The organism is Pseudomonas chlororaphis, from assembly GCF_001921865.1.
GTDB lineage: Bacteria > Pseudomonadota > Gammaproteobacteria > Pseudomonadales > Pseudomonadaceae > Aquipseudomonas > Aquipseudomonas chlororaphis_D.
The window spans coordinates 57,672-114,814 of the sequence record NZ_MSCT01000004.1 but is presented as its reverse complement, the minus strand read 5'-3'; the positions used below and the strand labels follow the sequence as shown (position 1 = coordinate 114,814).

Below are 57,143 nucleotides of genomic sequence, written 5' to 3'. Positions count from 1 at the left end.
GCATGCCCTGCCAGGCCTGGTGATCGCGCTGACGCTGGTGTTCTTTGCCTTGCATTACGTACCGGCCCTGTACCAAACCTCCGCGTTGCTGCTGGTCGCCTACGCGCTGCTGTTCCTGCCCTTGGCGCAGGCTCCGATCCGCACGGCGCTGAACAAGGCCGCGCCGCAACTCGAGGAAGCCGCCCGCACCCTGGGCGCCTCCTCGTTTACGGCGTTCTGCCGAGTGACCCTGCCGATCATCTTCCCTGCGCTGGGCGCTGCTTTTGCCCTGGTCTTTCTGGATGCCATGAAAGAGCTGACAGCCACCCTACTGCTCAGCCCGACCGGGCTGACCACGCTGGCAACGGAAGTCTGGGCGCACACCGCGAATGTCGAGTTCGCAGCCGCTGCGCCCTATGCGGCGCTGCTGATTCTGGTGTCGGGGTTACCGGTCTATCTGTTGACGACGCGGATGTACCTGAGCCGCTGAGGACGCTATCGCAAGCCAGCCCCCCCCCACCATGCAGGAGCGGACTGGCTCGCGATGTGGACCTTCAAGCCCGGAACTGGCCCAGGCTGGCCTTGAGTTGCGCCGCCAGGTTATCCAGCACCTTGCCGCTGGCCGTGGTCTCCACCACGGCCTGAGCCGCCCGCTCAGCCTGGGCATGGATCGTTTCGACCCGCCCCCGCACCGCCTGCGCACCCTGGGCCTGATGAGCCGCCGCCTGGGTCGCCAGGCCGATCGCCGCATGCACCTGCTCCACCGACGACTGCACCGACTGCTGCAACCGAGCACTGTCGCGCAGCACCAGCAAACCTTCGCTGGCCTGCCGTCCGGCCTGCCCAATCGCCGCAACCGCCTCGCGCGCACCTTGTTGCAGGGCACCGATATGCGCCTGGATATCTCCAGTAGAGCTCTGCGTCTTGCTGGCCAGCGCCCTGACCTCGTCCGCCACCACCGCGAAACCGCGACCGGTTTCCCCGGCCCGCGCCGCCTCGATGGCCGCGTTCAAGGCCAGCAGATTGGTCTGCTCGGCAATGCCGTGGATCACTGTCAACACCACCTCGATCTGCTCGCTCTGCTGCGCCAGCCGCTCGATGACCCTGGCCCCCGTGTCGACCTGCCCCGCCAGCGCCTCGATCAAGCCGCCCACCTGGGCCGAGGTCCGGGTGTTTTCGTCGGTCGCCTGGCGGATCTCCACCACCTGTTGCAAAGCCGACTGCATCGCCTGGCTTTCCGCCTGCGCCTCATCGGCCATTTGCGACAAGGCTCGCAGACTCTCCGCCACCTCGTCACGCTGGGCTTCGGCTGCGGCGTCCGCCCCGGCATTACGCAAGCTCATCGCGCCAATTTCGACGCCGGTACGCTGCGCCACATCGCCCGCCTCACGCACGATCGGCTGCAACTTATCCACAAAGCGATTGACTGCCGACGCCATATCGCCGATCTCGTCATTGCTACTCAACGGCACGCGCTTGGTCAGGTCCCCCTCACCCGCCGCCAAATCGTTGAGCGCCGCGATCAGTAGGTGCAGCTTGCTCACCACCCGCCGCCCCAGCACCACCGCCAGCAACAGCAAGACCCCGCAACCGACCAACGCCAGCCCCATACCGATCCGCCAGCGCAGGGTAGCCGCGGCGTCCTGTACAGTGCCCGCGGTGTTCGCTTGCATGTCCGAGGCGGTGGTCTGCGCTGACTGCAAGCGCGCGCGCATGGCCGCCGAACTGTCCGCCGAAGCCCCCTTGAGGCTATCGCCGACCAACTGATCACTGCTGGCGATCAAGGCGCCAAAGCGCTTGTCCAGGGCCGCTACGTCGGCCTCGACCGACGCCGTGGAAACCCCCATCAACACCTTGCCGATTTCCACACCGTTAGGGCTGATCGAGGCCTCCAGGTAATAGACCGAAGGATCGTTCTTGGCTGCGTCCAGCACTTTGTCCAGGGCGCGATCGCCCTTGCCCTTTTCCAGCAGCGCCTTGTTGATCGGGTTTTCCCGGTTCAGATAGCGGGTCAGATGCTCGCCCGCTGCGTCGTCGTACACCACGAACAGCACATTGGGATTACGCTGCGCGCGCCGAGCGAACTCGGAGAGGGTCGGAACATCGCTGTCCCACATAGCGCGCGGTGCGACCGAAGCGAGCAGTTGGGCCATATCGTTGGCCGAATCCTTGAGATCCTTTTCCAGCGTCGCACGCAATTGCACCTGCTCTTCCTTGAGCCGCGATGACAACCCCTCGGTCAGGCGCTGCCGGGTACTGCTGGACAGGCTTTCCAGGCTCGAAGTGACTTCGCGAGCCGCCTGCTCCAGCTCGCCGGACAGCTTCTGGCTGTCGGCGCCCAGACGAGCGGCAAGATCGGCCTCCAGCGCCGTCACGGTGCTCCGTGTCAGGGCAACGGCAACCAGCACCTGCACCAAAAGGGCGATACCAAGGGTAACGAACACAGGCCGCAATAAACGGCTTTGTAACAGTGAGAGAACGGCCGACACAGGAAATCCCTCTACTTTGACGCCATTAAATTGATGGCACTCAGGAAGCAGAAATCACAGCAAGGGTCGTGCCGCCAGGCAGACAGAAACGACAAAGGCCCCTATGGAGGGGCCTTTGTTTTTTACATCAACGACTTATCAAGCAAACGGGTGACGCAGAACGATGGTCTCGTTGCGATCCGGGCCTGTCGAAATAATGTCGATCGGCGCGCCGACCAGCTCTTCGATACGCTTGATGTAGGCACGAGCGGCAGCTGGCAACTCTTCCAGGGTCTTGGCACCCAGGGTCGACTCGCTCCAGCCTGGCATCTGCTCGTACACCGGCTCCAGGCCGATGTAGCTGTCGGCGTCGGTCGGCGCGTCGATGACCGCACCATCCTGATTCTTGTAGCCCACGCAGATGTTGATGGTTTCCAGGCCGTCCAGCACGTCCAGCTTGGTCAGGCACAGGCCCGAGATGCTGTTGACGTCGATGGCGCGACGCAGGATGACGGCGTCGAACCAGCCGCAACGACGGGCACGGCCAGTGGTCGCACCGAACTCATGGCCACGCTTGGCCAGGAAGGCGCCGATGTCGTCGAACAGCTCAGTCGGGAACGGGCCCGAACCCACGCGAGTGGTGTAGGCCTTGGTGATGCCCAGGATGTAGTCCAGGTACATCGGACCAACGCCCGAACCAGTAGCGATGCCACCGGCGGTGGTGTTGGAGCTGGTGACGTACGGATAGGTACCGTGGTCGATGTCCAGCAGCGAGCCCTGGGCGCCTTCGAACATGATGTCCTTGCCCGCGCGGCGCAGCTGGTGCAGCTCGGCGGTCACGTCCAGCATCATCGGCTTGAGCAGCTCGGCGTATTCCATGCACTCGTCCAGGGTCTTCTGGAAGTCGATGGCCGGCTCTTTGTAGTAATTGACCAGGACGAAGTTGTGGTAGTCCAGCAACTCACCCAGCTTGGCGGCGAAACGCTCGCGGTGGAACAGGTCGCCGATACGCAGGCCACGACGGGCGACCTTGTCTTCGTACGCCGGGCCGATGCCGCGGCCGGTGGTACCGATCTTCTGTTCGCCGCGGGCCTTTTCACGGGCTTGGTCCAGTGCTACGTGGTAGGACAGGATCAGCGGGCAGGACGGGCTGATACGCAGGCGCTCGCGCACCGGCACGCCTTTCTCTTCCAGCTTGACGATTTCACGCATCAAGGCATCCGGTGCTACCACCACGCCGTTGCCGATCAGGCACTGAACGCCTTCGCGCAGCACACCCGAAGGGATCAGGTGCAAGACGGTTTTCTCGCCGTCGATCACCAGGGTGTGGCCAGCGTTGTGGCCACCTTGGTAGCGCACTACGGCGGCAGCATGTTCGGTCAGCAGATCAACGATCTTGCCTTTGCCCTCATCACCCCACTGGGTGCCCAGGACTACGACATTCTTACCCATAACACTTGTCCTCATTCGCGCAAACTTGGTGCCGGCAACGGCCGGCGGGAAAACTCAAGAAGCCAGCGGCAATACTTGCCAAAGCCCGTTCTGCTGAATCAATTGCCGGTCGCAGTCCGCATCACGGGCGGCGGCCAATGGTTGCCCAGGCAGGGCCTGGACGACACGCTGACCCTCGCTGCGCAACTGGCAAACCTGCTGCCAGAGAGCCGCATCCGTGCTGTCCGGCATCCAGATACCGCCAGACGGTAGCTCGATCTCAGCACGCCCCAGGGTCACCAGGGTTTTCAAATCGGTGGAGAAGCCGGTTGCCGGACGGGCGCGACCGAAGTCGGCGCCGATGTCGTCGTAACGACCGCCCTGGGCGATGGACTGGCCAACACCCGGCACGAACACGGCAAACACCACACCTGTGTGGTAGTGGTAGCCACGCAGCTCGCCCAGGTCGAAGTACAGCGGCAACTCGGGGAATCGCACGGAAAGACGCTCGGCAATCGCCAGCAGGTCGTCCAGTGCCGCCAATACCGGCGCCGGCGCGTTCGCCAGGCGCTCGCGGGCCGCCGTCAGTACTTCGCGGCCGCCGCACAGGTCGACCAGCGCCCGCAGCATGCCGGACAGCTCGGCCGGGAGGCCTTCGGTCAGGGTAATGACCTCGTCGATGGCCTTGCGTTGCAAGGCATCGAACAGTTGTTGCTCCACCTCACCGGACAGACCGGCCGCTCGAGCCAGGCCACGGTAGATACCGACATGCCCCAGGTCCATGTGCACATCCGGCACGTCGGCCAGTTGCAGCATCGCCAGCATCAGGCTGATGACTTCCACGTCGCTGCTCGGGCTCGCATCGCCGTATAACTCGGCACCCAACTGGATCGGGCTGCGCGAGGACGACAAGGCACGCGGCTGGGCATGCAGCACGCTACCGGCATAGCACAGGCGGCTCGGACCTTCGCGACGCAGGGTATGCGCATCGATGCGGGCCACCTGCGGCGTAATGTCGGCGCGGAACCCCATCTGCCGACCCGATTGCGGGTCGATGACCTTGAAAGTACGCAGATCGAGGTCCTGGCCCGCGCCAGTCAGCAAGGATTCCAGGTACTCGATATGGGGAGTCACGACGAACTCGTAACCCCAGCTCTGGAACAGATCCAACACCTGACGACGCGCGACTTCAATACGCGCCGCCTCAGGTGGCAGTACTTCTTCGATGCCATCTGGCAGCAGCCAGCGGTCTACCGTTGCCATTACGCCATTCCCCTGTGACCAGGCGGCCTGCCTATGGGCGGGCCTTGAGTGAAGCAGAAAATGAAGCGCCCTTACGCAAACCCCGCGCATGGGCGACACGGCAAAAAGCCTGAAACCGGCTTCGCCACTCACTTTCCTCGAAAAAAGCTGTCGAGTCGTTCAACTCGCCGTCTTGCACCAACAACCACAATCAAACGTGCAGACGCAAAAAAGCCGGGAATTTCCCGGCTGCCGCATCATACACTCGTTTTCCCAAAGGATCACCCCGCCAGACGTTTTAGCCGCCAGGCGGGGGTGATTCAGGTCAACGACGTATCAAGGCTTGGCCTTTTCCAGGTAACGGAAAAAGTCGCTGCTTGGGTCGAGGACCATGACGTCGGATTTGTTCGCGAAGCTTTCACGATAGGCGCGCAGGCTACGGTAGAAACCGTAGAATTCCTGGTCCTGGCCGTAGGCCTTGGAGTAGATGGCTGCGGCCTGGGCGTCGCCGTCACCGCGAATCTCTTCCGACTCGCGATAGGCCTCAGCCAACAGTACGCGGCGCTGACGATCGGCATCGGCACGAATACCTTCAGCCAGCTCGTTACCCTTGGCGCGGTGCTCGCGAGCTTCACGCTCACGCTCGGTGCTCATCCGCTCGAAGACGCTGCGGTTGACTTCCTTCGGCAAGTCGATGGCCTTGACCCGGACATCGACCACTTCGATGCCCAATTCTTTCTCGGCCATCTTGTTGAGCGACGCCGTGATATCCGCCATCAGCGCGTCGCGCTCGCCGGAAACCACTTCGTGCAGAGTGCGCTTACCGAACTGGTCGCGCAGGCCCGACTCCAGACGACGAGAAAGACGCTCGTCAGCGATCTGCTTGAGGCCGGAAGTCGCGGTGTAGAAACGCTCCGCGTCCTTCACGCGCCATTTGGCATAGGCATCGACCATCACGGCTTTCTTTTCCAACGTCAGGAAACGTTGGGTCGGTGCATCCAGGGTCATCAGGCGAGCGTCGAACTTACGCACCTGGTTCACATAGGGCACTTTCACATGCAGGCCCGGCTGAACGTCAGCCTGGACCACACGACCGAACTGCAGCAACACCGCGCGCTCGGTCTGAGCGACGATGTAGAAGCAGTTCCAGGCAGCGATCGCCACGACGACGCCGACGATAAGGGCGATCAGCGATTTATTGCTCATCAGCGACTCTCCCTGGTACGCGCTTGCTGTTGCTGCAGATCAGCTGCCGCACGCGCATTCGCTTCGTTGCTGCTCGCTGCTGCGCCAGTCACCGGAGCGCTGGTGCTGCGGCCACTTTCGACCATCTTGTCCAACGGCAGATACAGCAGGTTGCTTTGGCCGTTCTTGTTGCCGGTCACGAGTACCTTGCTGGTATTGCTGAAGACTTCCTGCATGGTGTCCAGGTACAGACGCTCACGGGTAACTTCAGGCGCCTTGCGGTATTCGGCCACCAGCTTGGTGAAGCGATCGGCCTCACCCTTGGCGCGGGAAACCACTTCGCCGCGATAACCATTGGCATCTTCGATGATGCGCTGGGCCTGACCGCGAGCCTCCGGCACGACGCCATTGGCATAGGTTTCAGCCTGGTTGCGCGAACGCTGTTCATCTTCACGGGCACGGATCACGTCATCGAAGGCTTCCTGCACTTCACGCGGTGCCGCCGCGCTCTGTACGTTCACCTGGGTCACGGTGATACCGGTGCGGTAGGTATCGAGGAAACGTTGCAGACGCTCCTTGATCTCGCTGGCCATCAATTCACGACCTTCGGTCAACACCTGGTCCATCGCGGTGGAGCCCACCACGTGGCGCAAGGCACTGTCGGTCGCGTGCTGCAGGCTGATTTCCGGCTGATCGACGTTCAGCACGAAGTCCTGCAGGTTACTGATCTTGTACTGCACGGTCAGCGGCACTTCGACGATGTTCTCGTCTTCAGTCAGCATCTGCCCCTGCTTGGTGTAGGCACGCTCACGCGTGACGTTTTCCATGTACTTGCGATCGATCGGCGGGAAGTAGATGTTCAGGCCCGGGCCGACGGTTTCGTAGTACTTGCCGAAGCGCAGCACCACGGCTTGCTCCTGCTCGTCCACGACATATACCGCGCTGTACAGCCACACGGCCGCCAGCACGACCAGACCGATACCGAGCAGGCCAAGACCGCCGCCCTTACCGGAACCGCCACCATCGTCACCACGTTTCTTACCACCACCGAACAACCCATTCAGGCTTTCCTGCAGCTTACGGAAGGCCTCGTCGAGATCCGGTGGCCCCTTGCGGTCGCCATTGTTGCGGCGTTTACCACCCCAAGGATCCTGATTATTCGAGTTGCCACCCGGCTCATTCCAAGCCATAGCGCTCTCCATCTGATAAAGCAAAGACGCACCCACGGCGCGCCGACCAATGCTACAGAATGCCTGCTACAGCGGCACAACCGCTTTTTCAGGCTTTTATTGCAAAGTGTGTTGCTCGATGAACTCCAGCGGCTGCATGCCTTCGCGGCTTACCAGTCGATTCAGCTCGACTCGTGGCAAGCGAACAGCCAGCAGGCTGACACCTTCCTCGTCGTGATCTTCCTTCTGTACCGCGCCCAACTCGAAGAACTGCGCTCGCAGTCGAGCAAAACGCTGCGGCAAGCGCAAGGTGCCGACGAACAAATCCTCGCCCAACAGCTCGGCGATGGCCTGTTTGAGCAGGTCCAGCCCTTGCCCTTCGCGGGCCGACAACCAGACCCGCTGCGGCTTGCCGTCGGCATCACGCTGGATCTGCGGGTCCACGCCCTCGAGCAAATCGAGTTTGTTATAGACCTCCAGGATCGGCAAGTCCTGGGCCCCGATCTCGCCGAGCACCACCATGACCTGCTCGATCTGCGCCATGCGCTCGGGCTCATGGGCATCGATGACATGCAGCAGCAGGTCGGAGTTGCTCGACTCCTCGAGCGTAGCCCGAAACGCCTCCACCAGCTTGTGCGGCAGGTGACGGATGAAGCCCACGGTGTCGGCCAGCACGATCGGCCCCAGGTCGTCCAGCTCGAGCCGGCGCAGGGTCGGATCGAGGGTGGCGAACAGTTGATCGGCCGCGAACACATCGGACTCGGTCACGGAGTTGAACAAAGTAGACTTGCCGGCGTTGGTGTAACCCACCAACGACACCGAAGGGATATCCGCGCGCTTGCGCCCGCGACGGGCCTGCTCGCGCTGGCTGCGGACCTTCTCCAGCCGGCCCTTGATCTGCCGCAGGCGAACCCGCAGGAGACGCCGGTCGGTCTCGAGCTGGGTTTCACCCGGGCCGCGCAGACCGATACCGCCTTTCTGCCGCTCGAGGTGAGTCCAGCCACGAACCAGACGCGTGCTCATGTGCTCAAGCTGGGCCAGTTCTACCTGGAGCTTGCCTTCATGAGTACGGGCGCGCTGGGCGAAAATATCGAGAATCAGACCCGTGCGATCAATCACGCGACACTCGAAAGCACGTTCGAGGTTGCGTTCCTGACTGGGTGTGAGGATGTGATTGAAAATCACCAGGTCGACCTGTTCGGCCTGGACCAGGTCGCGTAACTCTTCGACCTTGCCACTGCCAACCAGGTACTTGGCGGTTGGCCGATGACGCGGCACGTTAACAAACGCGACGGTCTCGGCGCCGGCCGATATTGCCAACTCCTGAAACTCCTGCGGATCTTCGCGCGCCTCAGGGTCCTGACCATCCAAGTGAACGAGAATTGCCCGCTCACCACCACCGTGGCGCTCAAAGAACAAAGGAGACTCCTATCAGGCGTTACCTGGTTCAGCGTCGCCCTGTTCGGATTCGGATGCGCTAGGCAGGCGAATTGGACGAACCGGCACCACTGTCGAGATAGCGTGCTTGTAAACCATTTGGCTGACGGTATTTTTCAGCAGGATGACGAACTGGTCGAAAGACTCGATCGTACCTTGCAGCTTGATGCCGTTGACCAGATAGATGGAAACCCCAACTTTCTCTTTACGTAAAGTGTTCAAGTAAGGGTCTTGTAGCGAATGCCCTTTTGACATGTGCCGTACTCCTTTAAGGATCAATAATAAAAATCGGAAAACAGATGGCTCAAGCCGCCCCACCCCCAAGGATAGACGGCAATTGCAAGGACTCAGCCCAATATGGAGACCGTTCCCAGGTATTTCAAGGCGCGCGGCAGATTGTCGCAATCCAGGCTGTCCAGCCAGTGTAAATCAGCCCAGCTGCGTAACCAGGTGAACTGGCGTTTCGCCAATTGGCGCGTGGCAATGATGCCGCGCTCCTGCATCTCGGCGAATGTCAGCTTGCCATCCAGATGATCCCAGACTTGTCGGTAGCCTACAGCACGTATAGACGGCAACCCGGCATGCAGGTCACTTCTAGAGCGCAGAGCTACGACCTCGTCGACGAATCCCTGTTCCAACATAATTGTGAATCTTTGTGCAATACGCTGATGCAGTACCTGACGGTTTGCCGGGGCAATGGCCAAGTTCGCGACAGTATAGGGCAATTGTCCCCGTCCCGACGCGGCTGCTTCAGTACTTTGCGCAGATTGTCGCAGTCTGTGGGCGGTCATGCTCAGGCCGCTGACCCGATAGACTTCCAGCGCCCGGGTCAGGCGTTGCGGATCGTTGGGATGAATCCGCGCCGCCGACTCGGGGTCGATCGCCGCCAACTGGTCGTGCAAAGCCTGCCAGCCAAGGCGCGCCGCCTCTTCTTCCAGCTCGGCGCGCACCTGCGGATCGGCCGGCGGCATGTCCGCCAGCCCCTCAAGCAGAGCCTTGTAATAGAGCATGGTCCCGCCGACCAGCAGCGGAATCTTGCCGCGGGCGGTGATGTCGGCCATGGCCGCCAACGCATCGCTGCGAAAATCCGCCGCCGAATAACTTTCGGCCGGGTCGAGGATATCGATCAAGCGGTGCGGGAACTCGGCGAGGATTTCCCTGGACGGTTTGGCGGTACCGATGTCCATGCCGCGGTAGACCAGCGCCGAATCGACACTGATCAGCTCGCAAGGCAGGACCTTGGTGAGTTCGATGGCCAGGTCGGTCTTGCCGGCGGCAGTCGGGCCCATCAGGAAAATCGCGGGAGGAAACTGGCTCATCAACGACCGCGCAAGAAAAGTTTGTCCAGATCGTCCAGGCCCAACTGGGTCCAGGTCGGTCGGCCATGGTTGCATTGGCCGCTGCGCTCGGTGTTTTCCATGTCCCGCAACAAGCCGTTCATCTCCGGCAAGGCCAGTCGCCGGTTGGCCCGGATTGCACCGTGACAGGCCATGGTGCCCAGCAGCTCGTTGAGATGCGCCTGGATACGGTCACTGGTGCCGTATTCCATCAGGTCGGCCAAAACGTCATGCACCAGGCGATTGGCTTCCGCTTGCTTGAGCAAGGCCGGAATCTGCCGGATCGCCAGCGACTCCGGCCCCAGGCGCTGCAACTCGAACCCCAGGCGCTGGAACCAGCTGACGTGCTCTTCGGCACAATCGGCTTCGCGCTGGCTGACCGCAATCGACTCCGGCACCAGCAGCGGCTGGCCGCTCAGGCCTTCGCTGGCCATCGCCACCTTCAAGCGCTCGTACATGATCCGTTCGTGGGCCGCGTGCATATCCACCAGCACCAGGCCCTGGGCATTTTCCGCAAGGATATAGATGCCTTTGAGCTGGGCCAGCGCGTAGCCCAGCGGCGGGATATCACCCTGGGAGTCCGGCAGGGACACCGCGCCCGACTCAGGCAACGGCGCAAAAAACTCGCGATAGGCGCTCTGCGCCTCGGCCGCCGGCAGCGTCGGCTGCGGGCGTGGCGTGTACTGGTATTGATAGCCTGCGCCGGCGCCAGAGCCCGGCGGGCTGAAGGCCGGCTGGGCCTGCGGCTGCTCCAGCGCCATGTTCGCGGCCAGGCGCATCTCGCCCTGGGGGCCGAACTCGCCGGCTTCGATACCCGTCGGGCGGACAATCCCCGCCGTCGCAGCCGGTGCCGCCAGATGGTCCTCCGGGCGGACGTCGCCCAAAGCGCGGTGCAAGGTGCCGTACAGGAAATCGTGGACCATGCGCCCGTCGCGGAAGCGCACTTCGTGCTTGGTGGGGTGCACGTTGACGTCCACCACTGCCGGATCGACCTCGAAGAACAGCACGAACGTCGGATGCCGCCCGTTGAACAACACGTCGCGATAAGCCTGGCGCACCGCGTGGGCGACCAGCTTGTCGCGCACCGCGCGGCCGTTGACGTAGAAATACTGCAGGTCCGCCTGGCTGCGGGAAAAGGTCGGCAAGCCGACCCAGCCCCATAGATGCAGGCCGTTACGCTCGACCTCGATCGGCAGCGCCTGCTCGAGAAAACCCGAACCGCAGACCGCCGCCACCCGCCGCGCACGCGCCACGTCGTCGTTGGCCTCATGCAGGCTGAGCACGCTCTTGCCGTTGTGGCGCAGGTGAAAAGCCACATCGAACCGCGCCAGGGCCAGACGCTTGATCACTTCCTGCAGGTGATCGAACTCGGTCTTTTCCGCCTTGAGGAATTTGCGCCGGGCCGGGGTATTGAAGAACAAGTCGCGAACCTCCACCGAGGTTCCGACCGGATGAGCGGCTGGCTGCACGCGCGGCGCCATGTCACGGCCTTCGGTCTCGACCTGCCAGGCCTGCTCGGCGTCGCGGGTTCGCGACGTCAGGGTCAGGCGCGCGACCGAACTGATGGACGCCAGGGCTTCACCGCGGAACCCCAGGCTCATGACCTGCTCCAGGTCCTCGAGGTTGCGGATCTTGCTGGTGGCGTGACGCGCCAGGGCCAGCGGCAGATCATCGGCGGAGATCCCGCCGCCGTCGTCGCGCACTCGCAGCAGCTTGACGCCCGCCTGCTCGACATCCACATCGATGCGTTTGGCTCCGGAGTCCAGGCTGTTCTCCAGCAACTCCTTGATCACCGATGCCGGGCGCTCGACGACTTCGCCGGCGGCAATCTGGTTCGCCAGGCGCGGACTGAGCAGCTCGATGCGGGCGCTGCTGATAACTGCTTCATTCATTCCTTGGCCGCCAGTTCCGTACCCGGGATGGTCAGGGTCTGACCGATTTTCAGCTCATCGCTGCTCAGGTTGTTGGCGCTGCGCAAGGTGGCGGCGGAGACCTGATAACGCACGGCGATCATCGCCAGGGTTTCGCCCGGGCTCACGCGGTGGTCGCGAGGGCCCTGGGCAATTTTCCCGGAGTCGCGCAGCCAGGCGATGTAGGTGCCCGGCGGTGGGTTCTGCTGGAAGAACTGCCGCACACCGCTACTGATAGAACGCGCCAATGCCTGCTGGTGGCTGGCCGTGGCCAGCTTGGAGGCTTCGTTGGCATTGGAGATAAAGCCGGTTTCCACCAGGATCGATGGGATGTCCGGTGACTTGAGCACCATGAACCCGGCCTGCTCGACGCGCTGCTTGTGCAGCGGCGTGACCCGGCCGATGTTGCTGAGCACTTTCTGGCCGACGTTGAGGCTGGAGGTCAGCGAGGCGGTCATGGACAGGTCGAGCAAGACGCCGGCAAGCATCCGGTCCTTGTCATCGAGGCTGACGTTGCCGGCCCCGCCGATCAAGTCGGAACGGTTTTCGCTGTCCGCCAGCCAACGCGCGGTCTCGGACGTGGCACCGCGGTCGGAGAGCGCAAACACCGAGGCACCGAACGCCGCGCGCGAAGGCGCCGCGTCGGCATGGATCGAGACGAACAGATCGGCGCCCTTCTTGCGAGCGATCTCGGTACGGCCGCGCAGCGGAATGAAGTAGTCGCCGGTACGGGTCAACTCGGCGCGGAAGCCCTTGAGGCCATTGATCTGGCGCTGCAACTCGCGAGCGATGGCCAGTACCACGTCTTTCTCATGCTGGCCGCGAGAGCCCGAGGCGCCCGGGTCTTCGCCGCCATGGCCAGCATCGATGACCACGACGATGTCGCGCTTGCCGGCCGGGGCCGGTGGCAGCTTGATCTCAGGCTTGGCCGGCGTTACCGGAACCGCGGGCACCGTCGCGACACTCGGCGCGGGTGGCGGCGTCGGCGCGGCATCGGCCGGGTTATCGAACAGGTCGACCACCAGGCGATTGCCGTATTGAGCATTGGGCGTCAGGGTAAAGCTCTTGGGGGTGACAGCCTTTTTCAGGTCGATGACCACCCGCAGGTCGGTAGGGGTACGTTGGGCCGAACGCATGGCGGTAATCGGCGTGTTCGCCGTGGCGACATTCAGCGGCCCGCCGAGGGTCGCGCCGTTGATATCGATGACCAGACGATCGGGGGCCGTCAGGGTGAAGACGCTGTGCTGGACCGGGCCCGACAGGTCGAATACCAGCCGAGTGTTGTCCGGCGCCCGCCACAGGCGAACGCTGCGGACCTGTGTAGCAGCCAGAGCGTCGACGGCCAATGCCGTAAGCAACAGTCCTACGACAGCAACCAACGCGCGAATGCGCATACCTAACCCCATCAATTATTTGAATTCCAACGCCAAAGCGGCACACCAGGACTCGCCACGCGAGCCTTGCGACAACAAATGCAGGGAACGCCCGCTGTTATGCGGGCTAATGGTAATGGTCAGGTCCGGCTTTGGCAAAAAGCCCGCACCACGCTGGGGCCACTCGATCAGGCACAGTGCATCGCCCTCTAAGTAATCGCGAATACCGAGAAACTCCAGCTCCTCGGGATCGACCAGGCGATAGAGATCGAAGTGGAACGCTCTCACATCGCCGATTTCGTAAGGCTCGACCAGGGTAAAGGTCGGACTCTTCACCGCGCCGACATGCCCCAAGCCACGGATAAGGCCCCTCGACAGCGTGGTTTTCCCTGCCCCCAGATCGCCCTCGAGAAAGATCACGCCCAGCCCCTGGGTGACCTGCGCCAGGCGCGCGCCAAAGGCGACCATGGCGTTTTCGTCCGCCATATACAGGGTTATTTCAGACACGGTGACTGCTCCTCCAACAACTGACGAATGGCCGGGATCAAATCGCTGGCCGCCAGCCCCCGGCCCAATTTACCTTGCTGCTCGCCCGCGACCGCATGCAGCCAGACCGCCAGGCAAGCGCTGTCGAACGCCGTCATCCCTTGCGCCAGCAGAGCTCCGACCAGCCCAGCCAACACATCCCCCAACCCGGCGGTGGCCATGGCCGGATGCCCACGCTCGCAACCAGCCAGGCACCCGTCGGGGCTGGCGATCAGGCTCCCGGCGCCTTTCAGGACAGCGACAGCGGTATATTTTTTGCTCAAGGCCACAGCAGCTGCCGGACGATCCGCCTGCACCTGGGCAGTGGACAGGCCCAGCAACCGGGCGGCCTCCCCCGGATGCGGAGTGATCACGCTGCCCGGCGGCAAGGTCAGGCCGCCGCTGGCCAGCAGATTCAGGGCATCGGCATCCCAGACTTGCGGCCGTGGCGCGTTGGCCGCGGCAGACAACAGGCTACGGCCCCAGGCGGCTTGCCCCAGGCCGGGGCCGGCGACGATGACCGACGCCTGATCCAGCAAGCCCATCAACTGGTTGGCCGAATCCACGCCCAGGGCCATGACCTCGGGAATCCGTGCCAGAGCGGCGGCAACGTGTTCGCTGCGAGTGGCCAGCGAAACCATCCCGGCCCCGCTGCGCAGGGCACTTTCGGCACAGAGCAGGGCCGCGCCGCCAAAACCGCGATCGCCGCCGATCAGCAACAGGTGTCCGAACTGGCCTTTATGGGCATCGGGCAAGCGAGCACACAGCGCCGGCAAAGTGCCAGGCACCAGCGGCTGGATGTCGGGTAAAGGGTGTTTTGTCTGCGCCATGCGTCTTCGGGCTCCGATGTCTGGCAGAATTATACGCACCTCAGCCCCGGTTTCTCTCGCCTCATGCCTGCCATTACCACCGATCTTCCCGCCCTCGCCCAATCGATCAAGGATTGGGGCCGCGAGCTGGGCTTTCAGCAAGTCGGCATCAGCGGCCTGGACCTGGCCGAGCATGAGCAGCACCTGGAGCGTTGGCTCGCGGCGGGCTATCACGGCGAAATGGACTACATGGGCGCCCACGGCAGCAAACGTTCCCACCCGGACGAGCTGGTGCCTGGCACCCTGCGCGTGGTCTCCCTGCGCATGGATTACCTGCCCGGCGACACCCAGATGGCGCAGCGCCTGGCCCAACCGGAAAAAGCCTATGTCTCGCGTTATGCCCTGGGCCGCGACTACCACAAGCTGATCCGCAAGCGCGTGCAGCAACTGGCCGAGCGCATCCAGAAGGAAATCGGCCCGTTCGGCTATCGCGCCTTCGTCGACAGCGCCCCGGTGCTGGAAAAAGCCATCGCCGAACAGGCCGGGCTCGGCTGGATCGGCAAGAACACCTTGGTGCTCAACCGCAAGGCCGGTAGCTACTTCTTCCTCAGCGAGCTGTTCGTCGACCTGCCGCTGCCGGTGGACGCCCCCCACGCCACCGAGCACTGCGGCCGCTGCACCGCCTGCCTGGACATCTGCCCGACCAATGCCTTCGTCGGCCCTTACGTCCTGGACGCCCGGCGCTGCATTTCGTACCTGACCATCGAGCTGAAAAACGCCATTCCCGAGGACCTGCGCCCATTGATCGGCAACCGTGTCTTCGGTTGCGACGACTGCCAGATCGTCTGCCCGTGGAACCGCTTCGCTCGCCCGTCCGGCGAAGGCGATTTCAAGCCAAGGCACAACCTCGACAATGCCGAGCTGGCCGAATTGTTCATGTGGGACGAGGAGACCTTTCTCAGCAGCACCGAAGGTTCGCCGCTGCGCCGCGCCGGCTACGAGCGCTGGCTGCGCAACCTGGCGGTAGGACTGGGCAATGCGCCGTCGAGCATCCCGGTGCTGGAAGCCCTGAAGGCCCGCCGGGACTACCCGTCAGAATTGGTGCGCGAACATGTGGAATGGGCGCTGAACCAGCACGCCGGCCGTCACTGCTCGTCGTTATAGACGAACTTGGGCATTTCCCAGTGAAAGCGGATCGCTAGCAAACGCAGTAGGAAACCGCCGAACAGAGTGATCAGGATCGACTGCTCGCCAGGCAACTGCAGATAGATGCAGAGCATGTAGCACCAGGCCGCGGCGAACGAGACGCTGGCATACAGCTCGCGACGGAAGATCAGCGGAATGTCGTTGCAGAAGATGTCTCGCAGAATCCCGCCGAACACCCCGGTAATCACCCCGCTGACCGAGGCCACCAGCATACCGTGGCCCATTTCCAGGGCGGTCATGCAGCCGATCAGGGTGAACGCCACCAGCCCCACGGCGTCGAGCACCAGGAACAGCGAACGCAGGTGGCGCATCAGCGGCGCGATAAAGATCGTCACCAGGGCCGCGGCCGAAGTCAGCACCAGGTATTCCGGGTGCTTGACCCAGGTCAGTGGGTAGTGCCCCAACAACACGTCGCGCACCGAACCGCCGCCCAGGGCCGTGACGCAGGCGATCAGCACCACGCCGAACCAGTCCATGCCGCGACGCCCGGCAGACAACGCGCCGGTCATGGCTTCAGCGGTAATGGCAATCAGGTAAAGCATCAGCAGCATGATGGCGGTCCTTTCAGGAAGGCGCGCAGTCTACTCAGTTGGCGATGGCACCAAAAGGGGGCGCTGACTGAATGGCTGGAGAACGCTGTGCGGCCTATCACAAGCAAGCCCGCTCCTATGGGACAGCGTGTATCTGCAGGAGCGAGCTTGCTCGCGATAGCGTCAGAGCTTGATGAAGTGCTTGCGGTAATGCTGCAACTCGGCGATGGATTCACGAATGTCGTCCAGTGCCAGGTGGGTGCTGCCCTTCTTGAAACTGTCGCGCACGTCCGGCGCCCAGCGGGCGGCCAGTTCCTTGAGGGTCGAGACATCGAGGTTGCGGTAGTGGAAGTAGCTTTCCAGCGCCTTCATGTGGCGATACAGGAAACGCCGATCCTGGCAGATGCTGTTGCCGCAGATCGGCGACTTGCCCTTGGGCACCCACTGTTCCAGGAACGCGATGGTCTGTGCCTCTGCCTCGGCCATGCTGATGCGGCTTTCACGCACCCGTTGGGTCAGCCCCGAACCGCCATGCTGGCGGGTGTTCCACTCGTCCATGCCGGCGAGGATTTCATCGCTCTGGTGGATGGCGATGACCGGGCCTTCAGCCAAGGTATTGAGATTGCTATCGGTGACGATCGTCGCCATCTCGATGATGACGTCGGTGTCAGGGTTCAGACCGGTCATTTCCAGATCGATCCAGATCAGATTCTGCGGGTTTTGCATGTGTGGGCTCCTCGGCGTAGTTGCGCAGTTTAGCCTAGAGGGGCCTGCCGGCGTGCTAAACTCGCCGCCGTTTTTACCCAACCGCTGCATTATCGACACGGAACACCAATGGCCAAACGCCAGCTCAATCGTCGCCAAAACTGGCGCATCGAAAAGATTCAAGGCGAACGCGCCGCCCGCGCCGCCAAACGCGAATCCTCTGCCGTGGAAGCACTGGAAGGCGGCGATCTCGGCCCCGAACAGACCGGCCTGGTGATCGCCCACTTCGGTGTGCAGGTCGAAGTCGAGGCGCGTGAAGGCGAGCTGGCCGGCCAGGTATTCCGCTGCCACCTGCGGGCCAACCTGCCGGCGCTGGTGACCGGCGACCAGGTGGTCTGGCGTCCGGGCAACCAGGGTATCGGGGTGATCGTCGCGCAACTGCCGCGCCACACCGAGCTGTGCCGCCCGGACAGCCGCGGCCAGCTCAAGCCGGTCGCCGCCAACGTCGACATGATCGTGATCGTTTTCGCCCCGCTGCCCGAGCCCCACGCCAACCTGATCGACCGTTACCTGGTGGCGGCCGAGCATGCCGGGATTCGCCCGCTGCTGCTGCTCAACAAGTTCGACCTGATCGACGAGCACAATGCCCCGGCCCTCAATGCCTTGCTGGCGGTCTATCGGCAGTTGGGTTATCCGGTGCTGGAAGTCTCGGCCCACCACGGCAATGGCATGGAACAGCTGCAAGCTCAGCTGGACGGGCGGATCAGCGTATTCGTCGGTCAGTCCGGCGTGGGCAAGTCGTCGCTGGTGAACAGCCTGCTGCCGGAAGTCGAAACCCGCGTCGGCCCGCTGTCGGAGCTGTCCGGCCAGGGCACCCACACCACCACCACCGCGCGCCTGTTCCACTTCCCGGGCGGCGGCGAGTTGATCGACTCCCCGGGGATTCGCGAATTCGGCCTGGGCCATGTCAGCCGCGCCGATGTCGAGGCGGGTTTCATCGAATTCAACGACCTGCTGGGTACTTGCCGCTTCCGCGACTGCAAGCATGACCGCGAACCGGGTTGCGCCCTGCTCAAGGCCCTGGAAGACGGGCGGATCCAGCAACAACGAATGAACAGCTACCGCTCGATCATCGCCAGCCTGCCGGACAACAGCTACTGAAAGAACAATAAGTAACTTCGCCATGCGCGGAGTTACTTATTGGTGGCGCTCGCCCGATACATGCATTGCGATGGACAACTTTTTGTAGGAATTATCTTTCCCACAAAAAGGAAGTATCTGCTTTTATCCCGCGACCTTGTTAGCCGCCATTGTTCAAATACATTTGATTTCTCGTCACACCAGCATTCAGCCGGCGTGGATACGCATTGACTTGCGTTCTCGAGGAGTCATTCATGCAGCAAACCTACCATCTGTTCATCAGCCACTCGTGGAGTTACTCGGACAAGCACGACAGACTCGTCGAGCTGCTCGGTACACACTCTGGATTCAACTTCAAGAACTTCTCCGTACCCTGGCAGGACCCGATCGTCGGCGCCCGAACGGACAAGCAACTCGAAGAAGCCATCGAGAACCAGATACGCCCCTGTTCCGCTGTGCTGATCATGGCTGGCATGTATTCCACGTACAGCAAGTGGATCAACAAGGAAATCGCCATTGCCCAACGCCTGGGCAAAGTCATCATTGCCATCAAGCCGTTTGGCGCGGAGCGAATTTCCAACGTGGTACGCGAGGCCGCCCATGTCGAATGCGCGTGGAACACCAATAGCATCGTCAATGCCATTCGCCTGTATACGGCGGTGTAATCATGCGCAAGGCATTATTTATCGGCATCAACAACTACACCTATATAAACCCGTTGAGCGGCTGCAATAACGACGCCATTGCCATGGCTTCGATACTGGAGCGTCACGCCACCGGCAAACCCAACTTCAAGAACCAGGTCTTGACGTCCGCAGAAACAAACCTGAGTCGCCAACTCCTTGAAGAAAGCATCAAGGAGTTGTTCTCCGGCGACTGTAACGTGGCTCTTCTGTACTTCGCCGGCCATGGCAACTTCGACAAGAGTATCGAAGAGGGCACGCTGCTTGCGCAGGACTACCGGGGCAGCAACGACGGCATTCGTATCAGCGATGTCCTGCAATGGGCCAATGCGACCGAGAAGATCAAGAACAAGGTGATCATTCTCGACTGCTGCGAATCCGGCGCCGCCGCAGAGGCGCGCGGCCTGAGGGGCGGCGTCAGCACCATCGGCGAAGGCATGACCATTCTTACCGCCTGCAAGAAAGCCCAGCCCGCCCTGGAACAGAGCGGCCATGGCGTTTTCACCGGGTTGCTGCTGCAAGCCTTGCACGGCGGTGCGGCCAACGTCCTGGGCGCGATCACACCCGGCAGCCTGTACTCATTCGTCGACAACGCGCTCGGCGCCTGGGAACAGCGGCCAGTGTTCAAGACCAACGTTTCCCAATTCATCGCCTTGCGCGAAGTCCCGCCGCTGATCCCGGAAGAAATCCTGCGTCGGCTACCCGAGTGGTTTCCCGAAGCCCAGTCAGTGTTCGCCCTCGCGCCCAGCTACGAGCCCACGGACCCGGCATTCAACCCCGATCACGGCGACGTCTTCGCCCAACTGCAAAAGTGCAACCGGCACAGCCTGATCGAGCCGGTGGACGCCGAACACATGTACTACGCCGCCATCCACTCCACCGGCTGCCGCCTCACGGCGTTCGGTGCCTACTATCGCGAACTGGCGATCAAAGGACATTTCTGATGCCTGTCTTTATCAGCTACCGACATACCGACCGCCCTTTGGCCATCAACATCAACAAGCGCCTGGAAGAAGCCGGTATCCAGACCTACCTCGATGTGCAGGATATCGAATCCCTGAGCACCGAAGACATCACCGCAGTGATCACCCGCCGCATCACCGAGTGCACGCATTTGCTGGCCCTGGTGTCGGACAAGACCGCGCTGTCCTGGTGGGTGCCGTTCGAGATCGGCGAAGCGACCATCAGCAATCGGCGGATCTGCTCGTTCAGGACCGGCGCCAGCGAATTGCCGGAATACCTCGACAAATGGCCGAAGCTGAGCAAAGCCAGCGACATCGAGCTGTTTATCGACACCTATCGCAACGAGTCGGCACTCAAGCGCTCGCTGTCCCTGGAGTCGGTGGATGGCAGCGAATCCCTGCACACCCACAACAAGACCAATGCGGACCACTTCCACGCGGAACTCAAGGCCAGGATTCGCCGCGGTTATTGAGCCTTGCGCCGCCCACAAAAAAGCCGACACGGATGTCGGCTTTTTTGTGGGTCACTACTTCGGCGGTTCGGCCGGCTTCGGCGCCGGGTCGTCGAAGATATTCAGCCGTTCGCGCAACTCATGGGCCGGCAAGGGTTCCTGCTCCGGCGGCAGGGCGTTCGGGTCGGCCGGTACTTCGCCCGGAGCGCCCTGGCCCTGGGTGGGCACCGGTGTCTCGGGAGCCACTTCGCCTTCAATCGCGCGCTGGGCCTTTTTGGTCAGCACCACGATGTCGATACGCCGGTTGACCGGGTTGAATGGGTCCTTGCGATCGAACAGTGACGACGAGGCATACCCCACCACGCGAGCCACCTGGGTGTCGGGATAACTGCCCGCCACCAGCGCACGACGCGCGGCATTGGCCCGGTTGGCCGACAGTTCCCAGTTGCCGAAATCGCCAGCACCCGCGTAAGGCTTGGCATCGGTGTGGCCGCTGATGCTGATCTTGTTCGGCACCGCCTTGATGGTGTCGGCCATGGCCAGCAGGATGTCCTCGAAATACGGTTTCAGGCGCGCGCTGCCAGAGTCGAACATCGGCCGGTTTTCCGAATCGATGATCTGGATGCGCAGGCCATCCGGAGTGATCTCGAACAGGATCTGGTCCTTGAATTTCTGCAGTTGCGGGTTTTCCTCGACCTTGTTCTGCAACTCTTGCAACAGCAGTTCCAGGCGCTCTTTTTCAACCTGCTCGGCCATGCCCTCGACCTGGTCGGTATCGACCGTCACCTTGTCCGGCTGCGGTTGCGACTGGACCTCGGGGTTGAGCGTATGGTCCGGCGCCACCTCGGGAGAGCCGCCCAGGTCGATGATGTAGGGCGTACCGCTTTCCGAGAAGCCGATCGGGTCCTTGAAGTAACCGGCGATGGCGATCTTCTGTTCCGGGGTCGCGGTGGACAACAGCCACAGCACCAGGAAGAACGCCATCATCGCCGTGGCGAAGTCGGCGAAGGCGATCTTCCATGCCCCGCCATGGTGCCCGCCGGCAAAGCGCTTGACGCGCTTGATGATAATCGGCTGATTGTTTTCCATGGCTTAGCGACCGCGAACCGCTTGTTCCAGCTCGGCGAAGCTCGGACGGTGCGCCGGGTACAGAACCTTGCGGCCGAACTCCACCGCCAGCGATGGCGGCATGCCGGAAGCCGAGGCCACCAGGGAAGCCTTGATGGCTTCGTAGACGTTCAGCTCTTCCTTGGCATCGTGCGCCAGGGAGTGGGCCAGCGGGCCGAAGAAGCCGTAGGCCGCGAGAATACCGAAGAAGGTACCGACCAGCGCCGCGCCTACGTGCAGGCCGATGGATTTCTGGTCGCCGTCGCCCAGGGACGCCATGGTCACCACGATCCCCAGTACCGCCGCGACGATACCGAAACCCGGCATGCCGTCGGCGATGCCGTTGACCGCATGGGACGGATGCTCGAGGTCTTCCTTGAGGCTGAACAGCTCCATGTCGAACAGGCCTTCCAGTTCGTGGGGAGCCATGTTGCCGGAGGACATGATGCGCAGGTAATCGCAGATGAAGGCCGTCATGCGCTCGTCTTTGAGCACCGCCGGGTATTTGGCGAAAATCGGGCTGGCCGCGGCATCTTCGATATCGCCTTCGATCGCCATCATGCCTTCGCGGCGGCTCTTGTTGAGGATCTCGTAGATCAGCCCCAGCACTTCCAGGTAGAACGTCTGGGAAAAGCGCGAACTGAACATCCCCAAGGACTTCTTGAGCACGTGCATGGTCATGTAGCCAGGGTTCGCCTGGAGGAACGCGCCCAAGGCTGCGCCGCCGATAATCAAGACCTCGAAAGGCTGGATCAGAGCGGCAATCTTGCCGTGGGAAAGCACGTATCCGCCGAGCACGCTCGCGAACACGACGATGATGCCGATAATTTTAGCCATAGGTAGGAAAGTACTTATTGAGTCGGGTTCAAGGTCATATTCGGAAGTTCTTAAAACTCTTCTTCTACTTATCGGCAAAACTGCGCCAGACTATAGGCCGTTAAGGCGAAAAGCCAGTTTGGCCCGCTCTGGGCGTGTTTACAGCAAACGATGATTGCGCCCAGCCATGTCTAATGAAACGACCGTCCCAACTACCGCACCCAGCACCCTCGATGCCTGGATAAAACTGCTCGACTCGGTCAGCCTGCCAGTGCCGCAGGCCAGCCACGACCGGGTCTGCAAAGCCATCCGGGACAATCGCAGTTCGTTGCGTGATATTGCCGACCTGATGCAGGACAGCCCCGCTCTGGCTTTGAGCGTGATTCGCGAAGCCAATCGCCACACCCACGGCAGCATGGGCGAACCGGCCGAGAACCTGGAGATCGCCCTCAACCGCCTGGGTCTCAAGCGCACCGAAGAATTGCTTGCCCGCCTGCCCGCCCAGCCCGAACAGGAGATTCCGGCCGGGCTGCGCCAGCTGCAACTGATCAGCCAGCACGCGACCCAACAGGCCAACGGCTTTTTCGCCGGGCGCCTGGCCAGGCTCTGGCAGGACATCCACTGGGGCAGCCTGCTGTTTCTTTCGCCGCTGTGGCCCATGGCGCTGGTCTATCCAAAACTCCTCGAAGAATGGGAACTGCGGGTCATCCACAAGGCCGAGCCGGCCCGGCAGGTGGAACAGGAACTGTTCGGCATCGGCTTGCTCGAGCTGTGCCAGGCCCTGGTAGAGCTGTGGTATTTGCCGATCTGGGTGCAGCAGGGTTACCGCCTGCTGATGGATGAGCAGGACCAGTTGGTCAAGGCCCTGCATATTGCCCGCGACAATGCCCACCCGCTGCACCAGCAACAATGCCTGGATGCCGATCCGGCCTTGCAGCGCTGGCTGAACCAGCCGGCCAACAGCGTGTTGCTGGCCAACGCCCTGGCCCTCTCGGCCCAAGAGTCCTGGACCGGCCCGCACTGCATACGCTGGCAATACCTGACCAGCTTGTATCTGCAGATGTCGATGGACGAACTGCAACAACAGTTGCACCAGCAGGCCGCGCAGAGCGCCCGCCATCACAGCATGCCCGACCTGTGGCACCCGGCCGAAGCGCTGCTCTGGCCCTGGGAAACCCGGCGCCTGCAGCGCGGCGAGCTCACGGCCCCCGCCCCAACGGCCGAAGAACTGGCCAAATGGCGCCAACTGTGCGGCGAACTGCTGGTGGAGCCCAGCCGCTTCAGCAATGCCATGCACTTGACCACCCTGGCCCGCGACGCTCTGGTGGCCTGCGGCATGCGCCGGGTGATGCTGCTGATGATCGACCGCACACGCACCCAGTTGCGGGTGCATCAGATCGCCGGGCTACCCACTCCAGCCACGAGCCTGGCCTTGAGGGTCGATCAGAGCAGCGTGCTGCAGCGGCTGTTGGAGGCACCGGCCCAGGTGCGCCTGACGCCAACCAATAACGCTCAATTCTCTGCCCGCCTGCCCGGCAGCCTGCGTACGCTGTTTCGTGGCGAGCACCTGTTGATGCGCTCGGTGCCCTGCAACGGCCGGGCAATCATGCTGGTCGTCGCCGACCAGGGCGGCCTGCCTTTCTCGGAAATCTCCGTACAGGCATTTGGCAAGACCGTGCAGTGCATCGAAAAAGCCCTGCACAGCTTTACCAACCGCAGCCGCTGACGCTTGCGCTACAATCTTCCCCTTTGTGCCCTGGAGACCTCACATGTCTGACTTCTCTGGCTTGCCGCTGGTGATCGAGCCGAGCGACTTGCTCCCTCGCCTGAACGCCCGCGAACTGATTCTGGTGGACCTGACCAGCGCCGCCCGCTATGCCGCGGGGCATATCCCCGGCGCGCATTTCGTCGACCCCAAGCGCACCCAGCTCGGCCAGGCGCCAGCGCCCGGGCTGATGCCGCCGCAGGCCGCCCTCGAAGCGCTGTTTGGCGAACTGGGGCATAACCCGGATGCGGTCTATGTGGTCTACGACGACGAAGGCGGCGGCTGGGCCGGACGCTTCATCTGGCTGCTGGACGTGATCGGGCACTCCCACTACCACTATCTGGACGGCGGCCTGCTGGCCTGGCTGGCTGAAGGCCTGCCGGTGTCGAACGAAGTCCCGGCAGCCGTCGGCGGGCCTGTCGCCCTGACGTTGCACGACGAGCCGACGGCCACCCGCGAATACCTGCAAAGCCGGCTGGGCGCGGCCGACCTGGCGATCTGGGACGCGCGCGGCCCTCTGGAGTACTCGGGGGAGAAAGTCCTCGCGGCCAAGGGCGGGCATATTCCCGGCGCGGTCAATTTCGAATGGACCGCGGGCATGGACCCGGCGCGCAACCTGCGGATCCGCAGCGATATGCCACAGATCCTCGAACAGCTCGGCATCAGCAAAGACAAAGAAGTGATTACCCACTGCCAGACTCACCACCGTTCTGGCTTCACCTATCTGGTGGCCAAGGCGCTCGGTTATCCGCGAGTCAAAGGCTACGCCGGTTCCTGGGGCGAATGGGGCAACCACCCTGACACGCCCGTAGAGATTTAAGGTTTAAGGACAGTTAATGAAAAAGCGTTTGTTTATCCTCAGCCAGTACCTGCTGCCCCACCACCTGCTGTCGCGCCTGGCCGGCTGCATTGCCGAGTGCCGCGTACGCTGGTTCAAGAATGCCTTCACCGCCTGGTTCGCCAAGCGTTACCAGGTGGACATGTCACAAGCGCTGGTGGAAGACCTGAGCGCCTATGAACACTTCAACGCATTCTTCACCCGCGCCCTGAAAGACGGCGCCCGCCCGCTGGACCCGACCCCGGGCGCGATCCTCAGCCCGGCCGACGGCGCGATCAGCCAGCTGGGCCCGATCGAACATGGCCGAGTGTTCCAGGCCAAGGGCCACAGTTTCAGCGTGCTTGAACTGCTGGGTGGCGACTCGGCCCTGGCAGCTCCGTTCATGGGCGGCGATTTCGCCACCGTCTACCTGTCGCCGAAGGACTACCACCGCGTGCACATGCCGCTGGCCGGCACCCTGCGGGAAATGGTCTACGTGCCGGGGCGGATCTTCTCGGTCAACCAGACCACCGCGGAGAACGTGCCGGAGCTGTTCGCCCGCAACGAACGCGTGGTGTGCGTTTTCGATACCGAGCGTGGCCCGATGGCCGTGGTCCTGGTAGGCGCGATGATCGTGGCTTCGATCGAGACCGTCTGGGCCGGCCTGGTGACTCCGCCGAAGCGCGAGCTGAAAACCTTCCGCTACGACGAGGCCGCCCGCGCGCCGATCCACCTGGAAAAAGGCGCCGAACTGGGCCGCTTCAAGCTGGGTTCAACCGCGATCGTGCTGTTCGGACCGGATCAGGTGCAGTGGGCCGAAGAACTGGTAGCCGGCTCGCCGGTACAGATGGGCCAAGGCATGGGCCTGGGCAAGGCTTGATATCCGGGCATAAACCCCACGCATAAAAAAACGCCGCAGATCGCGGCGTTTTTTTGGCTTGCGCTTTAGCTCAGAGCTGGCCGTCGCGGTCGCGAAAGCCCAGCAAATAAAGCACGCCATCCAGGCCCAGGGTGGAAATCGCCTGTTTGGCCGACTGTTTGACCAGCGGCTTGGCGCGGAAGGCCACGCCCAGGCCAGCAATCGCCAGCATCGGCAGGTCGTTGGCGCCATCGCCGACCGCAATGGTCTGCTCCAGGCGCAAACCTTCCTTGGCTGCCAGTTCGCGCAGCAGATCGGCTTTGCGCTGGGCGTCGACAATCGGCTCGACCGCAACGCCGGTCACCTTGCCGTCGACCACTTGCAGCTCGTTGGCGAACACGTAGTCGATCCCCAGCTTGGTCTGCAATTGCTTGGCAAAGTAGGTGAAGCCACCGGAGAGGATCGCGGTCTTGTAGCCCAGGCGCTTGAGTTCGGCGAACAGGGTTTCGGCGCCCTCGGTCAGGCGCAGCGATGCGCCGATGGAATCCAGCACCTTGATATCCAGGCCCTGGAGCAAAGCCAGGCGCTCCTTGAAGCTGGCTCGGAAATCCAGCTCGCCGGCCATGGCCCGCTCGGTGATTTGCGCTACGCGGTCACCCACGCCCGCGGCCTTGGCCAGCTCATCGATGACTTCCGCCTCGATCAGCGTCGAGTCCATATCGAATACCGCCAGGCGGCGGTTGCGACGGAACAGCGAGTCTTCCTGGAAAGCGATATCGACGTTCAGTTCCTGGGCAACGCTGAGGAATTCGGCACGCAACGCCTGCGGATCGGCGGCTTCGCCACGCACGGAAAACTCGATGCAGCCCTTGCCCTTGTCGGCCGGGGTGTCCAGCGGCATGCGTCCGGAAAGACGATCGATATGGTCGATGTTCAAGCCGTACTTGGCGGTGATCGAACTGACGCGCTGCAACTGCTCGGCGGTGACCTTGCGGGTCAGCAAGGTGACGATATGGCGCTTCTTGCCCTGGCCGCCGACCCATTGCTGGTAATCCTCTTCGGAAACCGGCGTGAAGCGGACCTGCTGGTCCAGCTCATAGGCCGTGAACAGGATGTCCTTGAGGACCGACGAGCTTTGCTCGTTGTCCGGGATTTCAACCAGGATGCCGAACGACAGCGTGTCGTGAATCACCGCCTGGCCGATGTCGAGAATGTTCACACCACCCTGGGCCAGAACGCCGGTAATGGCCGCAGTGAGACCCGGACGGTCCTCACCAGTGATGTTTATCAGGACGATTTCGCGCAAGGCGCACCCCCGCAGGTGGAAAAAAACCGCATTCTAACCACTTTCAGTGACCATCGGGCACAGCCAGCGCTTTGCCGGTCTAGGGCCTGTCGCTATACTGCGCCTCAACTTCACGGACAAAAGAGCCGAGCTCAGTGAACCGGCCCACGCCAGTTAAAACCGATAACTTCTTCCTGCTGATCTTCCGTGCACTGCGCCACCGCCGTGTACCGATTGCATTGCGCATCGCCAGCCATAACGTGATCCTGGTCGCCCTGGCCCTGGTGATCTATGCCTGCGTGATGGGCCTGCAATTCAAGCAGGCCATGCACGAGCAAGCCGACGCCCTGGGTCAGAGCCTGACCACCCAGACCGCGACCTCGGCCACCGAGCTGCTGGTGTCCAACGACATCCTCAGCCTCAACGTGCTGCTGAACAACCTGACCAAGAACCCGCTGGTGGCCCATGCGGCGATCTACAGCGTGGACAACCGCATCCTCGCCGAAGCCGGCCAGCGCCCGAAAAGCAGCCTGCTGGGCGAAACCGAGGGCGTCTACCAGACCAAGATCACCTTCCAGGACGTGACCGCGGGCAACCTGCGCATCAGCCTAGACATGGAACAGTTCCAGCAGCCGATGACCATCAGCCTGCAGAGCATGGGCATTCTCAGCGCCATCCTGCTGGCCCTGGCCCTGGCCCTGAGCCTGCGTTTGGGCCGGCATATCTCCACGCCGCTGATGCAACTGCGGGTCTGGCTGCGCGATATCGACGAACACACCCCGGCCACCCAGCGCCAGGACGAAATCGGCGACCTGGCGCGCCAGCTGCACGCCAGCTTCGCGCCGGAGAAGATCGAGCCGGAGCCCGAACCGGAAGCCGAGATCGACGACACCGACTACGACGATACCGAGGACGCGGAACCGAGCTTCGAGGTGCGCAACCTGCGCGACCCGAGCTTCGATGAAAGCGCTCCCGTGGCCGGGCTCAAGCCTGCTCCCCGGCACGTAATCAACGCCGAAGAAGATCAGGACGAGGAAGAAGACCCCTTCGCCGATCTTCGCGACAGCACCGCAGCCGTCGCCAAGCCAGTCGCCAAACCCGCCGTTCCCGCGCAGCCGCAGCACAGTGCCGTGCTGGCCGTACAACTGGGCGCCCAGGACCAGTTGCGCCGCCTGCCCCGCGCCCGGCTGACGGAGTTGCTGGAGCGTTATCGAGATTGCCTCGACCAGGCCGCTTCGCTGTACCAGAGCGAACTGCACACCCTGAACGACGGCAGCACGCTGATGCTGTTCCACAGCGAGGACAGCGGCGACGACTACCTGACCAACGCCATCTGCTGTGGCGAATTGCTGCGCGCCCTGGGCCACGCCCTGCAAATCGAAGTGGCCGACAGCGGCATCACCTTGCAACTGCAACTGGGCCTGACCCTGGGTGACGAGCTGTTCGGCCTGAGCCAGATCGACCTGCTGCTGACCGAAACCGCCCAGGATGCCCTGGCGCTATCCCAGCACAGCCGCAACCTGCTGCTGGTCGAGCGCAAGATCAGCGACGACGTCTTGATTCGCCAGCGTGCGCGCATCCGTCCGATCGCCAGCCCGGAAGGCGCCTGCTGCGTCGAGCGGTTGATGGAGCCTTATCCGTCGATGCTGGAGCGGCAGTTGGCGCGGATGCACGAGACCCGGGCCAGGCTCTGAGCCAACCCAATGAAAAAGCCCGCAGCGATGCGGGCTTTTTTGTGGCCGCTGCGCAGCCTATCGCGAGCAAGCTCGCTCCTACAAAGATATGCCGCTCCCCTGTAGGAGCGAGCTTGCTCGCGATAACCGTTCCAGACCACCACTGCCCTCCAGAAACGACAAAGCCCGCTGATCAGCGGGCTTTGTCCTGGAGCGGCAAGGCTCAGAAGCGGAACACTTCCATATCCGTGCGGATCGGCGTGGCCATCGGAATCTTCGGCTGCTTCTCCTGCTCGGCCGGCTTCGCCACTGGCGCAGGAGCTGCCTTGCGAGGCACCTCGGCGACCGTAGGCTGGTTGGCCAACGGCTTGAGCGCACCAGACAACTGCTCGGCCAGGCGTTGCAGCAACACACCCTGGGCCTGGACCTGGGAAGCGGTGGTTCCCGCATGCTGCTCTTGCAGATGGACGATACGGTTGTCGCGAACCTGCCCACGGCGATCGATCAGGCGCCATTGCGCATCGAGTACCGCTGGCTGGGACGCGCCCGAGTCCAGGCGAGTGATCGACAGCAGCACCTGCACATCCGGGGTGAAACCCGTGCTCGCCGGCGCCAGCACGACCCGCTGGCTGTCCAGCTGGCCAGCCACCTGGCGCAACAGCAGCTGGTCGATATCGGAAGACAGGCTGCCGGCCCAACGACCGTCGGTCGAAGCTTGTAGGCTGCCGTCGTTCTGGCGTTGCAGCAGCGTTTCACGTTGCAGATAGTCGGCAACCAACACCGGCCCCAGCAATACCGCCATACCGGTACTTTGTGCCGGTTGCGCTGGACTTCCGCTGTCCAGCTGATACAGCGACACCGGCTGGTGCACGCTGCAACCCGCCAGGCCAAGAACGCCAGCGAGCAAAAAAACAAAAGGAAGGCGCAGAGCAGTCATCATCCCATCCAGGTGGCGGCCACAAGGCTAGCCACAGTGTAAATACGCAAAAATAACCCTGAATAACGCTCAGCCACGCCGGCGCTTGAAAGCGCATATCATCCGTGAATATGCGCCATGACTCCAGTGTTGTAGCGCCGATCCACCGGTTAAATGGCAGATCGGCCACTCTGACCCGCGTTAATTGGGAGTTTCTACCAACAACGCATCCACTCGCTGGAAGCCGCGTGGCAGTTTGTTGCCACGACGCCCGCGTTCACCCTTGTAATGCTCCAGGTCATCGGCCTTGAGCGACAAGGTACGTTTCCCGGCCTGCAGCACCAGGGTCGCGCCCTCGGGCAGTACGGCGATATCGGTCACGTATTCTTCGCGACTGGCGACCCGCTCGCCCGGAATCCCGATGATCTTGTTGCCCTTGCCTTTGCCCAGTTGCGGCAGGTCGCTGATCTTGAACACCAGCAAGCGCCCTTCGGTGGTCACCGAAGCCAGCCAGTTCTGTTCGCGATCGCTGACCGGCCGCGGCAGCAAGACCTTGGCGTTGTTCGGCAGGCTCAACAGCGCCTTGCCAGCCTTGTTCTTGGCTTGCAAGTCCTCGCCCTTGACCACGAAACCATAGCCCGCGTCAGACGCAATCACGTACAGCGCCTCGTCGTCCGGCAGCAAGACGCACTCGAAACTCGCCCCCGGCGGCGGCGTCAGACGTCCGGTCAGCGGCTCGCCCTGGCCGCGGGCCGATGGCAGCGTATGCGCCGCGACCGAGTAGCTGCGCCCGGTGGAGTCGATGAACACCGCGAACTGGTTGGAACGCCCAATAGCCGAGGTCTTGAAACCATCGCCGGACTTGTATGACAAACCAGTGGCGTCAATATCATGCCCCTTGGCGCAACGGACCCAGCCTTTTTCCGACAGAACGATGGTGACCGGCTCGGTCGGCATCAACTCGTTTTCCGACAGGGCCTTGGCCTCGGCACGCTCGACGATCGGCGAACGACGCTCGTCGCCGTAGATTTCGGCATCCTGCAGCAGCTCGGTACGCACCAGTTTCTTCAGCTTGGCTTCGCTGTTGAGCAAGGCTTGCAGCTTGGCCTGCTCCTTGAGCAGTTCGTCCTGCTCGGCGCGCAGCTTCATCTCTTCCAGCCGCGCCAACTGGCGCAGGCGGGTATCGAGGATGTAGTCGGCCTGCACTTCGCTCAGGGCGAAACGCTCGATCAGCTTGGCTCGCGGCTGGTCCTCGGTACGGATGATGTGAATCACTTCATCGAGGTTGAGGTATGCGATCAGCAAGCCGTCCAACAGGTGCAGGCGACGCTCGACCTTGTCCAGGCGGAATTGCAGGCGGCGGCGCACCGTGAGTACGCGGAACTCCAACCACTCCACCAGCAGGGCGCGCAGGTTCTTCAACTGCGGCTTGCCGTCCAGGCCGATGATGTTGACGTTGACCCGGTAGCTGGACTCCAGCTCGGTGGTGGCGAACAGATGCTGCATCAGCTCGTCGGGGTCGACCCGGTTGGAGCGTGGGATGATCACAATCCGGCATGGGTGCTCGTGGTCCGACTCGTCGCGCAGGTCGGCGACCATCGGCAGCTTCTTGGCCTGCATCTGCGCGGCGATCTGTTCCAATACCTTGGCGCCGGACACCTGGTGCGGCAGCGCGGTGACAACGATATCGCCGTCCTCGACGCGATAAACGGCACGCATGCGTACCGAGCCGCGACCGGTCTCGTAGATTTTCAGCAGGTCGGCGCGCGGCGTGATGATTTCCGCCTCGGTCGGATAGTCCGGCCCCTGGATGTGCTCGCACAGTTGCTCGACCGTGGCCTTGGGCTCGTCCAGCAGGCGCACGCAAGCGGTGGCGACTTCGCGCAGGTTGTGCGGCGGAACGTCGGTGGCCATGCCCACGGCGATACCGGTGGTGCCGTTGAGGAGGATATTCGGCAAACGCGCCGGCAATACCAAAGGCTCCTGCAGCGTGCCGTCGAAGTTCGGCCCCCAATCCGCGGTGCCCTGGCCCAGTTCGCTGAGCAGCACTTCGGAATAGCGCGACAGGCGCGCCTCGGTGTAACGCATGGCCGCGAAGGACTTGGGATCGTCCGGCGCACCCCAGTTACCCTGGCCGTCCACCAGCGTGTAGCGGTAGCTGAACGGCTGCGCCATCAGCACCATGGCTTCGTAGCAGGCCGAGTCACCGTGGGGATGGAACTTACCCAGCACGTCACCGACCGTACGGGCGGACTTCTTGTGCTTGGAATCGGCATCCAGCCCCAGCTCACTCATGGCGTAGACGATACGACGCTGTACCGGTTTCAGGCCGTCGCCGATATGCGGCAAAGCACGGTCCATGATCACGTACATGGAGTAGTTGAGGTAGGCATTTTCGGTGTAGTCAGCCAGCGATCGGCGTTCTACGCCATCCAGGCTGAGATCCAGGGAGTCGCTCATGCGGGCCTCATCAGTTCGTTGTCTGGCGCAGCAGCAAGGTGCCGCCACGCTGAGTAAATTCAAGTTTTTTCAAAGCGCTCATGCCCAGCAACACCTGCTCGCCGCCCAGGCCCGGCGCGACCAGCGCACGGACATCCCGCAGGACGATATCGCCCAATTGCAGGCGGTCGAGGCGGGTTCGATAACCCTCGCTGCGACCGTTGGCGGTACTCAGGGTCACCGGCGCGCCCTTCTCCAGGCCAAGACGCTCGGCCAGCCCGGACGGGATCGACACATCGGTCGCTCCGGTATCGAGCATGAAATCCACCGGCTGGCCGTTGATCCGGCCACTGGCGACGAAATGCCCCTGGCCGTTGCCGACCAGTTTCACTTCGATGTAACCCTCATGTTGTTGCGAGGTGACGACAGCGTTGGGGTTTTCCTGACGCTGCTCCCACTCGCCGAAAAACCGCGTGGCGAGGAACAATCCGGCGCCCCAGGCCAGCACCAGCAGCACGCGCCCGGCGCGCTTGCCCGGTGGCTGCTGGCTCACGGCTTGGCACTCCAGCCGCCTTCGGGCGCGGCGAAGCGCCAGACGATCGGGCGTTTTTCGCCGTCGGCACGGGCGCCATTGTTGTTATCCACACCGATCCAGGCGCCCTCGGCATCCACCACCAACGCCTCGGTCAGGCCATAAGCCTGTGGATAACGCCTGTGCTCCTGCAGCGCTTCGGCGGCAAACGACCAGCAACGCTCGACCTTGGCCGTCAACGCATCGCGCCGGCAGACCTGAAACGCATTGCGCTCGAGGGTGAACAGCTTGCCCTCGAACAGCGACAGGTCGGCGAAATCACGGGACACCGCCTTGGCCTTGGGCATCTGCGGCGGCTGCATTTCCAGCCCCGCCTCGCTGAGCAGCACACAGCCGCCGTCGCAGTCCCAGACGCTCTGCTGGCGCTTGATCAACAGCAGCCCGCGGCGCTCGCGCTCGGCGGCCAGCCAGATCCGGTCGCCGGCCGGGTTCACCGCCAGGCCTTCGAACAAGGCGTTGAAGTGCAGCAACATGCCACTGGCCCGTGCCTCGCGCACCATGATCGGGGAAATCTTCAGCCAGGCCGCCGAGCCTGTCGGCGGCAGCTGCAGCACAGCCGCATGGGACTCGCTGACCACATATTTGTTGCCGGCGCTGTCGCAGGTGATGCCTTCGAAGTCCAGGTCGCCGCCGCGGATGAACGACGCCGCCCAGGTGCGCGAGTTCAGGCCCCAGGGCAAGCCGGTGTCCGGCACCGCGGGCACGTCGATACGCACGGTTTCGGCCTGCCACACGCGGTCGCTGGTATCGAGCCGGTAGATCTGGTCATCGTCGCGGTCGGATACCGTCCACAACTCGTTGCCGCACTGAGCCAGGCCCGACAGGTTGCCGCCGCGCATGCCGTCTACCGGATGCTCGGCCAGCAACTTCAGTTCGGGCACCGCATCGGCCATCGCCGAACCAGCCAATAACAGCAACGCCAGGGCCAAGCCTCTGCGCATCAGGCCACAACCTCGGCCAGGTTGCCCTTGGTCTCCAGCCAGCTCTTGCGATCGGCGGCGCGTTTCTTCGCCAGCAGCATGTCCATCATTTCCGAGGTCGCGGCGTAGTCCTCACCGAGGGTCAACTGCACCAGGCGCCGAGTGTTCGGGTCCATGGTGGTTTCACGCAGTTGCGGCGGGTTCATTTCGCCCAGGCCCTTGAATCGGGTGACTTGCGGCTTGCCGCGCTTCTTCTCGGCCACCAGGCGGTCGAGGATGCCATCGCGCTCGGCTTCGTCGAGGGCGTAGTAGATCTCCTTGCCCAGGTCGATGCGGAACAGCGGCGGCATCGCCACGTAGATGTGGCCAGCCTCCACCAGCGGGCGGAAATGCTGGACGAACAGCGCACAGAGCAAGGTGGCGATGTGCAGGCCGTCGGAGTCGGCGTCGGCGAGGATGCAGATCTTGCCGTAGCGCAGTTGGCTCATGTCCTCGGCGCCCGGATCGACGCCGATGGCCACCGCGATGTTGTGCACCTCCTGGCTGGCCAGGACTTCGCTGCCGTCGACTTCCCAGGTGTTGAGGATCTTCCCGCGCAGCGGCAGGATCGCCTGGAACTCCTTGTCCCGCGCCTGCTTGGCCGAACCGCCGGCGGAGTCGCCCTCCACCAGGAACAGCTCGGAGCGCATCGGGTCCTGGCCGGCGCAGTCCGCCAGCTTGCCAGGCAGCGCCGGGCCCTGGGTGATGCGCTTGCGCTCGACTTTCTTGCTGGCCTTCAAGCGACGGCCGGCGTTGCTGATGGCCAGCTCCGCCAGTTGCATGCCCAGCTCAGGGTTGGCGTTGAGCCACAGGCTGAAGGCGTCCTTGACCACCCCGGAAACGAAGGCCGCCGCCTCGCGGGACGACAGGCGTTCCTTGGTCTGGCCGGAGAACTGCGCGTCCTGCATCTTCATCGACAGGACGAAGGCAATGCGCTCCCAGACGTCTTCCGGGGCCAGCTTCAGGCCGCGCGGCAGCAGGTTGCGGAATTCGCAGAACTCGCGCATGGCATCCAGCAAGCCCTGGCGCAAGCCGTTGACATGGGTGCCGCCCTGGGCAGTCGGGATCAGGTTGACGTAGCTTTCCTGCACGCTGTCGCCGCCTTCCGGTAACCACAGCAGGGCCCAGTCCACCGCTTCCTTGTTACCGGCCAGGCTGCCGCAGAAAGGCTCGGCCGGCAGGCGCTCGAATTCGCTGACCGCGTCCACCAGGTAGGAACGCAGGCCGTCTTCGTAATGCCATTCGACCTTCTCACCGGTACCTTTGTCCTCGAAGCTGACCAGCAGCCCCGGGCACAGCACGGCCTTGGCCTTGAGCACATGCTTGAGGCGGCTGACGGAGAATTTCGGCGAGTCGAAGTATTTCGGGTCCGGGGCGAAGTACACGCTGGTCCCGGTATTACGCTTGCCGACGCTGCCGAGCACTTCCAGTTCGGTGGCCTTGAAACCGTCGGCGAAGGTCATCTGGTATTCGTTGCCGTCACGCTTGACCCGCACCCGCACCTGGGTCGACAGGGCGTTGACCACGGAAATACCCACCCCGTGCAGACCGCCGGAGAACTGGTAGTTCTTGTTGGAAAACTTGCCGCCCGCATGGAGCTTGGTGAGGATCAGCTCGACACCGGACACGCCCTCTTCCGGGTGGATGTCCACCGGCATGCCGCGGCCGTCGTCGGACACTTCCAGGGAATGGTCGGCATGCAGGATGACCTGGATCGACTTGGCATGCCCCGCCAGGGCTTCGTCAACGCTGTTGTCGATGACTTCCTGGGCAAGGTGGTTCGGCCGGGTGGTGTCGGTGTACATGCCCGGGCGTTTGCGCACCGGGTCGAGGCCCGAGAGGACTTCGATGGCGTCTGCGTTATAAGAGCTAGCGCTGGGAGTGGCCATGGGGTCTCGTCGTCAGTCGTTCAATGAAATAGAAGCGAGGGTTCACAGCGAGGTGAAGTCGATCGCCTGGTATTGATCCGGGCCAATGCCGGCAAAATTCAACAACGCCGGCAATTGCCCGGCAAAACCCTGGAAACTATGGTCGCCGCCGGCCTGGATGCGCAAGGCACAGGCTCGGTAATACAGCTGGGCGCTGCGATAGTCCAGCGTCTCGTCACCTGTCTGCAACCAGACCTGATACCGCTGCGGATCCTGGGGCGCCGGCACTTCCAGCTCGGCCAGGGCCGCCACATGGTCGTGGGTCAGTTCCCAGGTTTCCCCGGTGTAGAGGTTGGTCTGCGTGCCCAGGAAGCCGTCGAACATCCGGTGCGGGCTGACCGCCGGGTTGATCAGCAGGGCTTTCAGGCCATGGCGCTCGGCAAGGTGAGTCGCATAGTAGCCGCCGAGCGAGCTGCCGACCAGCAGCGGCCGTCCGAGTTCGGCAATCGCCTGCTCCAACTGGCCAATGGCCTCGCGCGGGTGGTGATGCAGGGCCGGTACCCGCAATTGCTCGCCGCGGCCGATCGCGTCCATGACGGCCAGCAACTGGCTGGCTTTCGTCGACGCCGGCGCGCTGTTGAAACCGTGGATATACAGGATCGAACCGGACATGCGTACTCCCTCTGCACCGTGCAAAAAGGCGCAGTTTACAGGGTGTATCGCCGCTTGACTCGTGTTCAGGCGTATCGCTTTGTCGGCGTGCCTTTACCGTTGCCGCGCAGGCGGCTACAGATGCCGGGTCAGTAGCCGTCGCTGGCGTAGTCGACCTGGAAGTCGAAGCCTGCGACCCGCTCGACCCCCGTTTCCAGGCGGCCGTCGGGCAACAGGCGCAGCCAGCGGTAGCCCGGCGCGGTGTCGCCGACCTTGAAATCCTCGCTGCCGGGCTCGAACTGAATGCAGGTCGAAGGCGATGCCAGCAGGCGCAAATCCCCCTGGCGACGGTCGATTTCCTGATGCACATGCCCCCAGAGCACCGCGCGCGCCTGGGGAAACCGTTCCAAAACCGCGAACAGCGCCTGCGGATTGCGCAGCCCGATGGGCTCCATCCAGGCGCAGCCGATCGATACCGGGTGATGGTGCAGGCACACCAGGTGGTGGCGCTCGGGCGCTTCGCTCAGGGCGCGGGCCAGCAATTGCAGTTGATCGTCCCGCAGATACCCTGGCACCGAACCCGGCACAGCCGAGTCGAGCATGGTGATGCGCCAGTTGCCAAGGTCCACCACCGGTTCCAGCAGCGCACTCTGGCCCGCCGCCTGCTCCATGACCTGCGGCTCGTCGTGGTTGCCCGGAATCCAGCGCGCCGGCGCCGGAATCTGCCGGGTCATCTCGCGAAACAGTCGATAGGACTCCAGCGTACCGTCCTGGGACAGATCGCCCGTGGCCAGCATCAGGTCGATCCGCGGTTGCTGCTCCAGCACCAGATCGATCACCCGCTGCAGGCTGTCGCGGGTATTCATGCCCAGCAGCGTGCCATGCGCCTCGGCGAACAGGTGGCTATCGGACAGTTGCACCAACAACACGGGATCGTCGGTGGTCACAGTGGATACGCTCGGCAAGGTGGTCTCCCGGGGCGTGATCGTGGGAAGTGAGGATTGGGGCAATTATGCTGGGGGAATTTCAAAAGAGGAAACCGGCGAACCGGACGCAGTTCACATCTACCGCACCGCCTCGAACTCGTGGCCGCACGCCAGGCAGTGGCTCAGCCATTCGCCGAGGAACACATTGAGCTGGGCCTTCTCGTCCGGCTGGTGCATGAACGCATTCGGATAGGGGTAGATCCCACGAAAACGCCGGGCGTGCTCGGCACTGACGACCTCGGCCATGCGCGCGTCGTGGTAGACCTGCACTTCCAGTTGCGGCACCGGCAGCCAGGGCAGGCTGTGTTCCTGGCGCACCTGCAAGGTGGTGGTGTAGGGACAGGCCAGCAGCACTTCCAGCGCCAGCACGCCAAGCATCTGGTCGCCCTGGGTCACGGCGATCCGCCGCGCCACCGGCTGGTTGCGCATGTCGGGCAGCAGGCGCATCAGCCGGGCATAGTTGGCCTCGCAGGACGCTTGCAGCCCCACGAGGTCGACCCGGTAGCGATCGCGCGCTTTGTTTACGACCATAACCCCCTCACTTCAACGCGGTTCAAAGCCAGCCATTGCAAGGCGATAATGCTCGCCGCGTTGGAAATCCGCCCATCCCTTACCGCTTGCAGCGCGTCTTCGAAAGCCCAGGCCGACACGCGAATGTCCTCCGCTTCTTCCGCCAGCCCATGCAGGCCGCCGGCACCGCTGCTGTCGCAGCGCCCCAGGTACAGATGCACGAACTCGGTGCTGCCCCCCGGCGACGGGAAATACTGGAGCATCGGCCACAGTGCCGAGAATGTCAGCCCAGCTTCCTCCTGCGCCTCGCGGTGAGCAACTTCTTCCGGCTGCTCCTCTTTGTCGATCAGACCGGCGACCAGTTCGATCAGCCAGGGATTCGCGATTTTGCCCATGGCGCCGATGCGGAACTGCTCGATCAATACCACTTCGTCGCGCTGCGGATCGTATGGCAGCACGCAGACTGCATCGTGACGGACAAATATTTCACGACTGATCTCGCGCCCCATGCCGCCGGCGAACAGCTCGTGGCGCAGTTGTACGCGGTCGAGCTGATAAAACCCCTGGAAACATTTCTCGCGTCGCACGATCTCGACGGCGGTCGGCGTGGTCTTGGCAAAATCCGTCATAACACTCCTCGTATCCTGAGTCCGATCCGAGGCTCCGCCTCGATATTCGCGCCATCCTAACGCGCTCGCGACCACGGATGCAGCCCCTTTGCCGTCAGCGGGATAGACGGCAAGGGGGCAAACCTAATCTAATTGCCTCTATTGAGCTTAGTGGCGAACTGATTGCCCCGCAGGCAGTCGAAGCCGGTAACTTTTGCCTACCTCTGGTTTATCAAGGACGCACATGTCGCTTCTTAAAATCGCTTCCGTGGCTTGCCTGGCCCTGACCCTGGGCGCCTGCCAAAGCCTGTTTCAACCCAGCCATCAAAAGCCCCTGCAAAGCACCAGCGACAAGTCGGAACAGATCAAGCCCGGCTGCAGCAATCAGGACTGCCCGCTGGTGAACATCGACACCGTACATTTCGCCGACGAGCCGCAGCTGGATGCACTGATCGAAAAGCGCCTGTTGCAGATGACCCGCGCCAGTGCGAACCAGGCTGTTCCCGCCACCCTGAGCGCCTATCGCGAGCAGTTTCTGCGTGAGGCCGACAGCCGCCACAGCATGTACCTGCAAGCCAAGGTACGCGAACAGCATGACGGCCTGGTGATCATCGAGCTGGCCAGCTACCTGGACACCGGCACCGCCCACGGCACGCCTGGGCGCGGTTTCATCAACTACTCGCGCGAGCTGCACAAGGAACTGACCCTGGCCGACATGCTGCGCCCAGGCCAGGAAGACGCGTTCTGGAAGGCCGCCCAGGTGGCCCATAACAGCTGGCTGATCAGCACCAAGCTGGACCAGGAGCCTGAGTTCATCAAGACCTGGCCCTTCCAGAAGACCCCGAACGTGGCGCTGACCTACGGCGGCGTGATCCTCAAGTACAACGTCTCGGTGATCGCGCCTTACGCGCTGGGCCACATCGAACTGAAGATCCCTTACAACCGCCTGAACGGCATCCTCAAACCCGAGCTGTTTCCCGGCCGTAGCTGAAAGCCCGTCCCAACAGCCCTTGCAGCAGCCCTGCCAGCACCAGCGACGGCAGGGTCGCGCCGACATCCGGGTAGAAGTTGGCCAGCAAGTGATAGGTGCTGACCCCGCCCAGCCAAGCCAGCAACGCCGGCCAGCGCAACCCCACGGGCGTCACCTGGGCGCTGCGCTTGCGCAGGATGAAGTGGTCCACCAGCACCACGCCGAACAGCGGCGCAAACACCGAACCGATCAGCAGCAGGAAGTTCTGGTATTGGGCCAGCGGCGCCAGGCAGGCGATCAGGGTGCAGAGCACGCCGATGGCCAGGGCCAGGTGCTCGACTTTCAAGCGCAATAGAATGCCGCTGGAAACCGCCGCCGAGTGGATATCGGCAAAGGCGTTTTCCGACTCGTCCAACAGGATCAGCAACAGTGGAATCCCCAGGCCCGCGCCGGCCAGCGCCAACAGCAGAGCATTGACTTCGCCGCTCGGCGCAAAGGCCAGGGTGTAGGCCACGCCCAGGCTCATCAGCCACAGATTGCCGATGAAAAAGCCCAGCGCCGTACCGCCGAAAACGTTACGCGCACGCTTGCCGAACCTTGAGTAGTCGGCGATCAGCGGCAACCACGACAACGGCATGGCGATGGCGATGTCGAACCCTACGCCGAGCGGCATGGAACCGTCGCCGGCCTGGGCCCAGAGCGCGGCAAGATCGGCCTTGGCGAACAGGTTCCACGTCAACCAGAGGCACGCCGCCAACAGTAGCCAGATACCCCATTTGCGCAGGACCTTGCGCACGAAGGTCAGCGGTCCGCTGACCGCGAGCAGGGTCGCCAGCGCGCCGAAAAACAGCGTCCACAACAGCGGATTGGCCAGCAAGCTGCCTTCGCTAAATGCGCGGGTGCCCAAGAGGCTGGCGGCATCGCGCATGACGATGATTTCGAACGAACCCCAACCCACCAATTGCAGCAGGTTGAGCAGCGCCGGCAGGCTCGCGCCGCGGGTGCCGAGGCTGAGCTTGAGCGCCGCCATGGACGACAGGCCGGTATCGCTGCCGATCACCCCGACCGCCGCCAGCAACAGCACGCCCACTGCCGTACCGAGAAAGATCGCCAGCAATGCGCCGGACAGGCCCAGGCCTGGCGCCAGCAACGCGCCAGTCTGCAACACCATCAGGCCGATGCCGAGGGAAAACCACAGGGAAAACAGATCGCGCGCGCCGAATACACGGCGTTCGGCCGGGACGGCGAGATCGGGAGAGTAAGTGCTGCTGGTTGTGTTCAAGGGTGCTATCTCGAAGGAACATTGTTCTTGTTGCGTTTGCCAGACCGCTATCGCGAGCAGGCTCGCGCCTACAGGAGACGCATTACCTGCAGGAGCGAGCTTGCTCGCGATCAGAACGCCTCAGCGCTCGACGGTCCGGATCAAACCTTCTTGTACAGCTGGCTGCCTTCCTGCTTGAAGCGCTCGGCCTGCTCGGCCATGCCCTGGACGACGTCCACGTCCACCGCTTCGATGCGCTGGTTGGCCGCGTACTCGCGGACTTCCTGGGTGATCTTCATCGAGCAGAACTTCGGCCCGCACATGGAACAGAAGTGCGCGACCTTGGCCGAATCCTTGGGCAGGGTTTCGTCGTGATAGGCGCGCGCGGTATCCGGGTCGAGGCCGAGGTTGAACTGGTCTTCCCAGCGGAACTCGAAACGCGCCTTGGACAGGGCATTGTCGCGGATCTGCGCGCCCGGGTGGCCCTTGGCAAGGTCGGCTGCGTGGGCAGCGATCTTGTAGGTGATGATCCCGGTCTTCACGTCATCCTTGTTCGGCAGGCCCAGGTGCTCCTTGGGCGTGACGTAGCAGAGCATGGCGCAACCGAACCAGCCGATCATCGCCGCGCCGATCCCGGAGGTGATGTGGTCATAGCCCGGCGCGATGTCGGTGGTCAGCGGGCCGAGGGTGTAGAACGGCGCCTCGTCGCAGCATTCCAACTGCTTGTCCATGTTCTCCTTGATCAGTTGCATCGGCACGTGGCCCGGGCCTTCGATCATGCACTGCACGTCGTGCTTCCAGGCGATCTTGGTCAACTCGCCGAGAGTCTCCAGTTCGCCGAACTGCGCTTCGTCGTTGGCATCGGCAATCGAGCCCGGACGCAGGCCGTCGCCCAGCGAGAAGCTGACGTCGTAGGCCTTCATGATTTCGCAGATTTCGTCGAAGTGGGTGTAGAGGAAGTTCTCCTTGTGGTGCGCCAGGCACCACTTGGCCATGATCGAGCCGCCGCGGGAAACGATGCCGGTCACCCGCTTGGCGGTCAGCGGCACATAGCGCAGGAGCACGCCGGCGTGGATGGTGAAGTAGTCCACGCCCTGCTCCGCCTGCTCGATCAGGGTGTCGCGGAACAGCTCCCAGGTCAGGTCCTCGGCCACGCCGTTGACCTTTTCCAGAGCCTGGTAGATCGGCACGGTACCGATCGGCACCGGCGAGTTGCGGATGATCCACTCGCGGGTTTCGTGGATGTGCTTGCCGGTGGACAGGTCCATCACCGTGTCCGAACCCCAGCGAATGCCCCAGGTCAGCTTCGCCACTTCTTCTTCGATGGACGAACCCAGGGCGCTGTTGCCGATGTTGCCGTTGATCTTCACCAGGAAGTTGCGGCCGATGATCATCGGTTCCAGTTCGACGTGGTTGATGTTGGCCGGAATGATCGCGCGACCGCGGGCGATTTCCTCACGGACGAACTCAGCGGTGATTTCCTTCGGAATGCTGGCGCCGAAGCTGTGGCCGGCATGCTGCTGGTTGAGCAAGCCGGCGGCGCGGACTTCTTGAAGCTTCATGTTTTCGCGGATGGCGACGTATTCCATCTCGGCGGTGATGATGCCTTGGCGCGCGTAGTGCATCTGGCTGACGTTGGCCCCGGCCTTGGCCCGGCGCGGGTTGTTGACGTGGGCGAAACGCAGCTTGGTCAGCTCCGGATCGGCAAGGCGTTCCTGGCCGAAGTTGGAGCTCAGGCCGGACAGGCGCTCGGTGTCGCCGCGGTCGTCGATCCAGGCCGAACGCACATCGCCCAGGCCCTTGCGCACGTCGATCACCACGTTGGGGTCGGTGTAGGGACCGGAGGTGTCGTACACCGTCACCGGGGCGTTGATCTCGCCGCCGAAGTCGGTGGGGGTCACGTCCAGGCTGATCTCGCGCATTGGCACACGGATGTCCGGGCGCGAACCCTGGACATAGATTTTTTGCGAGCGGGTAAAGGGCTGAACCGATTGCTGGTCGACTTGGGCCGACTCACTCAGGTTGCTAGCGTTTTTTAATTTTGTCGTCATCACGGGCTCTCCAGACAGCATCCAGGCAGTGGATTTTTGTCGGAGCGAACCTGTCACGAACGGACGCAGCCATCGCTGGCGCCAAAGGCGAAAACCAGCGGGTGCAGTGCTTGGTGCTCGAGGGGTGTTCGATTGTCGAACAACATCCCGGACGAAGCACAAGAGGACTCGCCGGGTGACGAGAAATCTTGTTCCCTACGCAGGCGCTAACCTGATCAGGTTCAACGGGATCCGGATTATCCGATCTCAGCCTCATAGCAAGGCACCCCGACAAGAACCCGGCCAGTCTAGACAAAGCCGATACAGAACGCCAACCCCTCGGCAAACAGCGTGATGAATGGCGTAAATGCAGGATTGTTGCCATCGGCACGCGCATCTACACTCGTTGGGCTGCGTCCGACCTTGACGCTGCACAGGCCGAGACTTAGCCTTGGCGCCAGAATTATCCTCGTAATATCAACTCTAGGGATCGCCGAATGCTGCGCAAACTTTCACTGGCCATCGCCGTGTCTTGTGCGTCCAATGGAATGGCCTGGGCAGCAGAAGCGCCCTTGACCAACAAAACCGACCTGGTCAGCGTCTACCAGGAGGCAGTGGACAACAACGCCGACCTCGCCGCCGCCCGCGCCGACTACGACGCCCGCAAGGAAGTGGTGCCCCAGGCCCGCGCCGGTTTGCTGCCCAACCTTTCGGCCGGTGCCGACCTGAACAACACCCGGACCAAGTTCGACGAGCCGTCGATGACCGCGACACGCAGCGGCACCGTGTACCAGGCGACCCTGGCCCAGCCGATTTTCCGCGCCGACCGCTGGTTCCAGCTGCAAGCGGCCAAGGACGTCAACGAACAGGCCGCGCTGGAACTCTCGGCCACCGAGCAGAACCTGATCCTGCAAAGTGCCGACAGCTACTTCTCGGTCCTGCGCGCCCAGGACAACCTGGCCTCGACCAAGGCCGAGGAAGCGGCCTTCAAGCGCCAACTGGACCAGTCCAACGAACGCTTCGACGTCGGCCTGTCGGACAAGACCGACGTCCTGCAATCCCAGGCCAGCTACGACACCGCGCGAGCCAACCGGATCCTCGCCCAACGCCAGGTGGACGACGCCTTCGAAGCCCTGATCACCCTGACCAACCGTCAGTACAACTCGATCCAGGGCATCGTCCACAGCCTGCCGGTGCTGGCGCCGACCCCCAACGACGCCAAGGCCTGGGTCGATACCGCGGCCAAGCAGAACCTCAACTTGCTGGCCAGCAACTACGCGGTCAGCGCCGCCGAGGAAACCCTCAAGCAGCGCAAGGCCGGCCACGCGCCAACCCTGGACGCGGTGGCGCAATACAAGAAAGGCGACAACGACGCCCTGGGCTTCAGCAACCCCGCCCCCCTGGGCCAGCGCTACGGCAGCGACGTCGAACAACGCAGCGTCGGCCTGCAACTGAACATCCCGATCTACAGCGGCGGCCTGACCAGCTCCCAGGTCCGCGAGTCCTACTCGCGCCTGAACCAGAGCGAGCAGCGGCGCGAGGCGCTGCGCCGGCAGGTGGTGGAAAACACCCGCAACCTGCACCGCGCGGTGAACACCGACGTCGAACAGGTCCAGGCCCGGCGCCAGTCGATCATCTCCAACCAGAGCGCGGTGGAAGCCACGGAGATCGGTTATCAGGTCGGCACGCGCAATATCGTCGACGTGCTCGACGCCCAGCGCCAGCTGTACACCTCGGTGCGCAACTACAACAACAGCCGCTACGACTACATCCTCGACAACCTGCGCCTCAAGCAGGCCGCCGGCACCCTCAACCCGGGCGATCTGCAAGACCTGGCGCGCTACCTGAAGGCCGACTACAACCCGGACCGCGACTTCCTGCCGCCGGACCTGGCCAAGGCCGCCGCGGAACAGCTCAAGGCTCGCCCCGGCCAATAAACCTGTAGCCGCAGGACGCAAAAAGGCCACCGCCATTCGATTGAATGACGGCGGCCTTTTTTATTACCCAGCCTGCGCCAGGGTCTACAGCAAACGCCCCAACCCATCGAGCAGGCGCTGCAGGGCGCCCTGGTTGCTGCGCATCACTTGCAAGCCGGCGTCGGCCATCTTCTGCGCATCCCGCGGCAACTCGAACAGGCGCTGCACCGCCACGGCCAGGCCATGGGCATCGTCGACTTCCTGCAAGGCGCCCGCCTCGCGCAGCAGCGCCGCGATCTCCAGGAAATTGAACAGGTGCGGCCCGCTCAGCACCGGCTTGGCCAGGGCCGCCGGCTCCAGCAGATTGTGGCCGCCGTTGGGCACCAGGCTGCCGCCGACGAAGGCGCTGTCCGCCAAGGCATACAGGAACAGCAACTCGCCCATGGTATCGCCCAGCAGCACCGAGGTAGCGGCGCTCACCGGCTCGGCGGCGGAACGGCGAACGGTCGCGAATCCCTGCTGGCGGCACAGTTCGTACACCGCGTTGAAACGCTCCGGATGACGCGGCACCAGGATCAGCAGGGCATTCGGATAACTGGCCAGCAACTGGCGATGGGCATCCAGCACCACGGCGTCTTCGCCTTCATGGGTGCTGGCGGCAATCCATACCGGGCGTTCGCTGGCATGCCACTGCAGGCGCAACTCGTTGGCGCGCGCCAGCAGTTGCGGATCGATGCTCAGGTCGAACTTGATCGAGCCGGTCACCTCGACCGTTTCGGGCCGCGCGCCCAGTTGCCGAAAACGCTCGGCCTCGGCTTCGGTCTGCACCGCGAACAAGCTCATTTCGGCGAGCATCGGTGCAGTCAACTTGGCGAAACGCCCATAGCCCCGGGCCGAACGCTGCGACAGCCGCCCATTGGCCAGCGCCACGGGAATCCCGCGCTTGGCGCACTGATGAATGTGATTGGGCCACAACTCGGTTTCCATGATCACCGCCAGCTTCGGCTGGGTCCGCTCGAGAAAACGCGCAGCGGCGCAAGGCAGGTCGTACGGCAGGTAGCAGTGCTGGATCCGCGGCTCGTTGGCGAACAGTGCCTGGATGCGTTCCGAGCCGGTGGGGGTCATGCAGGTGACCGTGATCGGCAGCTGTGGATAACGCGCCAGCAAGGCGCGGATCATCGGTGCGGCGGCGATGCTTTCGCCCACCGACACCGCGTGCACCCAGATGCCGCCCTTCTGCATCGCCGGCAGGCCCCAGGCAAAACGCTCGCCGATCCGCTGGGCATAAGCCGGCGCCTTGCGCGCCCGCAGCCATAGACGAATCGCCACCAATGGCAGCCCCAGGTAAAACAGCGCGGTGTAGAGAGTTCTATTCATGGCGGCGGAGTTTATCGGCTTTTTCAGCCAATCGCCCGCAAGTGCACGGCAAAACGCTCCGCCAGCCAGCGTGCCGCCGGCCCCAGGGGTTCGTCGCGGCGCCAGACCAGCTCCACCACCAGCGCCGGGGGGGTCCATTCGCTGGCCAACTCGACCATCTGCCCCTGGTAAGTCGGGTACTGCACCACATGCCGCGGCAGCCAGGCCCACCCCAGGCCGCGGGTCAGCCATTCGGCCATCACGTAGAAGCTGTCGGCGCGCCAGACCTGCGGGCTGGCCGGTTCGCTGCCGGGGTAGACGCTCGATTGCGTGGCCATCAGCAACTGTCGGTGTTGCGCCAGTTGCTGGCAATCCGCCGTGGCTTCGCGGGCCAGGGGATGGTCGACGCCGCAGACCGTGACCATCTCGATGCTGCCCAGCACCCGGCGCTCAAGGGCTTCGGGAATGCGCTCGTGATAAAACAGCAGGCCCAGGTCGGCGCGGCGCTCCACCAGCTTGCGGGCCACGTCGCCCTGGGCGGAGCTGGTCAGTTGCACCTCCAGGCTGGGAAAGTGCTCGGCCAGCGCCTCGAGGCTGTCGATGACCGGCTGATACGGCATCGCTTCGTCCTGAGCCAGGCGCAAGCGGGCTTCCTGGCCGCGCAGCAAGGCCAGCGCCCGACCATTGAGACGTTCGCATTGGCGCAGGACCTCCCGCGCCTCCTCCAGCAGGGTCGCGCCGGCTTCGGTGAGCTTCGGCTGGCGCCCACTGCTGCGCTCGAACAGGCTCACCCCCAGGTCCGCCTCGAGCAAGGCAATTGCACCGCTGATCGCCGACTGCGCCTTGCGCCGCTCCCGCGCCACCGCCGAAAACGAACGCTGCTCGGCGACGCTGACGAACAGCCGCATCTGCTCCAGATTCCACTGCATGCTCATGGCCCAACCCATCTTTAAAACAGATAGGTAATGACTTTACCCCATCTCAACAATCTCTAGAATGCCGACCTCATCAAGCACGCCCAAACACGAGGACTCTCCCATGAACGCTTACACCTACCTGGCTATCGCCATCTGCGCCGAAGTGATCGCCACTGTTTCGATGAAAGCGGTCAAGGGCCTGAGCACCCCGATTCCCCTGCTGCTGATCATCGTCGGCTACGGCGTGGCCTTCTGGATGCTGACCCTGGTGGTCCGCACCGTGCCGGTGGGCGTGGCTTACGCGGTCTGGGCCGGGATGGGCATCGTCATGGTCAGCGTGGCCGCGCTGTTCCTTTACGGGCAGAAGCTGGATATCCCGGCGATGCTCGGCATGGCGCTGATCGTCCTGGGGGTGGTGGTGATCCAGCTGTTTTCGAAAACCGCGGGGCATTAAAAGCAGCGGCAAGCTTCAAGCTACACGCGGCAAGAGTGAGCGCCAGGCTTGCAGCTTGAGGCTTGAGGCTTGAAACTTGCGGCTTCGATTGGTTCTCTGAGGTCGCTGCATGCCATCCGTTATTTCCACCGACGTGCTGATTGTCGGCGCTGGAGTCGCCGGCCTCTGGCTGAACGCGCGCCTGCGTCGCCAGGGCTTTTCCACTGTACTGGTGGAGAGCGCCAGCCTCGGCGGCGGACAAAGCGTCAAGTCCCAGGGAATCATTCACGGCGGCGCCAAATACGCCCTGCACGGCGCCCTGACCGGCGCTTCGGAAGCCATCGCCGACATGCCGCGCCGCTGGCGCGAGGCCCTGGCCGGCAGCGGCGAGCTGGACCTGTCCGGCGTGCGCCTGTTGTCCGAGGCGCATTACCTGTGGTCCCCCGGCACCCTGGCCGGCAACCTCACCAGCTTCTTCGCCAGCAAGGCGGTACGCGGCCGCGTCGACCAGGTCAAGGGAGACCAGTTGCCGCCAGCCCTGCAGGACCGACGCTTCAAGGGCAAGGTCTATCGCCTGGCCGAACTGGTGGTGGACGTGCCAAGCCTGATCGAGCGCCTGGCCGAACTCGGCGGCGACAGCCTGCTGGCCGGGCAGAAGATCGAACCCCTGCTGGAGAACGGACAGCTGGTGGGCCTGCGGGTCGACGAACGGGACATCCGCGCGCAACGCATCGTCCTCAGCGCCGGTGCCGGCAATGCCGAGTTGCTCGGCAGCCTCGGCCTGAGCCAGCCAGCCATGCAACGCCGGCCGTTGCACATGGTGATCGTCAAGGGCCCGAGCCTGAAACCGCTGTACGCCCATTGCCTGGGCGGCGGGCCGAAACCGCGCATCACCGTCACCACCCACCCGGCGGCCGACGGCCAGTGGGTCTGGTACCTCGGCGGCGACATCGCCGAAGCCGAGGGCGTGGCGCGCGAGCCCGCGGCACAGATTGCCGTCGCGCAAAAAGAACTCGGCAACTTGCTGCCCTGGATCGACCTGAGCCAGGCGCAATGGGCCACCTTGCGGGTGGACCGGGCGGAACCTGCGCAATCGGGGCTGACCCGTCCGGACAATGCCTTCCTCGCCGAGCAGGATCGCCTGCTGGTCGGCTGGCCGACCAAGCTGGCCCTGGCCCCGGATTTCGCCGACCGGGTGTTCGCCGCCCTCGAGCGCGACGGTATCCAGCCGGGCCCCGCGGCCGCCTTGCCGGCCCTGCCGAAGCCCGCCATCGCGCAACCGGCGTGGGAGCAACTGCTGCCATGAGCCAACCCACCCTGCACGACTTGCATCGCCCCTTGGGCAACACCGGGCTGCGGGTCTCGCCGCTGGGCCTGGGCACCGTCAAGCTCGGGCGCGACCAGGGGGTGAAATACCCCAACGGCTTCCAGATTCCGGACGATAGCGAAGCCCGCCTGCTGCTCAAGCTGAGCCGCGACCTGGGCATCAACCTGATCGACACCGCCCCCGCCTACGGCCGCAGCGAACAACGCCTCGGCCCGCTGCTGCGCGGGCAGCGCCAGGAGTGGGTGATCGTCAGCAAGGTCGGCGAAGAATTCGAAGACGGCCTGTCGCGCCACGACTTCAGCGCCGCGCACACTCGCCTGTCGGTGGAGCGCAGCCTGCAGCGCCTGGAAACCGACTTCATCGACCTGGTGCTGGTGCACTCCGACGGCAACGACCTGGCGATCCTCGATGAGAGCGAGGTCTACCAGACGCTCGCCGAGCTCAAGCGCGAAGGCAAGATCCGCGGCTTCGGCTTTTCCGGGAAGACCGTCGAGGGCGGGCTCAAGGCCCTGGAACAAGGCGACTGCGCCATGGTCACCTACAATCTGAACGAACAGCACGAGAAGGCGGTCATCGACTATGCCGCCGCCCATGGCAAAGGCATCCTGGTGAAAAAAGCCCTGGCCAGCGGTCATGTGTGCCTGGCCCCCGGCGTCGACCCGGTTCGCGCCAGCTTCGAATTGCTGTTCGGGCAGCCGGGCGTCGCCAGCGCCATTGTCGGGACCATCAACCCGTTGCACCTGGCCCATAATGTCGCCACTGTCGCGCAGGTACTGCGCAAAAACTGATGCCGCCGACGCGGCCGACCCCGACGCAAGAAGGAGCCGACATGCCGCGTACGCTCATAAGAAAGAACCCCAGCAACTTCAAGACGCTGCCCCTGTTCGTCGAAGCGACGCCCGAAGGCCTCAGTTACCAGAGCGTCGGCATGCCGCTGAACTTTGCCCAGACCCTGCAGCGCCGGCGCCCGGTGGTAGTGGCCGATGCCGAGCGTTTTTCCCTGGAGCTGGCCAACCTCGGTGTTTCGGTGCGCCTGACCCTGCATTGGCAGAACCGCGACTATTGGGTGCTGGTCCGCCAGCGCCGCCAGGACCGCGGCGATGTGGTGCTCAAGCTAATTTCCGGCTACGTCCCGGCCCACGAGCTGAACCTGCCGCTGCATACCGCCATCCAGGAAATCGCCGAGGAGTGCCTGCTGGAAACCCCGGAAGGCTGGCTCGGCGGGCGCTTCAACGACACCTGGCTGCCCGCGCCCTATTCGACGGCCCTGCACTATCGCGAGGCCCTGCCCTTTCGCCTGACGCCGCTGTCGGGCGCGGCGCGGCCGGTGCGCTGCGCCAACCTGCAACTGCTCGAACGGCCCCAGGCTTACGTGCACCTGCCCACCGCGTCGCTACAGCTGATCTACGACCTGCGCCTGGACGTACCGAAGGAAGCCAAGTCCCTGAGCCTGTTCCACGTCGACGAACGCCTGGAAGGCGACCAACTGGTGGCGCGCCTGGATCGCAAGCGCCCGGACCTGTACCTGATGCCACTCAAGGACGGGCAGCCGTGCGCCGAGCTGTATACCTTGAAAAAGGATCAACTGCACCCGGCGAGCACCCGCGGCCTGTACCTGGCCGAAAGCTTCGCCCGGCAGCAAGGCTGGCTGGTGCATGACGAGCGGATTCGCTGGAAGGACTGGTTGAAGCAGCAGGGTCTGAGCGCACCGGAGAAAGACTCCAAGCTCAAGCGCCTGACCGGCAAGGCGCGGCAGATATTGCGCAAGATCGTGCCGGCCAAGGCCAGCCGGCAGCGTTGAGCTGCGCCTCGCCCGTCGCGGGCTTACCGCAAGCGGGCGAGGCGGCCAGTCGCGTCATTCGGTCTTGCGGATCTTCTCGACGATGGCGGTGGTGGAGCTGTTCTCCACCAGGCCCAGCACCTTCACCGTGCCACCGTAGGCATTGACGATATCGGCGCCGACCACCTGGTCGACCGAGTAATCCCCGCCCTTGACCAGCACGTCCGGCTTGACCTGGGCCAGCAGGTTTTCCGGCGTTCCCTCGGGGAAGCTGATGACCCAATCCACCGCGCCCAGGCCGGCCAGTACCGCCATGCGCCGGTCGACGCTGTTGATCGGGCGCCCCGGTCCCTTCAGGCGGCTGACCGAGGCATCGTCGTTGATCGCCACGATCAGCCGGTCGCCTTGCGCCCGCGCCTGCTCGAGGTAGGTCACATGGCCGGCGTGGAGGATGTCGAAGCAGCCGTTGGTGAAGACGATCGTCTCCTTGTGCGCCCGCGCGTCGTCGATCGCCAACAGCAACTGGTCGAGGCTCAGCACGCCGCGCTCGGAGCCTTCCTCACGCTGGATCGCGCGACGCAGTTCCGGAGCGCTGATGGCCGCGGTACCCAGTTTGCCGACCACGATGCCGGCGGCCAGGTTGGCCAGGGCCACCGCGTGCGGCAGCTCTTCGCCCGCCGCGATCGCCGCCGCCAGGGTGGAAATCACGGTATCGCCGGCACCGGTGACGTCGAACACTTCACGCGCCCGGGCCGGCAAATGCAGCGCCGGATGGTCAGGGCGCAACAGGGTCATGCCGTGTTCGCCACGGGTCACCAACAGCGCGCCCAGTTCCAAATCGTGCATCAGCTTCGCGCCTTTGCCGACCAGGTCGTGTTCGTCGACGCAGCCGCCGACGATGGTTTCGAACTCGCTGAGGTTCGGGGTGATCAGGCTGGCGCCGCGATAAATCGAAAAATCCTTGCCCTTCGGGTCGGCCAGCACCGGGATGCCGCGCGCGCGCGCGGCCTGGATCAGCGCCTGGTGGTTCTTCAGCGCTCCCTTGCCGTAGTCGGACAAGACCAGCACCTTGATGCCGTCCAGCAACTGGTCGACTTCGGCGCCCAACGCCAGGGCGTCGGTGGCGAAAGGTTCTTCGAAATCGATACGCAGCAATTGCTGGTGCCGGCTCATGACCCGCAGCTTGACGATGGTCGGCTGGTGGGCAATGCGCTGGAACAAGGCACGCACGCCGGCGCCCTGCAAACTATTGGAGAGACTGTCGGCAGCCTCGTCGTCGCCGGTGACGCCGACCAGCGAGGCCGGCGCGCCGAGCGCGGCAATGTTCAAGGCAACGTTCGCGGCACCGCCCGGGCGGTCCTCGATCTGCTCGACCTTGACTACCGGTACCGGCGCCTCAGGGGAAATCCGTGAGGTACCACCATGCCAGTAACGGTCGAGCATGACATCGCCGACCACCAAGACAGGGGCTTGATCGAATCGCGGCATGGACAACTTCATGGAGCAACCCACATACAAAATGAACAGGGGCGCGATATTAACACAGGGTGAACGCTGCCTAGTTCTACCGCTGCACGAGTATTCGCGATCGCCGTAGGCTGTTCATTTTTTGAGCAAAAGCTCCATGAGCCGGTCTGTCGCACAGGCCAGTCCGACCGTTTCGGTGTCGATCTCGCAGTCGGCGTTCAAGGGGGCCTCGTAAGGACTGTCGAGCCCGGTGAAGTCGCGGATGCGCCCCTGGCTCGCAGCCTGATACAGGCCCTTGGGATCGCGCCTAGCGCAGACAGCAAACGATGTGCTCACGTAAACCTCGAGAAACTCGTCCGCCGCGAACAGGGCCCGGGCAGCGGCACGCTCGGCGCGAAACGGCGAAATCGCCGAGACGATCACGATCAGCCCGGCCTCCACCATCAGCCGTGCCACCTCGGCCAGCCGTCGGATGTTCTCCTTGCGGGCCTCGGCGCCCATGCCCAGGTCACGGCACAGGCCGCCACGCACGTTATCGCCGTCGAGGACAAAGGTATGCCGGCCCTGCCCGCTCAACCGCAGCTCCAGCAGATTGGCCAGGGTCGACTTGCCGGCGCCGGAAAGACCGGTCAGCCAGATGCAACACGGACGCTGATGCTTGAGCGCCGCCCGCTCGATGGCGCTCAACGACAAACCGTAGGGGCGGATATCCGCTTGCAGGCCGTGCAACGAAAGGGGCTCATTCATAACCGAGCATCTCGTAGTCGCGCTGGTAGGCCCGACGTACCAGGCGTCGGGTACGCACCGAGCAGAATTCCCGGGCGGGCGCCTGCTGCCGCTGTCGCGACTCATTGAGATGCGGCAGGGCACTGTTCACCCCCAGGTGCTCGCTGAGCAGTTGATAGTCGCGCTGCAGGTGCTCCTGATAGCCGATGAAGTCCATGCCCAGGCGCCCCATGGAGTCCACCAGGAAATCGGTCTGCGGGGCGAAGTGCAATTGCTTGTGGATATTTTCCGGGTGCAGCCAGCGCCCGACGAAGTCGTCGAAGTCGCGGTAGTGGCTGACCAGTCGCTGGGCGGCCTGGTCGCGATGGCTCAGCTCGTTGCCACGCAGGAAGGCATAGGCCGAATAGGCCCGCTCCAGGGGATCGCGAACCACGGCGAACTTGAAACTGCTGGCGAACTGCTGGGGAAACTGTTGCTCGTACCAGTAAAGCGGCAGGTGCCCCGGTGTCCAGCCGTCGAACAAGGCCGAACACAGGCTGCTGCCCGCGCATTTGGGCACATGGATGAACACACAGCCGCGGTGACGGAATGGCGCCGGGAAATGGACATTGGCCGACATCGACTTGTTCACCACCTGCCGATCCACCACCGACAGGCGTCCGAGCAGAAATGCCCGTTGCGGCTTGGGCAATAATTTCCACAGATAACGTTGCAGCATTCCAGCACCCACGCGACGGGGTTGACCCCCTCGATTCAGCCGACGATTGAGGCTGGAACCATAACAAGCGTGGAGCGCCGAATTATTTAGGCTTGGTCAAGACTGTAAGGATCTGGATACAAAAGACCATCTGGCGCATTGCGCGCCGGAAGCCGCTTCAGGGCGGGCTTTACCCCACCCTGAAGCGCAACTCAGGCGATGCCTTCGGACGCGGGCTCGTCCAGGCCCATGGCATGCAGCCGCGAGTAATAGCCATTCTGCGCCAGCAGGTCGACGTGGGTACCGCGCTCGACGATCCGCCCCTGGTCCATGACCAGGATCAGGTCGGCCTTCTCGATGGTCGACAACCGGTGAGCGATCACCAGGGTGGTGCGCCCCTTCATTACCTTGTCCAGGGCTGCCTGGATATGCCGCTCGGACTCGGTGTCCAGGGCGGAGGTGGCTTCGTCGAGAATCAGCAGCGGCGCATTCTTCAGAAGGGCTCGGGCAATCGCCAGGCGCTGGCGCTGGCCGCCGGAAAGCAGCACGCCGTTCTCGCCGACCTGGGTATCCAGGCCTTCAGGCAACTGCGAGATGAAATCCATGGCATAGGCATCCGTCGCAGCCTTTTCGATATCTTCCCGCGGTGCCCCGGCCAGGTCGCCGTAAGCGATATTGTTGGCCACGCTGTCGTTGAACAGGGTCACGTGCTGGGTTACCTGGGCCACATGACGGCGCAGGTTGCGCAGGCGGTAATCTTCGATTTCCACGTCGTCGAGCAGAATTTGCCCGGTTTCGTGATGGTAGAAGCGCGGAATCAGGCTGGCCAAAGTCGACTTGCCACTGCCGGAACGGCCGACCAGCGCAATCATCTGCCCGGGTGCCGCAGAGAAGCTGATGTCCTTCAACACCTCCCGGTCCGTGCCCGGGTAGCTGAAGCTGAGGTTACGCACATCGAGACGACCCTCGACCCGCTCGCGCTCGACCTGGCCCCGATCGACTTCAGGCTCGACGTCCAGTTGCTCGAAAATGCTTTCCGCGCCCGCCACGCCTTTCTGGATGGTCGAACTGACCTCTGAAAGTTGGCGAATCGGCTTGGGCAACAGGCCCGCCGCGGTAATGTAGGCCACCAGGTCGCCTGCCGTGGCATCGCCACGCAGGAACAGCACCAGGAACATCAACACCGCCATGGCGGAGTAGATGACCAGCTGCAGCATCGGCGTGTAGACCGCCCCGGTCTTGGTCATGCGCAACTGTTTATCGGTGTTGCTCTGGCTGGCATCGACGAAACGCTGCTGCTCGTAGCCTTCGCCGCCGAAGCTGCGCACCACGCGATAGCCCTGGATAGTCTCGGAGGCGACATGGGTGACGTCGCCCATCGCCACTTGGATCTTTTTGCTCTGCTTGCGGAATTTCTTGCTGGTGTTGCCGACCATGAGCGCAATCAGCGGCAGGATCGCCAGCATCACCAGGGTCAGTTTCCAATTCATCCACAGCAGGTAAATGAACAGGAAGACCACCGTCAAGCCTTCGCGAATCACCACCTTGATAGCGTCGGTGGCAGCGCCGGTCACCATGGTGACGTTGAAGGTAATGCGGGAGATCAGGTGCCCGGAGTTGTGGGTGTCGAAATAGCGGTTCGGCAAGACCAGCAGCTTGTTGAACAGCTGGACCCGCAGGTCATGCACCAGCCCCAGGGAAACCTTGGCCAGGTAGTAGTTGCCGAGGAAGGAGCCCAACCCCTGCCACGCCGCGATCAGGATGATCAGCAGCGGCACCGCCATCAATAGCTGCAAGTCACGTAGATAGGGAACGCTGGGGAAGAGCACCGCTTCGGGGTTGCTCAAACCGTCGACGAAATATTTGAGAATGCCCGCCAGCATCGGCTGGGTGGAAGCAAATATCACGAAGCCCACGATACTCAGCAGGAAAATGCCTATGTAGGGTTTTACATACCCCAACAGCCGAAAATAGATTTTCAGGCTGGAATCCTGTTCCGCTTTGGGCGGTGCGTCACTCATCGTCGAGCTCACTGGTTAGGAGGAACGCGGGATTTTATCACAGCCTGTGTTACCGGCCCGCGCCCAGACCAAAACTGTGGCCAGGCCGATCGGCAGCCAACTGATGAACCATTCGGCGCGGGGGGTTCCACTCAAGCTGGCCGCGTCGAACTGCATTGCCAGGAAGGAGAACAGCCAGATTCCGATAATGCCACGACCATAGAGGGTGTCCCGGGCGCGCCAGGCTTCGCACAGGACCCCGAACCAGACCACGACCCAGAGCAGCAATCCGGGGATTCCCAGCTCAATGGCAATGTGGGTGAACAGATTATGGGCGTGATCGAACAGTATCCCTTCTGCCGATACGCCATAGCTCGAGCCCAGGCCAAAGCCCGTCCATGGGTGCTCGGCAATCATATGCAGGCTGGCCATTAATATCTGCGGGCGAAAGGAAACACCCCGCGCCAGGACCAAGGGTTCGAAAAACCAGAACATCAGCATCGCCAGCAGCAATGCCGCTGCCGCGAAAATTCGACTGGGCCGGTCGCGACACCAGATAGGCATCGCCAGCACGGTCAGGAACAGCGCCAGGGCCGCACCACGGCTCTGGGACAACACGACAAACCCTCCGAGCAAGGCCAGCGCCACCAGCCATACTGCCTGGAGGGCGCGGGTACGCGGTGCCCAATGCAGCAACCAGATAGCGGCCAGGCCAATGACATATCCCCCCAGGATCGGGTGAGCCAGCTCCCCCAACCCCACTAGGCGATCCCACCAGACATTTCCCTTGATCCCGTAGAACTGAATAATGGCCAACAACGCCGTGACCGCCAGCCCCACCCCACCCCACTGCATGACGCGGATCACCCGCTCAGGCCGGGCATTAGCGAAAATCGGGAAAAACAGCAGGAACACCGCGATATACAACAGGCGCTTGGCCTCCCGCGAAGGGTCCTCTGCCTGCGTCCAGAACAGGCTGATCAGCCCCCAGGCGGCGAGCCCGAGCAAGGCCAGGCCAAGCCAGCGCTGGGCGCGCCACCACTCGACCAGGCGTTCGCGCGCGGGCCAGGCCAGGATCATTGCCGGCAACCACAAGAAGGCAACCAGTCCCTGCTGATAGAGCTTGTTGGTGGGCGCCAGGGCGATGGCCAGCAAAAACCATAGCAACCCGATTGTCATCCATACCTGCGCCCAGCGTGTAGCCTGCATCTATTCGCTCCTAAATGGTTCACCCAGCCAACCTGGCATGGTTAAAACAACAACTTTTCGGCATCATTGCCCGCCACAGTGCCCGCCACTTCGACAAGGCTTCCTACGATGCAATGCTCCCGGCTTCCCCAAGCCACTTTGAATCAGATGATTGAAGGCGCCAGAATTCTGGAGGCCGACAGTTACGGCCCGAAAGTCTACCTGCTGCAGGACGGGAATATTCTTAAACTGTTCCGCCGCAAACGTCTTTTTTCATCCGCGTTGTTTCGGCCTTATTCGAAGCGCTTTATCGACAACGCTGCACGCCTGGAACAACTCGGGGTCCCGACGTTGCAGGTATTGGAGTTCTACCGCCTGGAACAACCCGGCATGACCGCCGTGCTCTACCGGCCGCTACCTGGCGAAACCCTGCGCCAGGTCGCCAATAAGGAAGGCTTCGACTGGCAACAGGCCCTGCCGGACCTGGTCGAGCTGATTCGCGGCTTGCACACCTCCGGGATTTACTTTCGCTCGCTGCACCTGGGCAATATCGTTATCACCCCGGACAATCACTTCGGCCTGATCGATGTGGCGGACATGCGCTTTTTCCGTGGGCCGCTACCGCGCCATCTGGTCAAGCGCAACCTGCAACACTTCGCGCGCTATATTGCCCGAGAGAAG

52 protein-coding genes and 1 riboswitch (2 of these 53 cut by a window edge) are annotated in these 57,143 nt (G+C 63.2%); of the genes, 17 read left to right on the top strand and 35 right to left on the bottom strand.

Translation table 11 applies throughout. The features are described from left to right. Window positions 1–469: the end of an ABC transporter permease gene (locus BTN82_RS02455; protein ID WP_075117600.1), read on the top strand. 1,097 nt of this gene lie to the left of the window's left edge; 469 of the gene's 1,566 nt are visible here — the last part of the coding sequence; its start codon lies off the left edge, out of view; it ends in the stop codon at window positions 467–469. Between the two features lie 64 nt (window positions 470–533). Here BTN82_RS02455 and BTN82_RS02450 read toward each other — a convergent pair whose 3' ends face one another. The 12 genes from BTN82_RS02450 to BTN82_RS02395 all read right to left on the bottom strand — a co-directional run bounded on the left by BTN82_RS02450 (window position 534) and on the right by BTN82_RS02395 (window position 14,886). Continuing rightward, entirely contained in the window at window positions 534–2,468 is a 1,935-nt protein-coding gene (locus BTN82_RS02450) for a methyl-accepting chemotaxis protein (RefSeq protein WP_075117599.1), read from the bottom strand. A 138-nt stretch (window positions 2,469–2,606) separates the two neighbouring features. Next, window positions 2,607–3,899 (bottom strand): adenylosuccinate synthase, encoded by a 1,293-nt coding sequence (locus BTN82_RS02445; RefSeq protein ID WP_075117598.1) that lies wholly within the window; start codon window positions 3,897–3,899, stop codon window positions 2,607–2,609. 54 nt (window positions 3,900–3,953) lie between these two features. Next, entirely contained in the window at window positions 3,954–5,141 is a 1,188-nt protein-coding gene (locus tag BTN82_RS02440; RefSeq protein WP_075117597.1) for an ATP phosphoribosyltransferase regulatory subunit, read from the bottom strand. Between the two features lie 315 nt (window positions 5,142–5,456). Continuing rightward, on the bottom strand, window positions 5,457–6,326 hold the full coding sequence (hflC, locus tag BTN82_RS02435; protein ID WP_038582569.1) for a protease modulator HflC: 870 nt from the start codon (window positions 6,324–6,326) through the stop codon (window positions 5,457–5,459). Then, window positions 6,326–7,495, bottom strand: coding sequence for an FtsH protease activity modulator HflK (gene hflK / locus BTN82_RS02430; protein ID WP_075117596.1), 1,170 nt, complete (start codon window positions 7,493–7,495; stop codon window positions 6,326–6,328). The genes hflC and hflK overlap by 1 nt, the downstream gene beginning before the upstream one ends. A 96-nt stretch (window positions 7,496–7,591) precedes the next feature. Beyond that, entirely contained in the window at window positions 7,592–8,893 is a 1,302-nt protein-coding gene (hflX, locus tag BTN82_RS02425; protein ID WP_075117595.1) for a ribosome rescue GTPase HflX, read from the bottom strand. Between the two features lie 12 nt (window positions 8,894–8,905). After that, window positions 8,906–9,166, bottom strand: coding sequence for an RNA chaperone Hfq (gene hfq / locus BTN82_RS02420; protein ID WP_007921378.1), 261 nt, complete (start codon window positions 9,164–9,166; stop codon window positions 8,906–8,908). Between the two features lie 92 nt (window positions 9,167–9,258). Beyond that, on the bottom strand, window positions 9,259–10,230 hold the full coding sequence (miaA, locus tag BTN82_RS02415; protein WP_075117594.1) for a tRNA (adenosine(37)-N6)-dimethylallyltransferase MiaA: 972 nt from the start codon (window positions 10,228–10,230) through the stop codon (window positions 9,259–9,261). After that, window positions 10,230–12,140: a DNA mismatch repair endonuclease MutL gene (gene mutL, locus BTN82_RS02410; RefSeq protein WP_075117593.1), complete on the bottom strand. Its 1,911-nt coding sequence runs from the start codon at window positions 12,138–12,140 to the stop codon at window positions 10,230–10,232. The genes miaA and mutL overlap by 1 nt, the downstream gene beginning before the upstream one ends. Beyond that, window positions 12,137–13,564, bottom strand: coding sequence for an N-acetylmuramoyl-L-alanine amidase (locus tag BTN82_RS02405; protein WP_222610202.1), 1,428 nt, complete (start codon window positions 13,562–13,564; stop codon window positions 12,137–12,139). Before BTN82_RS02405 ends, mutL begins: the two co-directional genes overlap by 4 nt. Before the next feature lie 3 nt (window positions 13,565–13,567). Continuing rightward, entirely contained in the window at window positions 13,568–14,038 is a 471-nt protein-coding gene (tsaE, locus tag BTN82_RS02400; protein WP_075117591.1) for a tRNA (adenosine(37)-N6)-threonylcarbamoyltransferase complex ATPase subunit type 1 TsaE, read from the bottom strand. Continuing rightward, a complete protein-coding gene (locus BTN82_RS02395) occupies window positions 14,026–14,886 on the bottom strand; it encodes an NAD(P)H-hydrate dehydratase (protein WP_075117590.1) in 861 nt (286 codons plus the stop codon). Before BTN82_RS02395 ends, tsaE begins: the two co-directional genes overlap by 13 nt. 63 nt (window positions 14,887–14,949) lie before the next feature. Between BTN82_RS02395 and queG the strand changes: the two genes are divergently transcribed. Next, window positions 14,950–16,029: a tRNA epoxyqueuosine(34) reductase QueG gene (queG, locus tag BTN82_RS02390; RefSeq protein WP_075117589.1), complete on the top strand. Its 1,080-nt coding sequence runs from the start codon at window positions 14,950–14,952 to the stop codon at window positions 16,027–16,029. On the opposite strand, the gene BTN82_RS02385 is transcribed toward queG, so the two are convergent. Together BTN82_RS02385 and orn are read right to left on the bottom strand one after the other, a co-directional pair. Next, on the bottom strand, window positions 16,011–16,625 hold the full coding sequence (locus BTN82_RS02385; RefSeq protein ID WP_186828347.1) for a trimeric intracellular cation channel family protein: 615 nt from the start codon (window positions 16,623–16,625) through the stop codon (window positions 16,011–16,013). The two genes, queG and BTN82_RS02385, sit on opposite strands and share 19 nt — an antisense overlap. Window positions 16,626–16,784: 159 nt before the next feature. Beyond that, entirely contained in the window at window positions 16,785–17,327 is a 543-nt protein-coding gene (orn, locus tag BTN82_RS02380) for an oligoribonuclease (protein ID WP_007921399.1), read from the bottom strand. A 108-nt stretch (window positions 17,328–17,435) separates the two neighbouring features. Between orn and rsgA the strand changes: the two genes are divergently transcribed. The 4 genes from rsgA (at window position 17,436) to BTN82_RS02360 (ending at window position 20,564) form a co-directional block, all read left to right on the top strand. Continuing rightward, on the top strand, window positions 17,436–18,467 hold the full coding sequence (gene rsgA / locus BTN82_RS02375) for a small ribosomal subunit biogenesis GTPase RsgA (protein WP_075117587.1): 1,032 nt from the start codon (window positions 17,436–17,438) through the stop codon (window positions 18,465–18,467). 233 nt (window positions 18,468–18,700) lie between these two features. Beyond that, on the top strand, window positions 18,701–19,111 hold the full coding sequence (locus tag BTN82_RS02370) for a TIR domain-containing protein (protein WP_075117586.1): 411 nt from the start codon (window positions 18,701–18,703) through the stop codon (window positions 19,109–19,111). Window positions 19,112–19,113: 2 nt separating this feature from the next. After that, window positions 19,114–20,073, top strand: a complete 960-nt coding sequence (locus BTN82_RS02365; protein ID WP_075117585.1) for a caspase domain-containing protein — start codon at window positions 19,114–19,116, stop codon at window positions 20,071–20,073. Continuing rightward, window positions 20,073–20,564, top strand: coding sequence for a toll/interleukin-1 receptor domain-containing protein (locus BTN82_RS02360; protein WP_075117584.1), 492 nt, complete (start codon window positions 20,073–20,075; stop codon window positions 20,562–20,564). Before BTN82_RS02365 ends, BTN82_RS02360 begins: the two co-directional genes overlap by 1 nt. A 54-nt stretch (window positions 20,565–20,618) precedes the next feature. Here the strand turns inward: BTN82_RS02360 and motB are convergent, their stop codons facing one another. Next, window positions 20,619–21,632, bottom strand: coding sequence for a flagellar motor protein MotB (gene motB, locus BTN82_RS02355; RefSeq protein WP_075117583.1), 1,014 nt, complete (start codon window positions 21,630–21,632; stop codon window positions 20,619–20,621). A 3-nt stretch (window positions 21,633–21,635) separates the two neighbouring features. Further along, window positions 21,636–22,487, bottom strand: coding sequence for a flagellar motor stator protein MotA (motA, locus tag BTN82_RS02350; protein ID WP_075117582.1), 852 nt, complete (start codon window positions 22,485–22,487; stop codon window positions 21,636–21,638). Between the two features lie 166 nt (window positions 22,488–22,653). Here motA and BTN82_RS02345 point away from each other — a divergent pair, with 166 nt between their 5' ends. The 3 genes from BTN82_RS02345 to asd are packed head-to-tail and all read left to right on the top strand — an operon-like array spanning window position 22,654 to window position 25,928. Then, window positions 22,654–24,192, top strand: a complete 1,539-nt coding sequence (locus tag BTN82_RS02345) for an HDOD domain-containing protein (RefSeq protein WP_075117581.1) — start codon at window positions 22,654–22,656, stop codon at window positions 24,190–24,192. 43 nt (window positions 24,193–24,235) lie between these two features. Then, complete coding sequence (rhdA, locus tag BTN82_RS02340) at window positions 24,236–25,051, top strand: thiosulfate sulfurtransferase (RefSeq protein WP_075117580.1); 816 nt, start codon at window positions 24,236–24,238, stop codon at window positions 25,049–25,051. Between the two features lie 16 nt (window positions 25,052–25,067). Beyond that, on the top strand, window positions 25,068–25,928 hold the full coding sequence (asd, locus tag BTN82_RS02335) for an archaetidylserine decarboxylase (RefSeq protein WP_075117579.1): 861 nt from the start codon (window positions 25,068–25,070) through the stop codon (window positions 25,926–25,928). A 70-nt stretch (window positions 25,929–25,998) separates the two neighbouring features. On the opposite strand, the gene serB is transcribed toward asd, so the two are convergent. Then, window positions 25,999–27,213 carry a phosphoserine phosphatase SerB gene (gene serB / locus BTN82_RS02330; protein WP_075117578.1) on the bottom strand — a complete coding sequence of 405 codons (1,215 nt, stop codon included), beginning with the start codon at window positions 27,211–27,213 and terminating at the stop codon, window positions 25,999–26,001. 134 nt (window positions 27,214–27,347) lie between these two features. On the opposite strand from serB, the gene BTN82_RS02325 reads away from it, so the two are divergent. Next, window positions 27,348–28,886 (top strand): AhpA/YtjB family protein, encoded by a 1,539-nt coding sequence (locus tag BTN82_RS02325; RefSeq protein WP_075117577.1) that lies wholly within the window; start codon window positions 27,348–27,350, stop codon window positions 28,884–28,886. Between the two features lie 202 nt (window positions 28,887–29,088). Here the strand turns inward: BTN82_RS02325 and BTN82_RS02320 are convergent, their stop codons facing one another. The 9 genes from BTN82_RS02320 to BTN82_RS02280 all read right to left on the bottom strand — a co-directional run bounded on the left by BTN82_RS02320 (window position 29,089) and on the right by BTN82_RS02280 (window position 38,415). Further along, entirely contained in the window at window positions 29,089–29,802 is a 714-nt protein-coding gene (locus BTN82_RS02320; protein WP_075117576.1) for a membrane integrity-associated transporter subunit PqiC, read from the bottom strand. A gap of 180 nt (window positions 29,803–29,982) precedes the next feature. After that, window positions 29,983–32,241, bottom strand: coding sequence for a DNA topoisomerase IV subunit A (parC, locus tag BTN82_RS02315; RefSeq protein ID WP_075117575.1), 2,259 nt, complete (start codon window positions 32,239–32,241; stop codon window positions 29,983–29,985). A 10-nt stretch (window positions 32,242–32,251) separates the two neighbouring features. Further along, window positions 32,252–32,773 carry a TIGR02281 family clan AA aspartic protease gene (locus BTN82_RS02310; RefSeq protein ID WP_075117574.1) on the bottom strand — a complete coding sequence of 174 codons (522 nt, stop codon included), beginning with the start codon at window positions 32,771–32,773 and terminating at the stop codon, window positions 32,252–32,254. After that, entirely contained in the window at window positions 32,770–33,753 is a 984-nt protein-coding gene (locus BTN82_RS02305; protein ID WP_075117573.1) for an esterase-like activity of phytase family protein, read from the bottom strand. The genes BTN82_RS02310 and BTN82_RS02305 overlap by 4 nt, the downstream gene beginning before the upstream one ends. Beyond that, window positions 33,753–35,660 (bottom strand): DNA topoisomerase IV subunit B, encoded by a 1,908-nt coding sequence (parE, locus tag BTN82_RS02300; RefSeq protein WP_075117572.1) that lies wholly within the window; start codon window positions 35,658–35,660, stop codon window positions 33,753–33,755. The genes BTN82_RS02305 and parE overlap by 1 nt, the downstream gene beginning before the upstream one ends. Window positions 35,661–35,702: 42 nt before the next feature. Next, window positions 35,703–36,311 carry a YqiA/YcfP family alpha/beta fold hydrolase gene (locus tag BTN82_RS02295; RefSeq protein ID WP_075117571.1) on the bottom strand — a complete coding sequence of 203 codons (609 nt, stop codon included), beginning with the start codon at window positions 36,309–36,311 and terminating at the stop codon, window positions 35,703–35,705. A 128-nt stretch (window positions 36,312–36,439) separates the two neighbouring features. Next, window positions 36,440–37,255, bottom strand: a complete 816-nt coding sequence (gene cpdA, locus BTN82_RS02290; RefSeq protein ID WP_075117570.1) for a 3',5'-cyclic-AMP phosphodiesterase — start codon at window positions 37,253–37,255, stop codon at window positions 36,440–36,442. A gap of 99 nt (window positions 37,256–37,354) precedes the next feature. Continuing rightward, window positions 37,355–37,807, bottom strand: a complete 453-nt coding sequence (locus BTN82_RS02285) for a DUF1249 domain-containing protein (RefSeq protein ID WP_075117569.1) — start codon at window positions 37,805–37,807, stop codon at window positions 37,355–37,357. Beyond that, window positions 37,798–38,415 (bottom strand): NUDIX domain-containing protein, encoded by a 618-nt coding sequence (locus BTN82_RS02280; RefSeq protein WP_075117568.1) that lies wholly within the window; start codon window positions 38,413–38,415, stop codon window positions 37,798–37,800. The genes BTN82_RS02285 and BTN82_RS02280 overlap by 10 nt, the downstream gene beginning before the upstream one ends. Before the next feature lie 223 nt (window positions 38,416–38,638). On the opposite strand from BTN82_RS02280, the gene BTN82_RS02275 reads away from it, so the two are divergent. Further along, the gene (locus BTN82_RS02275) at window positions 38,639–39,385 is read left to right on the top strand and encodes an RsiV family protein (protein ID WP_075117567.1); all 747 of its coding nucleotides are present in this window, start codon (window positions 38,639–38,641) and stop codon (window positions 39,383–39,385) included. On the opposite strand, the gene cytX is transcribed toward BTN82_RS02275, so the two are convergent. After that, entirely contained in the window at window positions 39,354–40,646 is a 1,293-nt protein-coding gene (gene cytX / locus BTN82_RS02270) for a putative hydroxymethylpyrimidine transporter CytX (RefSeq protein WP_075117566.1), read from the bottom strand. The two genes, BTN82_RS02275 and cytX, sit on opposite strands and share 32 nt — an antisense overlap. A gap of 140 nt (window positions 40,647–40,786) precedes the next feature. Next, window positions 40,787–42,676, bottom strand: a complete 1,890-nt coding sequence (thiC, locus tag BTN82_RS02265; RefSeq protein ID WP_075117565.1) for a phosphomethylpyrimidine synthase ThiC — start codon at window positions 42,674–42,676, stop codon at window positions 40,787–40,789. A gap of 175 nt (window positions 42,677–42,851) precedes the next feature. After that, window positions 42,852–42,956, bottom strand: a riboswitch (TPP riboswitch). A 196-nt stretch (window positions 42,957–43,152) separates the two neighbouring features. On the opposite strand from thiC, the gene BTN82_RS02260 reads away from it, so the two are divergent. Next, window positions 43,153–44,592 carry a TolC family outer membrane protein gene (locus tag BTN82_RS02260; protein ID WP_075117564.1) on the top strand — a complete coding sequence of 480 codons (1,440 nt, stop codon included), beginning with the start codon at window positions 43,153–43,155 and terminating at the stop codon, window positions 44,590–44,592. An 84-nt stretch (window positions 44,593–44,676) separates the two neighbouring features. Here BTN82_RS02260 and waaA read toward each other — a convergent pair whose 3' ends face one another. Together waaA and BTN82_RS02250 are read right to left on the bottom strand one after the other, a co-directional pair. Then, a complete protein-coding gene (waaA, locus tag BTN82_RS02255; protein WP_075117563.1) occupies window positions 44,677–45,948 on the bottom strand; it encodes a lipid IV(A) 3-deoxy-D-manno-octulosonic acid transferase in 1,272 nt (423 codons plus the stop codon). A 23-nt stretch (window positions 45,949–45,971) separates the two neighbouring features. After that, window positions 45,972–46,862 (bottom strand): LysR family transcriptional regulator, encoded by an 891-nt coding sequence (locus BTN82_RS02250; protein WP_075117562.1) that lies wholly within the window; start codon window positions 46,860–46,862, stop codon window positions 45,972–45,974. Between the two features lie 103 nt (window positions 46,863–46,965). Here BTN82_RS02250 and BTN82_RS02245 point away from each other — a divergent pair, with 103 nt between their 5' ends. The 4 genes from BTN82_RS02245 (at window position 46,966) to BTN82_RS02230 (ending at window position 50,405) form a co-directional block, all read left to right on the top strand. After that, complete coding sequence (locus BTN82_RS02245; protein ID WP_075117561.1) at window positions 46,966–47,298, top strand: DMT family transporter; 333 nt, start codon at window positions 46,966–46,968, stop codon at window positions 47,296–47,298. A gap of 109 nt (window positions 47,299–47,407) precedes the next feature. Further along, window positions 47,408–48,583, top strand: coding sequence for an NAD(P)/FAD-dependent oxidoreductase (locus BTN82_RS02240; RefSeq protein ID WP_075117560.1), 1,176 nt, complete (start codon window positions 47,408–47,410; stop codon window positions 48,581–48,583). After that, window positions 48,580–49,392 carry an aldo/keto reductase gene (locus BTN82_RS02235; RefSeq protein ID WP_075117559.1) on the top strand — a complete coding sequence of 271 codons (813 nt, stop codon included), beginning with the start codon at window positions 48,580–48,582 and terminating at the stop codon, window positions 49,390–49,392. The genes BTN82_RS02240 and BTN82_RS02235 overlap by 4 nt, the downstream gene beginning before the upstream one ends. Window positions 49,393–49,433: 41 nt before the next feature. Further along, window positions 49,434–50,405, top strand: coding sequence for a metal ABC transporter ATPase (locus tag BTN82_RS02230; protein ID WP_075117558.1), 972 nt, complete (start codon window positions 49,434–49,436; stop codon window positions 50,403–50,405). A gap of 54 nt (window positions 50,406–50,459) precedes the next feature. On the opposite strand, the gene hldE is transcribed toward BTN82_RS02230, so the two are convergent. The 5 genes from hldE to BTN82_RS02205 form a co-directional block, all read right to left on the bottom strand. After that, entirely contained in the window at window positions 50,460–51,884 is a 1,425-nt protein-coding gene (gene hldE / locus BTN82_RS02225; protein ID WP_075117557.1) for a bifunctional D-glycero-beta-D-manno-heptose-7-phosphate kinase/D-glycero-beta-D-manno-heptose 1-phosphate adenylyltransferase HldE, read from the bottom strand. Between the two features lie 102 nt (window positions 51,885–51,986). Then, entirely contained in the window at window positions 51,987–52,598 is a 612-nt protein-coding gene (gene cysC, locus BTN82_RS02220) for an adenylyl-sulfate kinase (RefSeq protein ID WP_075117556.1), read from the bottom strand. Continuing rightward, complete coding sequence (locus BTN82_RS02215) at window positions 52,591–53,295, bottom strand: sulfotransferase family 2 domain-containing protein (protein WP_075117555.1); 705 nt, start codon at window positions 53,293–53,295, stop codon at window positions 52,591–52,593. The genes cysC and BTN82_RS02215 overlap by 8 nt, the downstream gene beginning before the upstream one ends. A 191-nt stretch (window positions 53,296–53,486) precedes the next feature. Beyond that, window positions 53,487–55,295, bottom strand: coding sequence for a lipid A export permease/ATP-binding protein MsbA (gene msbA / locus BTN82_RS02210; RefSeq protein WP_075117554.1), 1,809 nt, complete (start codon window positions 55,293–55,295; stop codon window positions 53,487–53,489). A gap of 15 nt (window positions 55,296–55,310) precedes the next feature. Beyond that, window positions 55,311–56,483, bottom strand: a complete 1,173-nt coding sequence (locus tag BTN82_RS02205) for an O-antigen ligase family protein (RefSeq protein ID WP_075117553.1) — start codon at window positions 56,481–56,483, stop codon at window positions 55,311–55,313. 108 nt (window positions 56,484–56,591) lie between these two features. Between BTN82_RS02205 and BTN82_RS02200 the strand changes: the two genes are divergently transcribed. Continuing rightward, on the top strand, window positions 56,592–57,143 hold the 5' portion of the coding sequence (locus BTN82_RS02200) for a toluene tolerance protein (protein WP_075117552.1). Its footprint extends 54 nt past the window's final position; only the first 552 of its 606 coding nucleotides appear in the window; the start codon lies at window positions 56,592–56,594; the stop codon falls past the right edge of the window.

Excerpts from the sequence above, each read along its gene's own strand:
- BTN82_RS02345 (WP_075117581.1), top strand. The coding sequence starts at position 22,654 with ATGTCTAATGAAACGACCGTCCCAACTACCGCACCCAGCACCCTCGAT.
- asd (WP_075117579.1), top strand. The coding sequence starts at position 25,068 with ATGAAAAAGCGTTTGTTTATCCTCAGCCAGTACCTGCTGCCCCACCAC.
- BTN82_RS02370 (WP_075117586.1), top strand. The coding sequence starts at position 18,701 with ATGCAGCAAACCTACCATCTGTTCATCAGCCACTCGTGGAGTTACTCG.
- BTN82_RS02205 (WP_075117553.1), bottom strand. The coding sequence starts at position 56,483 with ATGCAGGCTACACGCTGGGCGCAGGTATGGATGACAATCGGGTTGCTA.
- hflC (WP_038582569.1), bottom strand. The coding sequence starts at position 6,326 with ATGAGCAATAAATCGCTGATCGCCCTTATCGTCGGCGTCGTCGTGGCG.
- BTN82_RS02395 (WP_075117590.1), bottom strand. The coding sequence starts at position 14,886 with ATGGCGCAGACAAAACACCCTTTACCCGACATCCAGCCGCTGGTGCCT.
- msbA (WP_075117554.1), bottom strand. The coding sequence starts at position 55,295 with ATGAGTGACGCACCGCCCAAAGCGGAACAGGATTCCAGCCTGAAAATC.
- BTN82_RS02215 (WP_075117555.1), bottom strand. The coding sequence starts at position 53,295 with ATGCTGCAACGTTATCTGTGGAAATTATTGCCCAAGCCGCAACGGGCA.
- BTN82_RS02260 (WP_075117564.1), top strand. The coding sequence starts at position 43,153 with ATGCTGCGCAAACTTTCACTGGCCATCGCCGTGTCTTGTGCGTCCAAT.
- BTN82_RS02240 (WP_075117560.1), top strand. The coding sequence starts at position 47,408 with ATGCCATCCGTTATTTCCACCGACGTGCTGATTGTCGGCGCTGGAGTC.
- BTN82_RS02280 (WP_075117568.1), bottom strand. The coding sequence starts at position 38,415 with ATGACGGATTTTGCCAAGACCACGCCGACCGCCGTCGAGATCGTGCGA.
- BTN82_RS02235 (WP_075117559.1), top strand. The coding sequence starts at position 48,580 with ATGAGCCAACCCACCCTGCACGACTTGCATCGCCCCTTGGGCAACACC.
- BTN82_RS02445 (WP_075117598.1), bottom strand. The coding sequence starts at position 3,899 with ATGGGTAAGAATGTCGTAGTCCTGGGCACCCAGTGGGGTGATGAGGGC.
- BTN82_RS02285 (WP_075117569.1), bottom strand. The coding sequence starts at position 37,807 with ATGGTCGTAAACAAAGCGCGCGATCGCTACCGGGTCGACCTCGTGGGG.
- BTN82_RS02320 (WP_075117576.1), bottom strand. The coding sequence starts at position 29,802 with ATGACTGCTCTGCGCCTTCCTTTTGTTTTTTTGCTCGCTGGCGTTCTT.
- BTN82_RS02275 (WP_075117567.1), top strand. The coding sequence starts at position 38,639 with ATGTCGCTTCTTAAAATCGCTTCCGTGGCTTGCCTGGCCCTGACCCTG.
- miaA (WP_075117594.1), bottom strand. The coding sequence starts at position 10,230 with ATGAGCCAGTTTCCTCCCGCGATTTTCCTGATGGGCCCGACTGCCGCC.
- rhdA (WP_075117580.1), top strand. The coding sequence starts at position 24,236 with ATGTCTGACTTCTCTGGCTTGCCGCTGGTGATCGAGCCGAGCGACTTG.
- motA (WP_075117582.1), bottom strand. The coding sequence starts at position 22,487 with ATGGCTAAAATTATCGGCATCATCGTCGTGTTCGCGAGCGTGCTCGGC.
- waaA (WP_075117563.1), bottom strand. The coding sequence starts at position 45,948 with ATGAATAGAACTCTCTACACCGCGCTGTTTTACCTGGGGCTGCCATTG.
- hflK (WP_075117596.1), bottom strand. The coding sequence starts at position 7,495 with ATGGCTTGGAATGAGCCGGGTGGCAACTCGAATAATCAGGATCCTTGG.
- BTN82_RS02230 (WP_075117558.1), top strand. The coding sequence starts at position 49,434 with ATGCCGCGTACGCTCATAAGAAAGAACCCCAGCAACTTCAAGACGCTG.
- queG (WP_075117589.1), top strand. The coding sequence starts at position 14,950 with ATGCCTGCCATTACCACCGATCTTCCCGCCCTCGCCCAATCGATCAAG.
- parE (WP_075117572.1), bottom strand. The coding sequence starts at position 35,660 with ATGGCCACTCCCAGCGCTAGCTCTTATAACGCAGACGCCATCGAAGTC.
- BTN82_RS02440 (WP_075117597.1), bottom strand. The coding sequence starts at position 5,141 with ATGGCAACGGTAGACCGCTGGCTGCTGCCAGATGGCATCGAAGAAGTA.
- orn (WP_007921399.1), bottom strand. The coding sequence starts at position 17,327 with ATGCAAAACCCGCAGAATCTGATCTGGATCGATCTGGAAATGACCGGT.
- mutL (WP_075117593.1), bottom strand. The coding sequence starts at position 12,140 with ATGAATGAAGCAGTTATCAGCAGCGCCCGCATCGAGCTGCTCAGTCCG.
- parC (WP_075117575.1), bottom strand. The coding sequence starts at position 32,241 with ATGAGCGACTCCCTGGATCTCAGCCTGGATGGCGTAGAACGCCGATCG.
- cysC (WP_075117556.1), bottom strand. The coding sequence starts at position 52,598 with ATGAATGAGCCCCTTTCGTTGCACGGCCTGCAAGCGGATATCCGCCCC.
- BTN82_RS02305 (WP_075117573.1), bottom strand. The coding sequence starts at position 33,753 with ATGCGCAGAGGCTTGGCCCTGGCGTTGCTGTTATTGGCTGGTTCGGCG.
- hldE (WP_075117557.1), bottom strand. The coding sequence starts at position 51,884 with ATGAAGTTGTCCATGCCGCGATTCGATCAAGCCCCTGTCTTGGTGGTC.
- motB (WP_075117583.1), bottom strand. The coding sequence starts at position 21,632 with ATGGAAAACAATCAGCCGATTATCATCAAGCGCGTCAAGCGCTTTGCC.
- rsgA (WP_075117587.1), top strand. The coding sequence starts at position 17,436 with ATGGCCAAACGCCAGCTCAATCGTCGCCAAAACTGGCGCATCGAAAAG.
- BTN82_RS02360 (WP_075117584.1), top strand. The coding sequence starts at position 20,073 with ATGCCTGTCTTTATCAGCTACCGACATACCGACCGCCCTTTGGCCATC.
- BTN82_RS02250 (WP_075117562.1), bottom strand. The coding sequence starts at position 46,862 with ATGAGCATGCAGTGGAATCTGGAGCAGATGCGGCTGTTCGTCAGCGTC.
- BTN82_RS02405 (WP_222610202.1), bottom strand. The coding sequence starts at position 13,564 with ATGGGGTTAGGTATGCGCATTCGCGCGTTGGTTGCTGTCGTAGGACTG.
- hfq (WP_007921378.1), bottom strand. The coding sequence starts at position 9,166 with ATGTCAAAAGGGCATTCGCTACAAGACCCTTACTTGAACACTTTACGT.
- BTN82_RS02245 (WP_075117561.1), top strand. The coding sequence starts at position 46,966 with ATGAACGCTTACACCTACCTGGCTATCGCCATCTGCGCCGAAGTGATC.
- thiC (WP_075117565.1), bottom strand. The coding sequence starts at position 42,676 with ATGACGACAAAATTAAAAAACGCTAGCAACCTGAGTGAGTCGGCCCAA.
- BTN82_RS02365 (WP_075117585.1), top strand. The coding sequence starts at position 19,114 with ATGCGCAAGGCATTATTTATCGGCATCAACAACTACACCTATATAAAC.
- BTN82_RS02295 (WP_075117571.1), bottom strand. The coding sequence starts at position 36,311 with ATGTCCGGTTCGATCCTGTATATCCACGGTTTCAACAGCGCGCCGGCG.